Here is a 57,671-nt window from a genome sequence, read left to right on the forward strand (position 1 = left end):
CCATCTGGTCCGGTTTCGGGGCGGACGCGGGCATCCCGGTTGAGCAGTTCCGCGACGCCGTGTTCACCCTCGACCTGGTGTCGGCTAAGGGGCCGGGTCGCGCGGAGCTGTTCGTCTGGACTGAGGGGATTGACGAGTACGGCCTGGTGCGCAGAATGTTCAGCACCAGCGATCCGCACTTCAGCTCATATCTGATGAACCCGGGCAACCACACCCACAACTACACGGTGTTTGAGAAGCCCGGCCGCTATGAGCTGACCTACCGCGCAACCGCGCGCACAAAAGACGGTAAACTGCTCGCCTCTAAAGAGCAGCCACTGCTCTGGCAGGTTGGCGGTAACACCCCGGGTGTTGCGCTGGACAGCCAGACCGATACACGTTTTGAAACCGCCAACATCAACATGCTGCGGATCGGTGAAGCCCCCGCCTCAACTAATAAAACCGTTGCCGGGAAGATGCGGCAGCTGCGAGTTGACGTGCCCGGTGTTACCGACGGCACCGCAAAGTTCACGGTTAACGGCTTCCACCTCGCCGAGGTGAAGGTCACGGACGGTGTTGCGCAGTTCACCGAGATGCTCGGCAGCTACGCCGGTAACTACCAGGTGGTTGTTGCCGACACCGCGGGCGAGGTGCGATGGGTGAGCGAATCAGTGGAGTTTGATCCAGCGGTTGGTGAGGCAGAAACCAGCGAGGCGGGCGAGATTGCTGCCCAGCAGCCAGCACCGAGCTACAATTTCGCGGCAACCGAGGCGAGCTTCAACGAGAATATCCCGGTGACCGTCAGTGTCCGCCCGGGAGCCGTTGAGGACTCACGCGACATCACCGTCCGCTTCGGTAACACCGGCTTCGTTGGCGATGTGTCCTTCTACAGCAAGGAGAGAGCCGACAAGAATGTGAGCAACCAGGAGACATCCTGGAATCCGGGCGGCACCTCCGAGTTCACTATCACCCAGCCTTGGGACAGTGACGATGAGGGCGGCCACCTTGGTTTGCGGATCACGCCACACCCGCTGATACAGAACGTTAAACCGCTGGTTCTCACCGTCACAGACGAGTACCAGCCTGGCCAGGCGTATGAGGTGAGCGGTGCGCTCAAGCTTGACGGCGATGCCGATAGCGGATCCGTGACCCCAGGCGGCTCCGGCCAGCCAGGTGACGGCGGGCAACCGGGCGGCACCGTCCCGGGAACACCGGGCGGTTCTGGTGACGGTGACGACGATGACAGCGGTGACGGCAACGGCACCGGCGGCGACACCGGCGGCGCACCATCCCAGCCGGGTGGCACGGATCCACAGCCCGGCGGTGACACACCCGGCACAGGGCCTGGCACCGGAGGGCAGCCTGGCGGATCCACCCCGGGAACCGGCCAGGGGCCACTGAGCCACTACCTGTGGGGGGATCGGATTCTGATCCAGCAGGGTCACCTGGACATCGCGGCCGAGTACAGTGACGGCCTGCAGCTGAAACTGCACGACGACAGCCGCACAGTCGGTAACGGGTCTGCTGTGCGCTACCTCGACGAGGTTGCGATCGCAGTTAGTGACGACGCGATTATCAACCGGCTGCCGCACAATATTGCGCAGTGGGCGGGCATAATCGACGAGGGTAAGAGCAACTGGATTCTGCCGCAGGCACAAAAGGCGGGTCTGCCGTGGCCTGGCTACAGCACCGAGCTGATCGGGCGCGACCAGATTCCGGGCAACCTCAATCTGGAGATCCTCGAGTTTAGCGGACCGGGTCGGATGGCGCTGTTCAGCGAGGGCGGTCTCGGTGAGGCACCGCAGCTTCTGCTCGGAACTGCCGAGGGCCAGCCGCGCAGCTTCGAGATTGACGGCCGGGTGCACGCACACGCCGGTTGGAGCTTCAACAAACCGGGCGAGTACTGGGTGAGCCTGCGCTACACCGCGGTTAACGCCGCCGGGCAGTTGGAGGCGAGCGTTCCCGCTGAGCTGATTTTCGTGGTTGGATCCGAGAAGCTCACCGCCGCAACCCCGGTTTATGCCGAGGTCCCCGCTGTGCCAGACCCGAAGCCGCAGCCGCAGCCGCAGCCTGAGCCACAGCCGCAGCCTGGTGAGCCGGGTGGATCGCAGCCGGGAACCGGCGCAGCGCCGTCAACGCCTGCGCCATCGACACCGGCTCCGTCAACACCTGCGCCTGCTGATCCGGCTCCGTCAACCCCGGCACCGTCTAACCCATCGCCAACCAACCCATCGCCAACCAACCCAGCGCCGGTTAATCCAGCACCGAGCACCCCGGCTCCGGGTGGAACCGGTAGTAGCGTGCCCGCAGCTGGCTCTGCGGCCCCCGCTGGCACAGCAGGTGCTGCACCGGCGACCCCAGCCGCGACCGCAAACAGCGTGATCCCGGCGCTTCGCGCTGGCAACGCTGCCCAGTCACCTGCTCCAGCGGCCGCGGCAGCCGGTCTTGTGAGTGCGGCGTCACCGCGTGCGGCGGATCAGGCCCCAGCACCGGAGGCAGCTGCTGCTGCGCCGACCGACAGCGCTGCCCCGGTAGCTGCGCAGGCTAACAACGGCGGCACCAAGGCGATCCCGAGCAGCAAGCAGTCGGCGAGCTTCGAAACCGGTCTGCCGCAGAGCGGAGGGGACAACAGCGAGCTGATAATCGTTGCGATTGTGCTGCTCGGTGCACTGGCGGGCGCCGGTTGGGGCGCGCTGATGCTGATGTTCCTGAAACGGCGAGCAGGCTAGTAAAGGAAGTGCGAGCGGCCTAGCCGCTACAGCGAGGCTTGCGTAACCGGCGCTACAGCTGCAAGAGATGGGGTGTCGACCGGGTTTAATCCCGGCGGCACCCCTTCTTAACCCCCTGTATGCGTTGAAAAAACAGCGAAAATAGGGTACACTGAAGTGTCACATCTGTGATAAAAACGTTCTATGTCCATCCGGTTGTGTCCGAAAGTTTCGGCGCGACCCCGATATTAAATCCCTTCTGGAGATTATTTTCATGACAACTAATAAGACCAAGGCAAGCCCACAGGTCGCACTCAACGACATTGGCTCAGCAGATGATTTTGCTGCCGCGGTCGAGCAGACAATCAAAAACTTCAACGACGGCGACCTCATCGAGGGCACTGTTGTAAAAATCGACCACGACGAGGTGCTCCTCGACGTAGGTTTCAAGAGCGAGGGAGTTATCCCGTCACGCGAGCTGTCAATCAAGCACGACATCAACCCAACCGAGGTTGTGCAGGTTGGCGACAGCGTTGAGGCTCTGGTGCTCCAGAAGGAAGACAAAGAGGGTCGCCTCGTTCTTTCTAAGAAGCGCGCACAGTACGAGCGTGCATGGGATCAGGTTGAGCAGATCAAAGACACCGACGGTGTTATTGAGGGAACCGTTATTGAGGTTGTTAAGGGCGGTCTGATCGTCGACATCGGACTGCGCGGCTTCCTGCCAGCATCCCTCATCGAGCTGCGTCGCGTTCGCGACCTCAGCCCATACCTCAACCAGACCGTTGAGGCGAAAATCCTCGAGCTCGACAAGAACCGCAACAACGTTGTGCTCTCACGTCGCGCTCTGCTGGAGGAGACCCAGTCTGCAAGCCGCTCATCATTCCTTGCTGAGCTGAAGCCAGGCCAGGTACGCCGCGGTGTTATCTCATCCATCGTTAACTTCGGTGCATTCGTTGATCTCGGCGGCGTTGACGGTCTCGTCCACGTTTCAGAGCTCAGCTGGAAGCACATCGAGCACGCCTCAGAGGTTGTTGAGGTTGGCCAGGAGGTTACCGTTGAGGTGCTCTCCGTTGAGACCGACCGTGAGCGCGTTTCACTGTCACTCAAGGCAACCCAGGAAGACCCATGGCAGGTATTCGCCCGCACCCACGCAATCGGCCAGATTGCACCGGGCAAGGTTACCAAGCTCGTGCCATTCGGTGCATTCGTTCGCGTCGCTGACGGCATCGAGGGTCTCGTTCACATCTCAGAGCTGTCAGGCCAGCACGTTGAGCTCGCTGAGCAGGTTGTGTCAGTCGGTCAGGACGTATTCGTCAAGATCATCGACATCGACCTCGACCGCCGTCGCATCTCACTCAGCCTCAAGCAGGCAAACGAGGGTGTGGATCCAGAGGGCACCGAGTTTGATCCGGCTCTGTACGGTATGACCACCGAGTACGACGAGAACGGCGAATACAAGTACCCAGAGGGCTTCGACCCAGAGACTCAGGAGTGGAAAGAAGGCTTCGAGTCACAGCGCGAGGCATGGGAGCAGGAGTACGCTGCTGCACAGGCTCGCTGGGAGTCACACAAGGCACAGGTTGCGCAGGCTCTCGCCGCTGCAGCTGCTGCACCAGCAGCAGACGACGCAGCAGAAGAGACCTCATTCACCGCCGAGGTTGACTCATCAGGCACCCTCGCAGACGACGAGGCACTCGCTGCGCTTAAGTCACAGCTTGAGGGCAACTAACAGTCGCAGGGTAAAACCAGAGTGCAATAGCCAGCACTAAAAAAGGGGAAGATCATCCAAGAGGATATCTTCCCCTTTTTTGGTTGCTCGTGAAACCGAATAGGATTTAAGTCATGACACTGATCGCGCTCACCGGAGGAATCGGATCCGGCAAATCAACCGTCCTCGCTATGTTTGCTGAGCTTGGGGCACATGTTTTCGATGCCGACCAGTTCGCTAAACAGGCCGTCGCCCCTGAAAGCCCAGGGCTTGCCCGAGTGATCGAGGCGTTCGGCAGTGAGTACCTGACAGCCGCCGGCGAACTCGACAGGGCGAAACTCGGATCCCTCGTCTTTGGCAGCGAAGACGCCAAAAAACAGCTCGAAAAAATACTCCATCCCGAGGTGCAGCGGCTCAGCCAGGCAGCATTTAAGCGGGTTTTCGCGGCGGATCCACACGCCACCGTTGTCTACGAGATCCCGCTGCTCGTTGAAACCGGCCAGCACGAAGGCAAGTGGGACAGGATTGTTACACTCACCGCACCGCTAGCTACACGGTTAGAGCGGCTCGAAACACAGCGCGGCATCGACAACAAAACAGCCCTCGCCAGGATCGCAAACCAGGCGAGCGACGAAGAGCGCGCCGCCGTCGCCGACCATGTGATTGACACCGCTTGCGACCTCGACACGCTGCGTGAGCGAGTTGCGGAGGTGCTGAAAGACTGCCGAGCAGAGGTTGCCTAGAGACTGCAGAGCAGACGTTCCCTAGAGACTGCCGAGTGGGCGGTGCTTAGAAACTGCCGAGCATAAAGCCGATCCAGTCAACCCCGATCTGTGCGAGCAGCGCAATCAACAGGTAGCAGGCGAGGATCAGCACCCAGCTCCAGCTGTAGAGAGCATTCGCGAGACGCTGGATGCCGGATCCGCCCCCCGCATCGCCCTTTGCGAAACTTCGCAAAAGCGTCACAATAAACAGCGGGATAGTGACCGTCCAAACAACCATGCACCAGGGGCAGAGAGTGCCGAGCACGAAAACGCTCTGGGTTGCAAGCCAGAACACGAAATAGAAGCCGAGCGCGAGACCCGCGATATAAACCAGCCAGAACCACCTGGCGAACTTAGCGCCAGCGAGCAGCGCGAAACCGACGAAGATCGGGGCGAAGAAGGCGAAAAGCCCGATCAGAGTGTTGCTGAAGCCGAGAACGGAGCCCTGTGCGGAATCCATGTTGGGGCCACAGGCGACCAGAATACTGAAGTCACAGTTGGGGACGTAGTCGGGGGATTTCAGTTTCTTCATGTACTCGGTTGCCAGCTCGAACGAGGCGAACCAGCCAACCGCCCCCAGCAGGATGCTGGCGATTGCGAAACCGCGGTTTTTTAAGCTACGAGTGTTTTGCTTCACACTAGGATTCTACGCCGAAAAGATGTGTTTTAACATAAACGCTTCAGCTAAAGAGTGTAATAATAGTTTGAGTGAGTTGATCGAAGATCGATGCAACTCTAAGAAAAGTTTGGGGCATAAACCCGGCAGAAAATACGGGGATTGTCCGGCCGAGTGGTTAAAAACTGCGACAGGCAAAGCAGAACGAGTTTACGGTGAATAGCACCGAATAAAAGAGGAGTGCACCCCAAGTGGTGAAAAAACAGAAAGAAACAGACAGCGCAGCAGATGCTGCCGCAGAGGCTGAAACCGCGCAGGAAAACACAGAACTAAACAGCGCCGGTGAGGAGAACCGCGACGCAACCGGCACCGAATCTAACGGCGCCGACACTAACGGCGCCGAGCCAGAGGGCGCAGCGGATCCCGCTGCGGACGATGCTGCGGAGGCTGCGGCAGAGAAACCAGCCGTGAAGATTCCCGAGACCGACGCCTTTGGGCAGCCGATCCACCTCGAGTACGAATCGATGACACCGGCCGAGCGGTTCGCGGCAACCAAGCGGATCCTGTTCGTTGCGCCCGATGTGCCGCCCGTGCCACCGCGCGCCAGGCGCCAGCGCGATTACCGTGCGCAAGAGGATTTTTTTGAACTGCACGGGCTCGGGCACCTCAGCCCAAAATCGCGTGGACGCGGTCGTGAGCAGAGCCAGTATGATGTGGCAGAGCCACGCCAGCAGCGCTTCAACGGCGAGTCAGACGAGCCAGAGGCGGAGCAGAAACGGTCACGCAAGCGTGAACGCGGCGACTACGGGAAGCGGGAGGAGCGCCAGCAGGTTACTGAACCACAGCGGGTGAAAGGATCCACCCGCCTGGAGGCGAAGCGCCAGCGGCGACGCGACAACCGTGAAACCGGCAGGCGTCGCACCGTTGTCACCGAGTCAGAGTTCTTGGCGCGCCGTGAGGCCGTCGACCGGAAAATGGTTGTCAGCACCAAGCCGGATCTCGTGCAGATCGGTGTGCTGGAGGACAACGTCCTCGTTGAACACTACGTCGCCAAATCCAGTGAGGCATCGCTGATCGGTAACGTTTACCTCGGTAAGGTGCAGAATGTGCTGCCGAGTATGGAGGCGGCGTTCGTTGATATCGGGCGCGGCCGCAACGCGGTGCTCTACAGCGGCGAGGTTGACTGGTCAGAGTACACCGGATCCAACTCACAGCGTAAGATCGAAAACCTGCTGAGCCTTGGCGATTCGGTGCTTGTGCAGGTGACGAAGGATCCGGTCGGCCACAAGGGTGCGAGGTTGACAAGCCAGATCTCGCTGCCGGGCAGGTTCCTCGTTTACGTTCCCGAGGGAGCGATGAACGGTATCTCACGGAAACTGCCAGACACCGAGCGTGCCCGCCTGAAAAAGATTTTGAAGGAGGTTGTGCCAGACAGCGCCGGCGTGATCGTTCGCACCGCCGCCGAGGGCGCAACAGAGGAGCAGCTGACCCGCGATGTGAAACACCTCACGAAACAGTGGGAGAGTATCCAGAAGAAGGCCGCGAAGGGCAGTAACAGCCCGCTGCTTTTGCACTCTGAGCCAGACATGCTGATCAAGATTGTGCGTGACGTCTTCAATGAGGACTTCCAGGAGCTTTTGATCTCCGGTTCTGAAACCTTCGAGCGGATCACGGGCTATCTCGACCAGGTTGCCCCCGATCTGATTGAGCGCCTCTCGCTCTACGAGGGCGAGCGTGAGATCTTCGATAAATACCGGATCACCGAGCAGATTCAGAAGGCGCTGGAGCGCAAAGTGTGGCTGCCGTCGGGCGGATCCCTGGTTATCGACCGCACCGAGGCAATGACGGTAATTGACGTTAACACCGGTAAGTTTGTTGGATCCGGTGGCAACCTTGAAGAGACCGTCACCAAGAATAACCTGGAGGCTGCCGAGGAGATTGTGAGGCAGCTGCGGCTGCGTGACTCCGGCGGTATTATCGTCATCGACTTTATTGACATGGTGCTTGAGTCAAACCGCGACCTTGTACACCGCAGGCTGATTGAGTGCCTGGGCAGGGACCGCACCAAGCACCAGGTTGCCGAGGTCACCTCGCTCGGTCTTGTGCAGATGACCCGTAAGAAGCTCGGCATTGGGCTGCTTGAATCGTTCAGCGACAACTGCGACGCCTGCGCAGGCCGCGGCGTTGTGATTGAGACAGAGCTGCAGAGCGGTCAGGGCAAGAAGCGTAAAAACAACGCCAAAACCACCCAGGCTCACAAACTGGATGACGGTGCGAAAAACATGCTCGCCAAGGTTGCGGCGAAAACCATCACCCTCGACGATGATGTGACGCTCGCAACCTCCGACAGCGGTGAAGCGGCTGCGGCGGATGCTGCAGGATCCACCAAGAAAAACGCCAAGCAGGGCGCAAAGGCTCAGACAGCAAAAGCCGCTAAGCAGGACGCTAAGGACACCAAGGACGCCGGTGACGCAGACGCGAAAACCGCGAAGAGCGCCGCTGGTGGATCCACTCGCGCCGGTTCTCGTCGCGTCACGAAGCGTGTCACCACCGCCGCACCGGCACCTGCCGAGACGGCAGCGGAGACCGCGAGCGAGAGCGCAGCTGAGCCGGCTGCCGCAGCCGCTGATACCGCAGCCGTTGATGCCGCAGCCGTCGAACAGGCTGCTGTGAGCTCTGCTACGCCAGCGGGTGACGCCGATGAGAAACGGCAGAAGTCTGCCGCACTGGCGGCTGATTTAGCGGCAGTGATCGTTAACTCGGAGCTTGACCACCGGCTCTCTGCTGGTGCTGCGGAGTCAGTGAAACGCCAGGTAGACGAGAGTGTGCTGAGCGGTGTGATTGACAGCCTCGACCAGGTTGCTGCGGCGTCCGCCTCAGCACAGCGGGAGGCCGATATTGCGGTGCTCGGTTCTGGCTGGCAGCGCGGCATTGGCCGTGGTGAGCAGCAAAGCTACACCCCACGCAAACCGCGCCGTGTTGTGCGGGAGCAGGAGGACAAGCCGAAGAAGCCGGCGGACGGCGATCTGAAGCAGCTGCTTGAGGGCATTGAGAAGTCTGGTCGCGGTGTTGAGAAGGAGCGGGTTGGCGATATGCTCGGATCGATCCTCAGTGCCCTGCCTGATGCTCCGGCTCCGGGAGAGGGGCGAAAAAAATCACGCAAAGATGGTTCCTTCCTCGGTGATTTAAACGCCGCGCTCGACGAGGCAGCGGAGGAGCGTTAACCGCTTAACCAGCAGCCTGTTGGGTGACACGCTGAGGCGCTTATTTGACCAGTTGCCCTAAAACCGGTTAATATTAGTTCTTGGCTTCATCTTTATAGGTGAATTTTGAGCTGCGCTTTAAGGCTGCGTGGCTTGTAGAAAGAAACCCTGCGGATTATTCCGCGAATCAACACTAAGAAAAGGTCACAAATGGTTTACGCTATTGTGCGCGCGGGCGGCCGTCAGGAGAAGGTAGAGGTTGGCTCTACCATCATTGTTAACCGCATTGCAGGCGATGAAAAAGGCAACGTTGAGCTTCCAGCTGTTCTGCTCGTGGATGGCGATAAGGTAACAACCGACGCTGACGCTCTCGCAAAGGTTACAGTAACCGCTGAGGTTGTTGAGGATCTGCGTGGTCCAAAGATCGTTATCCAGCGCTACAAGAACAAGACTGGCTACAAGGCTCGCCAGGGTCACCGCCAGGATCTGACTCGTCTCAAGATCACCAACATCAAATAAACTTAACTAAACAGTCTCTTCAATAAGGAGTGTAGAAGCATGGCACATAAGAAAGGCGCGGCTTCGACCCGCAACGGTCGTGACTCAAACCCACAGTACCTCGGTGTAAAGCGCTTCGGTGGCCAGCAGGTTAACGCTGGTGAGATCATCGTTCGCCAGCACGGAACCAAGTTCCACCCGGGCGCAAACGTTGGTCGCGGCGGCGACGACACCCTGTTCGCGCTTGCGGCAGGTGCGGTTGAGTTCGGCACCAAGGGTGGTCGCAAAGTAGTTAACGTAGTTGCTGCTTAACCAAACAACTTAAAAAAGGCGAGCTCTCAAAGGCTCGCCTTTTTGTTTATCTCCGCTGTCTTTTCATCTCATTAAAGCAGGCTAGACGCCACAGCAAACACCCTCGGAAACGCAGCACAGACTTCAAAACACACAGCCGCGAAGCTAATCTACGCGGTAAACACAGTCGGGAGCGACAGATGGTAGCATTCGTAGATCAGGTGCAGGTGCACTTCAAAGCCGGTAATGGCGGTAACGGCTGTGTCTCAGTGAAGCGTGAAAAGTTTAAGCCGCTCGCTGGCCCCGACGGCGGTAACGGTGGCAACGGCGGTGATATTATCCTCGTCGCCTCCGAGCAGGTAACAACCCTGCTTGATTTTCACCGCAGGCCACACCGATCCGCCAAGAACGGCGCATACGGTGCCGGTGATCACCGCAACGGGGCCCACGGCGAGTCGCTAACACTGGAGGTGCCGGTTGGCACGGTTGTGAAAGACGAGCACGAGACAGTGCTGGCGGATCTGACAAACCCGGGCGATACCTTTGTTGCTGCCGCCGGTGGTCAGGGTGGCCTCGGTAACGCTGCGCTTGCAAACACGAAACGGAAAGCGCCAGGTTTTGCGCTGCTCGGCCTAGAGGGTGAGGTGCGGGATCTCAGCCTGGAGCTGAAAACCATCGCCGATGTTGCGCTCGTCGGCTACCCGTCAGCGGGTAAGTCAAGCCTGATCGCGGCGGTTAGCGCGGCAAAACCAAAGATTGCGGACTACCCGTTCACAACCCTGAAACCAAACCTGGGCGTTGTTGAGCAGGGGGAGCACCGTTTCACCGTTGCCGATGTTCCCGGCCTGATTGAGGGCGCGAGCGACGGTCGCGGTCTCGGCCTCGATTTTCTCCGCCACGTTGAGCGCTGCAAGGTGCTTTTGCACGTGCTCGACTGCGCAGCACCCGAGGTGACCCGTGATCCACAATCGGATCTCGATGTTATTTTGAAGGAGCTGGCCGCCTACCCGGTTGCCGCCGAGCAGGTTCCGCTTTTGGAGCGGCCGCAGCTGGTTGCGCTCAACAAGGTTGATGTGCCGGAGGCGCGAGAGCTCGCCGAGTTTGTGAAACAGGATCTGACCGCCCGCGGCTACAGGGTTTTCTTGATCTCGACGGTTAGCCGTGAGGGGCTGCGGGAGCTCTGCTACGCGCTCGGCGAGATCGTTGCCGAGTCTCGCGCTGCTGAACTCGCTGCGGCCGCTGAGGCGCCGCGGATTGTGCTGAAACCGAAACCGGTTGGCCGGCAGGCTGGCTTTGAGGTGAAGGTTGAGGGCGGCAGCTACGGCAACGTTTACCGGATTATCGGCGCGAAACCGGAGCGCTGGGTTGCGCAAACCGACTTCACCAACGATGAAGCGGTCGGCTATCTGGCGGATCGCCTCAACAAGCTGGGCGTTGAGGAGGCGCTCGTGAAAGCGGGCGCGGTTGCCGGATCCACCGTGGTAATCGGTGCGGGCGAGGGGATTGTGTTCGATTGGGAACCAACCCTGACAAGCGCAGCCGAGGTGCAGGTTGGTGCGCGCGGCACCGACGCCAGATTTGAGGGTAATGAGCGGCGGACCAACAAACAGCGCCGTGAGGACTACTACGATCTGATGGACGCCAAGGCGGAGGCTCGCGCCGAACTGGAGCGTGAGCGTGAAGCGGGACTGTGGAGTGACGAGGACTAGCCTCGTCCGCAGCGGCTGACCGCACTGGCAGCAGCCTGCTCGCAGCTTGCCGCCCCCGCAGCTTGGCCCCCGCAACCGCTTGCCACGGCGGCTGACCGCCCCCGACACAACAGAAAGCACCCAAATGCCCAAAATCAATCCCCGGTTACGCACCGTTGTTAAGGTTGGTTCCTCATCTATCAGCGGCGAGAACGAGTCGCAGCTGCTGCCGCTTGTCACCGAACTGTCTCGGCTGCACGCAGCCGGCGGCGAGATTGTGCTGGTTTCCAGCGGCGCGATCTCAACCGGTGTGCCGGTTATGCGCCTGACTGAGCGCCCAACCGACCTGGCAACGCAGCAGGCCGCGGCGGCCGTCGGTCAGTACCTGCTGGTCAGCAAATACCAGAACGAGCTGACCAAACACGATATTGTTGGCGCGCAGGTGCTGCTTACCGCCGCAGACTTCGAGTCCGCCGACCACAAAGAGAACGCGAAACGCGCCCTGCACCGGCTGCTGGAGCTGCGGGCGCTGCCGATTGTGAACGAGAACGATACGGTCGCAACCCACGAGATCCGCTTCGGCGATAACGACAGGCTCGCCGCGCTGGTCGCGAGGCTTTTGCGGGCGGACCAGTTGATTCTGTTGAGCGATGTTGACGCGCTCTACACCGCGCCGCCGCAGGAGCCGGGGGCTAAGCGGATCCCGTTTGTGCCGTTCGGTGACGAGCTTAGCGACATTAAAATCGGTGAGGCGCAGAGCGGCTGGGGGACAGGCGGTGCGCTAACGAAGGTTGCTGCCGCGAGGCTTGCCGCTGCAGCGGGTGTGCGGGTTGTTTTGACCAACACACAGCTGTTCGGTTCACTGCTTGACGGTGAGGATGTTGGCACCTGGTTTGCGCCATCAGCTGAACCCGTGTCGATCTGAGCCTGTTTTGCTGGGCGGGCGCTGTGATCCACCCGCAACAACCACTAGAATAGGTTTATGGCAGCATTAACCGTTGAAGAGGAACTTGTTTTAGCGAAACAGGCAGCAAAGCCGCTCGCGATTGCGTCGACGGCGCAAAAGAACCGGGTTTTGGCCGCGCTTGCTGACGAGATCGAGGGCAATATTTCCGCGATCACCAAGGCAAACGGCATCGACGTTGCGCGTGGCCGCGAGAACGGCCTGAGCGACGGCCTGATCGACCGGCTAACCCTCACCGAGGAGCGTCTTTTGGGGCTTGCGGCCGCTGTGCGCGAGGTTATTGCGCTGGCGGATCCGGTGGGTCAGGTGCTTCGCGGCAGCACCCTGCCAAACGGGTTGAAGCTCGCCCAGGTGCGTGTGCCCTTCGGTGTGATCGGTGCAATCTACGAGGCGCGCCCGAACGTCACGGTTGATATTGCGGCCCTCGCGATTAAAAGCGGTAACGCCGTGGTGCTGCGCGGCGGCAGTGCGGCGGAGGCGAGCAACGCGGTGCTGGTTTCGCTTGTGCAGCGTGCGCTTGCGAGCGCTGGCCTGCCGACTGAGGCGGTGCAGACGATTGACATGCACGGGCGTGAGGGTGCGAAACAGTTGATGCGGGCTCGCGGTTTTGTTGACGTGCTGATTCCGCGCGGCAGCTCCGAGCTGATTCAGACGGTTATTGCCGAGTCGCAGGTGCCGGTGATTGAAACCGGTGCGGGTGTTGTGCACCTGTTTATTGACGCGGGGGCGGATCCGCAAATGGCCGTCGAGATCGCCGTCAACTCGAAGGCGCAGCGCCCGAGCGTGTGTAACGCGCTTGACACACTGCTTTTGCACGAAGCTGAGCTTGGCCAGCTTGCCGGGCTGGTTGCGGCGCTGAGGGCTGCGGGTGTGACGGTCTTCGGCTGCGAGCGGGTGGTGGCGGCGGATCCGTCGCTGCAGCAGGCGAGCGCTGAGACCTGGGCGACTGAGCACATGAGCCTTAACCTGGGCCTCAAGATCGTTGACTCGTTTGACGCTGCGCTTGCCCACATTGACGAGTTTTCTACCGGTCACACCGAGGCGATTGTGACTCAGGATGTGGCTCGGGCGGAGCGATTCTTAAACGAGGTGGATGCGGCCTCTGTGATCGTTAACGCAGCAACCCGTTTCACCGACGGCGGCGAGTTTGGTTTTGGCGCCGAGATCGGTATTTCCACCCAGAAACTGCACGCGAGAGGACCGATGGCGCTGCCGGAAATGACAAGCACTAAGTGGCTTGTGCGTGGTGCTGGGCAAACTAGAAGTTAAATCGCGGTAGAATAGGCTATTGACGTCTTAAAACATACAGAAATTAGGTTGTATCTAAAATGAATGCAGTTGGACAGTTTCTTGCCGATGGTGAGCACTCACACGTAGTTAACGAGCTGCCGATTCCCGCTGAGGTTATCGGTCTGATCTTCTTCGTTGGCTTTGTCGCATTTGCGATTGTGACCTTCAGTTTCCGTGATGTTGCTAGCCGACACAGCGAAAAAGCAGAGAAGTACCGTAAGCAGTTTAACGGTCACGCTCCACACCACCGTTAGGGTGTAGTTGACTTTCCGTAAACCTCGTATTGGCGTGATGGGTGGGACGTTCGATCCCATCCATCACGGCCACCTTGTCGCAGCCAGTGAGGTTGCGCAGAGCTTCGAGCTCGACGAGGTTGTTTTTGTGCCGACCGGCAAACCGTGGCACAAGAGTCAGGTCTCTGACAGCGAACATCGCTACCTGATGACGGTTATCGCGACCGCGTCAAATCCGCGCTTCACCGTGAGCCGCGTTGATATTGACCGTTCCGGCCCGACATACACGATTGATACGCTGCGAGATCTCAGCAAGCAGTACCCCGATGCGGAGCTTTTTTTTATTTCGGGGGCGGACGCGATTGCGCAGATATTCAGTTGGAAAGACGTTGACAAGATCTGGGATCTGGCACATTTCATTGCAGTGTCAAGGCCCGGTCATGAGCTTAGTCTCAGCGGTTTGTCAGGAGACAATGTAAGTTTATTAGAAGTTCCTGCGATGGCGATTTCGTCAACAGACTGCAGGGAGCGGGTGAGCCGTGGATATCCGGTTTGGTATCTGGTGCCCGACGGTGTAGTGCAGTATATTGCAAAGCACTCTTTGTATTTGAATGAGAAGGCAGAGGAATGACAGAGCATAACAGCGATCGCCCACTGACGCGGCGAGAGATGCGAGAACTCAGGATGCGCCAGGAGGCAGAGGCGCAGGCCGCTGCAGAGAAGAACGCGGTTGTGGGCGGATCCGAGGAGGTCTACGCTGAGGCTGTTGCCACTGGTGTGCTTAACGCTGCCGAGGTTAAAACAGAGATGCGCCGGGAGCAGGTGCTCGCAGAGCTGTCTGCAAACCTGGTCACCCCGACCACCAGCGAGGACGGCACCCCGTTAACCCGTCGTGAGATTAGGCAGCTGCGAAACGCAGAGCTTGAGCGCCTGCTCGCAGAGTATGAGGCAGAGCACGGCCCGATTGAGGAGCCGGAGCCAGCCCCCGCGCCAGAGCCCGAGCCTGAACCAGAACCTGAGCCTGAACCAAAGCCAGAGCCCGAGCCGGAACCTGAGCCTGAACCAGAGCCAGAGCCCGAGCCGGAACCTGAGCCCGTGCCAGAACCAGAGCCAACTCCAGAGCCAGAGCCTGAGTCAGAGCCTGAGCCGGAGCCGGAACCAGAGGCTCCTGCCGCCGAGGCTGCCCCAGCTCCAAAACCGGCCGCGAGTGCTTTCGCCGGCGCAGCAGCCGCAGCGCCAGCAGCAGAGCCTGTAGCCGAGCCTGTAGCCGAGCCGGTTGTTGAGCCGGTAGCCGTTGAGGCGGTTATTGAGCCTGCCGCTGAGGACGCGGCGGATCCTGCCGAGTATGATCTCGCTGCCGACCTGCCTGCAACCCAGGCGCTGTCGCTGGAGGAGATTGCTGAGGCGGAGGGTAAAGCGGCGGCGGATGTGGATCCGCGCACCTTCTTCACCGAGGCTGATGATGTAGCCGACGATGAGACCGTTGTGCAGAGCGATTTTGATGCTGTGCTCGACGGTGTTGCTGAAGAAGCAGACGAAGTTTCCGGTAAAGCCGGTAAGAAGCGCGGTTGGCTGTCGTGGAAGCAGAGCACTGCCGAGGCCGAGGTGGAGAGCGCTGACGAGCACCTGCCGGAGAACGAGATCGCGGAGCTGTCTGCTGACATTGCGGCGGATGAGGCCGATGTTATCGCCGAGATTTCTGCTGACGATGCGGATGAGGACCCTGACGGCGTTGATGACTCAGCCGCTGAGGAGCCAGCTGTCAGCTACAGCTTCCCGGATATTACTCCGCTGGAGGAGGAGCGTTCCGTCTTTGACGACAACAGCCCGCACAAAACAGGCACCGGTTTTGACAACCTGATTAACAAGGCGGTGTCTGATGAGGGCAGTGCCTCAACCAGCAGCGCGTCGGCGCTGATTTTGCCGGAAAGCCCTGTCACCCAGGACATCACCAGCACCATCAATGCAACCGGGCAGATCTATGTTTCCGGTGGTATTCAGCTGCCTAAGTCATACGCCGAGACTGGCGGACACGACAGCCTGCAGGACTTTATTGGCCTGGAGGACGATGATCACCGCGGTGAGCACACCGCAGACTCGGGCACCAGCCCGGTTTCTGCGCTCTCTGCCGTGTCATCACAGCACGCGCAGGGCGCTGCATCGTTTGAGAAGTCACCGAGGGATAAGAGCAAGAAGCCACTGCTGTTCGCCGTTTCCGGGGGAGTGCTCGTACTGATTTCAGCGGGCGTTGTCTACTGGGGTGCAACACAGGGACTGTTTGGTTAAACAACACATGGAAGCAAATACACAAAAGCAGCTTGAGATCGCCGTGAAGGCGGCCGCGAAGTTAAACGGATCCGATCAGATTGCCATCGCGGTGGGGGAGCTGTTCCCACTCGCTGATGTTTTCCTGCTGGTTAGCGGAGATGTTGAACGTAACGTGCAAGCGATCGCGCGTGAGATTGAGGACGAGCTAAACCAGAACGGCGTGAAAACACTGCGCCGTGAGGGGCGCGAGGGCGGCAGGTGGATCCTGCTCGACTTCGGCGATTTGATCGTCCACGTCTTCCACCGTGAGGAGCGTGACTACTACGAGCTGGAGCGCCTCTGGAGCGACTGCGAGCAGCTGGACCTGAGCGACTATATCGCCGAGGGCTCGCGGGTGGATCCGGTAGCGGGCGCCGCGGGTGAGTCCTCCGATTCTCTCCCCGCTAACTAGCCAGACACGCCTGTGTTTTCGGTGTTTTGATCGCTATTTTGTGAATCGCAAGTTTTGTTGTAAACTTAAAAAGTTGTCGGTGGAGCATTCCTCCGACTTCATGGGTCTGTGGCGCAGCTGGTAGCGCACCTGCATGGCATGCAGGGGGTCACGGGTTCGAGTCCCGTCAGATCCACCAATGTAATGTCCTGACACTTCGTTCACAGTTTTTGTGAGTGCGGTTTCTCGGCAGGTAATACAATGACTGTAGATGCGCGGAGCACCATTTAGCACTAACACAGATTTTCCCACACCGGGTAGCATGTCCACTATCATCGATGGCTATTATCTTGATAGATTTGATGAGTTGGACAGGGACTACGGGCCTCTTGAGGTGAATTAAAACGCTATAAACACCTCACACTCATCCAGTGTCCGAGACAGACTGCTGATGTACTCTTTCTGAGACTAGAAAGGAAATTGCTATGGGCGCATACCCCACCACGGAAGATGAGGTCCGTGATTACGCTGGAAAACTCCTTGGTTTCAGTGACACTGACAATTTTATCGCTAGGGCGGGAGTTGGGCAGGTTACTACGCTAAGACAGCTTGGTTACGTTGGAGATGGGTCATCACTCAAACCCGATGGATGGTATTTGCCCCATGACCGGGGACTTCCCGCAATTGTGTTGGAAACAAAAGCCCGCGACATTATGCCCATTGATTCTCCCGCGTTGAAGGCTCAGGTTGAACGCTACAGCGATGTTCTTCGTACTCAGTACGACCTGGTAATCGGTATCGTTTATGACGGAGAGCAAGTACGAGCATATCACAATGGCCAGTCCCTAGAAGTCCCTAATGAACTCCAGCCTGTTCAGTACTATATCGATCTGCTCATGGATAAGCCCATCGATAAAGAGCGTATCTATGAGCTTACCATGCGAATTAATAACTCCTTGCACGGAAACTTTGGCATCAAGAACCTCTATCACCGCATGATATTTACTGCGTGTGCGCTCGTAGCTCGTCGATACGACGCTATCCTCGTTAGAGGGATGGATTATGCTGGCTTCCAAAACGGAATCTTGAACGCTCTGAATAAGGCCATTCGCTCTGACAAAGCACAAAATGCTAAGCTTGAGCTTCTCGCAGAGGTGTACTCCGAGATCAAGATGAATGTCTCAACCGATGATGAGGATCCTCGCGCAGTACAACGCCTGACGGACCTCATCGGTGACTTCATTGACTGGATCACCGAGATTTCCGGTCTTATCAATTCTTCTGCGTGGGATGGCGAAGATGTTATGGCGATTTTCTTCAACGAGTTTAACCGTTACAAGAAGAAGAGCGAGTCGGGTCAAGTATTCACCCCAGATCATGTCACTGGTTTCATGTACCGCCTTCTTGAAGTGAACAAAGACGATCGTGTGCTTGATGCTTGCGCAGGCTCCGGGTCATTCCTTGTGAAGTCCATGAGCAACATGATCCGGGAGGCAGGTGGTGTCGGCACGCGGAAGGCCAAGCAGATTAAACGTGAGCAGCTCTATGGCATTGAGTTCGACCGAGAGATCTACGCACTTGCCTGTGCAAACATGCTAATCCATAAGGACGGTAAAACTAACCTCGCTCACATGGACGCTCGTATGGAAAGCGCAAGCGAATGGATGCAGGCAACGGACGCTACGAAGGTACTAATGAACCCGCCGTACGAGAACAAGTTCGGTTGCATGAAAATCGTAGAAAACGTTCTCAACAGTGTCGGACGTGATGTCCTGTGTGGTTTCATCTTGCCTGATAAAAAGCTAGAAAAAACATCCAAAAATCAAATGGCACGTATTCTGCGCCATCATCGACTCCTCAAGGTGGTGAAGATGCCAGAAAATCTATTTTTTGGAATCGGAGTGACCACGTCAATATTTATCTTCCAGGCTGGTGTGCCTCAAGATGGCAAGGAGTTCTTTGCTGTCAATATCGCTGAAGATGGTCTAGTCACGGTGAAGAATAAGGGCAGACATGACGTATACACTAGGTGGCCAGAGCTTGAGAACTACTGGGTCGATGCTATCGCAAAGTCTGATGACAGTCGCTTTGGAACAGGTCAGTGGCATAGCGCTGAGGAATGCCTGAGCTGGCAAGCCCCTGTTAAGCCTTTCGTGATAACTGAGGAAGATCTTGCCCGTACAGCTATGGATTACGTGATGTTCAAAAAAGGGCTCGATGCTAAAGAGATCCGGGAAAACCTCGGTATCCGTACGACCTATTCTGCATTAGTCTCAGAGACAGATGATGCATTAGTGTTGGAGCTGCAGAGATGAGATCTATTGACTTAACTAACTGGATCGATTTCAAGCTGCTCGAAATCTTCGTAATGAAGAATACTAAGAGTATTACATCCGCCTCTTTGACACCAGATAGTGGCACAACTCCTTACGTGACTGCCCAAGAAGGGAATAATGGTGTTCAAACATACGTATCCTGCCCTTCGGAATGGCTGGACAAGGGGCCGTGCATCTTAATTGGTGGTAAAACACTCACGTTCACATATCAAGAGCAGGACTTCTGCTCTAACGATAGCCACAACATTGCGCTTTATGCAAGGGACAAGCGGGCCGAAGGTCTACCTACTCAGCTCTTCTTAATCTCAGCCCTTAGGGCATCTATAGGGCAGCTGTTTTCATGGGGAGATTCTATCTCAATGAAACGAGCAAAAGACTTATCAGTTGTGTTGCCCGCAACTCCCGATGGGACGCCGGACTGGGGTTACATGGAAGCGGTGATGGAAGAGCAGATCTCGAAAACAGATAGTCGTCTTACGTCAATCCTAGGGATCACTAAAATTCCGCCCCGCCAGATCGATACCTCATCTTGGGGTGAGTTCAGCCTCAAGGATCTTGGATTCGAAAACTATCATGGCGAAAGGCTCAATAAGGACCGCCGCCGCGAGGGGGAAGTGCCTTTTATTACTGCGGGTAAGACCAATCGCGGCATTGCTCAGTACATAAGTACTGACCGTAAGCTCTACCGTAAGGCCATCACGGTTGATATGTTTGGAAATTGTTTTTCCAGATAGACGATTGCACAGGTGATGATAATGTGTACTTTTTTGTCAATGATCAGCTATCGGATGAGCACAAGCTTTTCATTTCGTGTGTTATCAACGCTGAAACAAGTCTCTTCTATGCCTACAGGGAGCAATTTAGACAGCCTGATGCCGACGCTCTGAAGGTAAAACTACCTGTAGATTCGAGTGGTTGTCCTGACTGGGATTACATGCAGTCTGTGGTGGAGCGTGAACTGGCAACCGCAGATATTAAGTTTGACTCACTCTCTAGAGTAGTGGGGGAGTTATCAACAGCTAATTTAGGCAACTCTCGATAAAGGTTGGCTACGTCAGAGTCTCTACTATCAGGCAAGACGAACCCCTCGACATTAACTCTGAAGAACTAGCGGTCGTGGACTCTGCAAGGAATCTAAACACCTTTCTGCATGTTAGTATATTGCTGGTTTAGCGGCTTGTATGATCGCGCTGCGTTGGTGTCCACCGAGGCGACTCGCGGGGAGCGAAAAATTTCGCAAAAATTTGATCCGAGTGATTGAAACGTTACAACAGATCGCCGGAATCCCGGTATTTTGCTATGTTCGCCCTAGATCGCCTATATGTATTCGTGTGAGTTTTGTCAGTTAGGGTTGTGTCGCAGTATATGACTTAGCCGACAGCTGCTATTGTTGTATGCGAATGATTGCTTTCAGCTTTGCCTGTTCGATGTTGCGCATCGCCGGAAGCGATCTGGCAACAACTTGTGTTGTATTGCTGTTAATACACGATGAAAGGTAAGTACGATACACATGTCGCACAAATTACCCCCGAAAGCAGTAAAGCGCTCTCTCGCGTCGGTGACTGCTACGGTTCTCGCAGCAACCGGTCTTGTTGCTGCGACCACTCCTGCAGCTCAAGCGGTCGAGTCAGTGCGTGCCGAGTCTGGTGCATTCAAAACCACCAACACAACCTTCCCTCACGTTTCTGTGGGCGACTACGTGTGGTGGGACGTTAACCGTAACGGCCTGCAGGACGCCGGAGAGGCTCCTGCTGCCGGTGTTGAGGTGAAGATCACCAACAACAAAAACGGCACCTCAAAAACCACCACAACCAACGCGGCTGGTTTCTACTCATTCACCGACCTTGAGGGTGGCACTTCGCACACAATTCAGTGGAAGCGCCCAGCCGGCACAACCTTCACCCTGCCAACGGTGGGTGGTCTCCACGGCACAACCCACGATATTGATTCGAATGCGGATCCAGTAACCGGCCAGGTAGACTTCACAACCCCGGGCACTGGCAACAACTCAGCAACCGCACCGGACAACCCAACCAAGGACACCGGTCTGCTGAAGCTCAACCTGCGACTCGATAAGCAGCTGACCTCAGCATCAACTGTGAAGCCGGGAGATACCGTCACCTTCGACCTCATCCCGAGCAACGACGGTCCGGTTAACGCGCTCCCAGGTTGGTTCATCACCGATGTGCTGCCTCCTGAGCTGACACTGCAGAGCATCTCCGGTAACAATTACGGCTGCTCCGGCCACACCTGTGTTTCACAGGTTGCGCTGCCAGCGGGCGGCACCGGTGACAAAGTAACCGTTACAGCAACCGTAAACGCTGGCGTGTCTGGCGAGATCAAGAACGTCGCCTACGTTGGTTCAGCCGATGGTGAAACCCCGGAAACCAACCCGCTTGGTACACCTCCGCTGAACACAACCAACACCGACCGCACCCCAACCGACAACGACGACCAGGTTTTCCTCAACGCACAGAAAACCCTCGTTTCTGTTGGTGACTACGTGTGGTGGGATGTTAACCGCAACGGCCTGCAGGACGCCGGTGAGGCTCCTGTAGCTGGCGTTGAGGTAAAGATCTACGACAGCAAAGACAAGCTGCTCAACACAACCCGCACCAACGACAAGGGCTTCTTCTCATTCACAGACCTTGCTGCGGGCGAGCGCCACACAATCGAGTGGGTGAAACCAGCTGGCACAACCTTCACAACCCAGATGGTTGACGGCCTGAACGGCAACACCCACGACCGCGACTCCAACCCGGATCCACAAACCGGCAAGGTAAGCTTCGACACCCCAACCAGCGGCAACAACTCAGCAACCAACCCTGACAACCCAACCAAGGACGCTGGTCTGCTGCAGCTGAACTTGGTGCTCAAGAAGGAACTCACCAGCGATGCTGTTGTGAAACCGGGCGACACCGTCACCTTCAAACTCACACCGAGCAACGACGGACCGGTTAACGCGCTTGCGGGCTGGTCAGTAACCGACGTGCTGCCACAGGGGCTCACCCTCGTCGAGATCAGCGGTGAGGGCTACAACTGCACCGGCGCAACCTGTGTTGCAGATGCACCGCTCGCAGCTGGATCCACCGGTAAACCAATCACCGTGAAAGCAACCGTTGACGCCGCGTTCGAGGGCGTACTGAAGAACGTTGCCTACGTTGAGCCAAAGGCTGGCGAAACCCCAGAAACCAACCCACTGGGTGAGAAGCCAACCACCGCAACCGACACCGACCAGACCAGCACCGACAACGATGCTCAGGCTCAGGTAACCTCACAGAAGCAGCGTGTTTCTGTTGGTGACTACGTGTGGTGGGACGCTAACCGCAACGGTGCACAGGACGCTAAAGAGACTCCTGTAGCTGGTGTTGCTGTGAAGCTCTACGACGCTTCTGGCGCTCTCGTAAAAGAGACAGTAACCAACGACAAGGGCTTCTACTCATTCACCGACCTGGTGTCAGGTGACAAGTACACAATCGAGTTCATTGCCCCAGAGAAGAGCCAGTTCACAACCCAGAACAGCGGATCCGACGACGCAGCTGACTCAGACGCTGACGTTGCAACCGGCAAGGTGACCTTCACCGCACCGGCAAACGGCAAGAACTCTGCAACCACCCCAGACGATCCAACAATCGACGCGGGTCTGCTGAAGTTCAACCTGGTTCTGGTTAAGAAGCTGGAGTCTGCTGAGGTTGCTAAACCGGGTGAGATCGTAACCTTCACCCTCACCCCAAGCAACGAGGGTCCAGTTGACGCACTCGCTGGCTGGAGCGTCACCGACGTACTGCCAGAGGGTCTGGTTATCTCATCAATCAGCGGTGAGGGCTACAGCTGCGACAACAGCACCCTGACATGTGTTGCATCACAGGGTCTCGCAGCCGGAGCAACCGGTAACCCAGTAACCGTGAAAGCAACCGTGCAGCAGAACGCTAGCGGCACAATCCACAACGTGGCGTTTGTTACCCCGGATCCAAAGGACATTCCAGAGACAAACCCACTCGGTGACAAACCAACCAGTGCAACCAACACCGACACAACCGAAACCGATAATGACTCACAGGCCGATGTGCGCCTCGACAAGCCAATTATCCCGGTTATCCCACAGGTGCCAGGTCTTGCACAGACAGGTGCTGAGCTGCCAATGCTCCTGCTCGCAGGTGCTGCGCTGCTGATCATCACCGGTGGTGTGCTCTTCGTGCGCCGCAAGGCCTAACAGCGGCAAAACAGCCCTAGCTGCTAGCGCTGTAGCCACCAGAACTGCCCGGAACAGTTACTGTTCCGGGCAGTTTTAGTTACCGGCGCGAAGCTTTTGCCTTGCCGTGCCCGCCTATCTAGAATTGACTGTGTGTTAAGCGGCAAGAAAACAGTAACTGGCTCGGGGCGAGTGGTCGGCAGATACGCGCCCAGCCCGTCCGGTGAGCTGCACCTCGGTAACCTCCGCACCGCGGTTGTTGCCTTCCTCGCCGCCAAACAGGCTGACGGCAGTTTCATTCTCCGCGTTGATGACCTGGATCGAGACCGAGACAAAGGGTTCGCCCGCGCGCAACAGCGTGACCTGGAGCTGTTGGGGATCCACTGGGATAAACCACCGGTGAAACAGCAGAGCCGCGACAGCAGCTACAGCGAGGCGCTAGAACAGCTGACGGCTGCGGGGCTTGTGTACCCTTGCTGGTGCAGTCGCAAAGACATTCTTGCCGCACCAACCGCACCACACAGTCCGCCCGGAGCATACCCCGGAACCTGCCGAGAGCTCAGTAACGCGGAACGCGCCGAGAAGAACGCCACACTCGCGAAACAGCCGGCGCTCCGGGTGAATGCGGCGGCGGCTGAGATTAGCGTGTGTGACGCGATCCACGGAGAATACACCGGCTGCGTCGATGATTTTGTGCTGCGACGCGGCGACGGCGTATTCGCCTACAACCTCGCGACCGTTGTTGACGACGCAGACAGCGGCGTAACCCAGGTTGTGCGCGGCGCCGACCTGCTGGAGAGCACACCGCGCCAAATCTGGCTGCAACAGCGCCTCGGCTATCAAACCCCCGAGTATGCGCACGTGCCGCTCGTCGTTAACGCGTGTGGGCAGCGGCTCGCCAAACGCGACGGGGCTGTAACCCTGCAACAGTTTTTGTCTGGCGGTGGATCCGTGCCACAGCTGATGAGCTGGTTTGCGAAGAGCCTCAACATTCCTGCCCAAAACCCGAAAACCGTGACAGATTTGCTGGCGGGGTTTGCGCTGGAGCGGATCGGGACGGAGCCGCTCGTCTGGCAGCCGGGTGAGCCGCTCTAGCTCGCGGCGGGGTTTACGGCGGTGTTTTGGCGGATCCGCGAAACCAACAAAACCGCGCTCATACCAACCAGGGTGGTTGCCACCCCAAACACGGCGGGGGACAGGAAACCGAGGCCGCCCGCAACAACAATCCCGCCACCGGCCGCGCCGATAGCGTTACCGAGGTTGAACGCCGAGTGGGTGAGAGCGCCGGCGATTGCTGGGGCATCGTTTGCGAGATCCATTAGCCAAACCTGGCAGGGAGGCACGAAGGTTGCGTTTGCGATGCCGCAGACCAGCACACAGCCGATCAGCGCGATCGGGTTGCTCGCGAGCGTGATCAGCAGTGTCAGCGACACAGCAAACACGGTTAGCGAGACGAGCATGCTTTTTACGGGGTTAATGGTGTCGGCGATGCGGCCGCCGATCAGGTTACCGAGCGTCATGCCACAGCCGATTGTGACCAACAGCAGCGGCACCGTCTCGGCGTTAAGCTGCGCAACCTCGGTGACGACCGGTGCGATGAAACTGTACATGGCGAAGAAGCCAGAAATACCGATCGCAGCAACAAACACACCAGCCCAAACAAGCGGGCGGGTGAAGATCATCAGGTCGGCGCGAACGGATCCGCTGCTGCTTGGCGCCTGCCACGGCACCGTGACCCGGACAGCGACCGCCGCGCAGCCGAAGATAACCGCGACAGCGAGCATTGCCGCACGCCAACCAAACAGCTGCCCAAATGCGGTGATTAGCGGCACCCCGACCACGTTGGCGACGGTTAAACCGAGCAGCACATAGGCGATACCCTTGCCTCGGTTACCGGGACCCATCAGGTTCGCGGCAACAATCCCGGCAAGCCCGAAATAGGCGCCGTGCGGCAGCGCCCCAAGAAACCTGCTGAGAACCGCGATCTCGAAGGTTGGCGCGAGGGCGGTTGCGATGTTGAAAGTGAGAAAAATCAGCAGCATCAAGAGCAGCACCGTTCGCGCGGCAAAACGGTTAAGCAGCACCGCGATCAACGGCGCGCCAACAACAACCCCGCAGGCGTACGCCATAATGAAAATGCTGGCCCGGCCAAGCGCGGCCTCCTGGTTGGCCCGGTCGAGCCCCGCGAACGTGTCGGCAGCGAACTCGGGCAGCAACCCCATCGGGGTAAACTCGTTCGCGCCAATCCCGAAACCGCCCAGTGAGAGCGCGATCAGCGCGAAAATCGTCTGCTTTTTTGTAACTGCCACCAGAACATCTTAGCGGCAACCAAGCAGGTTGGTGGGCGGGCGGATCGCCGCTAGCTGCTGTGTTTCTCGCTCGCGGGCGTTAACGGCTCCGCGGTCGGCCGCTTAGGATCAATATTGTCACCGGATGAAACACCCTTAATCCGTCGAATAACCCACGGCATCAGGTGCTCCTTCGCCCACACCGCGTCCTCCTTGCGAGCCTCACGCCAGGTCTGTTTAATGCGCGGCTCAGGATCCTCCGGCTCCAGCCCGTGCGGCACGTTGAGGGCGTTAAGCACCGCCGCTGCAACCGAGTGGTGGCCGAGCGCGTTCAGGTGCAGACGATCGTGATCCCAGTACGCCCAATCCTGCAGCTCCGACAGCGCCCACAGGTCAACAACAATAGCATCATAGCGTTCCGCAGTAACCCGAACATTGTTACTCCAGATCGCGCTCTTCCCACGAACCGCGCGCAAAACCGGCGCGTGTTTCGTATCAATCCCGGTGAACAGCACAACGGTTGCGCCAGTGTCATGCAGTTCAGAAACCAGCTGATCCAGTTTCAACGCGATCTCATCCGGGTCGCTGCCGGGACGCAGCACATCATTACCGCCCGCAGAAACCGCAACCAAATCCGGTTTCAGTTCAACACATGCAGGCACCTGCTCACGATAAATCTGGTTAATCACCTTACCCCTGACCGCGAGGTTAGCGTAGGCAAGCTCCGGGTTAATCACCGCCAACTGCTCAGCAACCCGGTCAGCCCAGCCCCGCAAGCCACCGGGTGCGTCGGGGTGCGGATCCCCAACCCCCTCAGCAAAGGAGTCACCGACAACAACAAACCGGTTCCAGGGCAGTGATACACCCTCGTTGATTGCGCTGGACGCTCTAGCGCGGGCCGCACGCAACAGCCGCTCGGCAATGAGCTTACTCCGCTCACGCAAACGCGTGTGCTGCCGCTGGGGCGCTGCACTTGCGTGCTGCTCGATATCAATGCCGGACTGGTTACTGCTGTTCTCAATCATGGTGGGGTACCGTTTCTGCCGCAACGGATTCCGCTGCCGCGCTGCCAACTCGGATGTGAAGTTTTGAGGTAATACATCTATTCTATTAGGGTATGGAAAAAGCTGACGAGACATCGTATCTTCCCGGCACAAGCGCCGCGGAACACATGTCTCCGGCATACCCGGAACGCGCCGCCTGGGGCACCGCACAAACCCTGAGAGCATGGCAACAAGAGGCGATCAACAAGTATTTCGAACTAAACCCCAAAGACTTCCTCGCCTCCGCGACACCCGGCGCGGGCAAAACCACCTTCGCGCTCAGACTCGCCGCAATGCTGCGCGGCCAAAAAACCGTTGAACAGGTTATCGTTGTCGCCCCAACCGAACACCTGAAAGTGCAGTGGGCGGATGCCGCAGCCCGCGCGGGCATCAAACTAAACCCCAACTACTCAAACGCCGACCGGCTCAGCTACGGCGCAGGCTTCCACGGCGTCGTCGTCACCTACGCACAGGTGGCGCTAAAACCCGTCCAACACCAGCTGCTCACCCAAATGAAACCAACCCTCGTCATCATGGACGAGGTACACCACGGGGGAGACGCCCTCAGCTGGGGTGACGGGATCCGCGAAGCATACAGCAGCGCAACCCGCCGATTGTCACTAACCGGCACACCGTTTCGCTCAGACGACGCACCAATCCCGTTCGTCCAATACATGCCACAACCAGACGGCACCCGCGTCAGCGTCACCGACTACGACTACGGCTACGGCAGAGCGCTCGCCGACCATGTGGTTAGACCGGTTGTTTTTATGGTTTATGCGGGGAAGATGCGGTGGCTGACCTCCGCCGGTGAGGAGATGGAGGCCCGGCTCGGCGAGGGCAACACGAAGGATATTACGGCGCAGGCGTGGCGGACGGCGCTGGATCCGGCGGGTGAATGGTTGCCGGCGGTGTTGCGCGCTGCAGACACCAGGCTCAGCAAGGTGCGGGAGGCGGTTCCCGACGCGGGCGGGCTGGTTATTGCAACCGATCACGATGCCGCAAAAGCGTACGCGACAATGCTGGAGACGATAACCGGTGAGTATCCGGCGCTGATCCTCTCTGACGATCCGGGTGCGTCGGCGAGAATCGACGAGTTCTCGGGCAACACAGACCGCTGGATGGTTGCCGTCAGGATGGTGTCAGAGGGTGTGGATGTGCCCCGGCTCGCCGTCGGCGTTTACGCAACCAGCTCCTCAACACCGCTGTTCTTTGCGCAGGCGATCGGACGTTTTGTGCGTAGCAGGCACAGGGGAGAGCTCGCGACCGTGTTCATCCCCAATGTGCCCCAGCTGATGCAGTTGGCTGAACAGCTGGAAAAGGAACGCAACCACGTGCTCGACCTCGCAAAGGGTGCAGAGCAGCTGCTGGACGCGGAACAAGCGCTAATCGACGCCGCAAACCGGGAAGAGTCGGCGTCCGACGCGCTCACCACCGAGTACCGCTATGAGGCGCTGCACAGCGACGCCCACTTTGACCGCGCGGTTTTTGACGGCGCCGAGTTTGGTGGATACGCCGCCGTAGAAACCCCGGAGGAACTCGATTTCTTGGGGATCCCGGGGCTTTTAGATGCCGGAGAGGTGCGGAATCTGCTGCTGCACCGCCAAGCACGGCAGGCAAGACGCAGCGCCGAACGGCAGGGGATTACCGAGTTCCAGCCCGAGCGTGCAGAGTCACCCGAGGCGCTGCACCGTAACCTGAAAGAGCAGCGTAAACTGCTGCACTCGCTGGTTGGCATGTGGGCGCGCGTGTCGGGGGATCCGCACGGTGCGATCCACGCGGAGCTGCGGCGTGTCTGCGGCGGTCCGCAGGTTTCGCAGGCGAGTGTTTCACAGCTGCAAAAACGTATCGACCTGCTGCGGAAACGGTTAAACGGCTAACTGTCATCAGCAGCTAGTAGGCTTGTTGGTATGAACCCACTAGACGCCGCGGATCCGATTGTTGACACACCACAGGATCCGCAATTTCAGGCTGCAAAAACGCGCGCCAGCGAGCTCACCGAGCTACTCAACAGCTACCGTCAGGCATACTATGCCGCGGGCGACAGCCCCGTCTCTGACGCCGAGTATGACCAGCTGCTTGCTGAACTGCGGGAGCTAGAGCAGCGCTACCCGGTGCTGAAAGGACAGGATAGCCCAACCGAGGCGGTTGGGGCGGCGGTGCAGGGGGGAGGATTTGCCCCGCACCAACACATTGAGCGGATGATGAGCCTCGACAACGTGTTCAGCCTCGACGAGTTTAGCGAGTGGGCACACAAAACCGCGCAGGCTGCGGGGGAGCAGGTGAACTGGCTAACCGAGCTGAAAATCGACGGTTTGGCGGTCAGCCTCACCTACGAGAACGGCAAACTGGTGACGGCAGCAACCCGCGGAGACGGTTTAGTTGGCGAGAACATAACCGACAACGTCCGCCACATACCCTCTGTGCCGGACGAGCTAACCGGTGAAGGCTATCCTGCGCTGTTTGAGGTGCGCGGCGAGATCTTCCTCGCGACTAAGGATTTTCTTGCGCTCAACGAGCAGCAGCGGCAGCTGCAGGCAGAGTTTACCGAGCAGGAGCTCGCGAAGGGGAAGAACGCCGAACAGATTCCGGTCAGATACCCCGAGTTTGCCAACGCCCGCAACACCGCAGCCGGTGCGCTACGGCAGCTCGCCAGCAAACGCAGCGGCAGGGACCTGGAACTGATGCAAAAACGGCTCGGGATGCTCTCCCTTTATGTGCACGGCATCGGCGCCTGGGAGGGTGAGCAGACGTCACAAGCACAGGCGTATGAGTTGCTCGCCTCGTGGGGCCTGCCCGTCTCACCGCACACCCGGGTGTTTCAGAGCGTTGCCGAGGTGAAGGATTATATTACCGGCTACGGCGAAAAACGACACAGCGTTGAACACGAGATCGACGGCGTTGTAATCAAAATCGACCAGCTTGCGCTGCACAAAAAACTCGGCGCCACCTCGCGTGCTCCCCGCTGGGCGATCGCCTACAAGTACCCGCCGGAGGAAGTACACACGAAACTGCTCGACATTAAGGTCGGTGTCGGCAGAACCGGCAGAGCAACCCCCTACGCGGTGATGCAACCGATCACCGTTGCCGGATCCACCGTCAGCCAGGCAACCCTGCACAACCAGGACGTTGTGAAAGCGAAGGGTGTGCTACTCGGCGACACCGTTGTGCTGCGGAAAGCGGGCGACGTGATCCCCGAGATTCTCGGCGCCGTCACCCAGCTGCGCACCGGCGACGAGCGGGTGTGGCGGATGCCAGAGAACTGCCCCGAGTGCGGCACCGCGCTGCGCCCCATTAAACATGGCGATGTGGATTTGCGCTGCCCCAACACCAAAAACTGCCCGGCGCAGGTTAGAGGCAGGGTTGAACACATCGGTTCACGCGGAGTCCTCGACATTGACGCGCTCGGCGAGGTAACCGCGGCAGCCCTCACACAGCCGCTTGAACCGGCAACGCCCGTGCTAAAAACCGAGGCAAAACTGTTTGAGCTAACAATTAACGACCTCGTGCCGATTATCGTCACCGTCACTGACCCCGAAACCGGCGCACCAAAAATCGACCCCGAAACCGGTGAGGTGATTAGGCGAGCACCGTTCCAGCGCGTCTCCTACGACTACCCGCCAGAGGCCGCGGGACTGAGCGCAAAGGAGCGCAGCGCCGCCGGATACAAAAAGAACCACCGGATTGTTAGCCCCTCAAAAACCGCCGAAACTTTTATCGGCGAACTAGAAAAGGCAAAAACCAAACCGCTCTGGCGTCTGCTTACAGCCCTCAATATCAGACACGTTGGGCCGGTGGCGGCCAGGGCGCTTGCCGACCATTTCGGGTCGCTTGCAAGGATCCAGCAGGCAACCCCCGATCAGCTCGCCGAGGTTGAGGGCGTTGCCGGGACCATCGCCGAGTCGATTCGTGACTGGTTTGCGGTCGACTGGCACCGCGAGATTGTTGAGCGGTGGACAGCGAGCGGCGTTGTCTGGGAAACCCCGGGGCACAAAGGCCCAGGCCAACAGGTCGAACAGGCCGGTGTGTTAAGCGGTTTAACCGTGGTTGCCACCGGCACACTCGACGGCTACACAAGAGACTCCGCGAAAGAGGCGATTATCGCGGCCGGTGGTAAAGCTGCGAGCAGTGTCTCTAAGCAGACAGACTATGTTGCTGCCGGGCCGGGAGCGGGCTCCAAGCTCGCGAAGGCGGAGGCGCTCGGGATCCCGGTGCTGGACGCGGAACAGTTTCGGGTGCTGGTTACCCAGGGGCCGGGGGCGCTATAGCGATACTGCGGCCGCAGATTGGCAGCTGGTGCAATCGGCGCTTTAAGCCCAAGACAGCAGAGATATTTAGCCGCTGAAACAGCTAAAATGGTTTAGTTACCGTGAACAGTCCAATAGATAAGCGAGAGACTATGTCTAACGACAAAATAATTACCGCAGAGACAGTGACTCACTTGGCCGGTTTAAGCCGCATCACACTGACCGATGCTGAGACCGAGCAGTTCGCCAGCGACCTCGACAAAATTCTTGGTGCGATCGCGAAGGTTAGCGAGGTTGCCGGTGAAACCGTTGTGGCAACAAGCCACCCGGTTGCGCTGAGTAACGTCACCCGTCCGGACGAGGTGCGTGACGTGCTCACCCAGGAGCAGGCTCTGAAAAACGCGCCAGAGCAGCACGACGGTAAGTTCCAGGTGACAGCGATTTTAGGAGAAGAGCAGTAAATGAGTGAGATTATTAAGCAGAGCGCCGCCGAGCTCGCCGAGCATCTGCAGCGCGGCGAGTTGAGCGCCGTCGAAGTGACTGAGGCGCATCTTGAGCGGATCTCGAATGTTGACGGTGAAATTAACGCCTTCCTCGCTATCAACGATGACGCGGTTAAGACCGCAGCAGAGATTGACGCGAAGCGTGCCGCAGGTGAGCAGCTGCCGGAGCTGGCCGGTGTGCCGCTGGCGATTAAAGATGTTTTGGTGACGCGCGATATGCCGTCAACCTCCGGGTCGAAAATCCTGGAGGGCTACATGTCGCCGTTTGACGCAACCGTTGTTGCTAAGTCACGCGAGGCTGGTCTGGTGCCGCTCGGCAAAACCAACATGGACGAGTTCGCGATGGGTTCATCCGGTGAGAACAGCGCCTACGGGGCAACCAAAAACCCGTGGGACCTCAGCCGGATTCCCGGGGGCTCTGGCAGCGGATCCGCCGCCGCCATTGCTGCGTTCGAGGCGCCCCTCGCGCTCGGCAGTGACACCGGTGGATCCATTAGGCAGCCTGCTGCACTGACGGGCACCGTCGGCGTGAAACCAACCTACGGCGGTGTTAGCCGCTACGGTGCGATCGCGATGGCATCGTCGCTTGATCAGATCGGGCCGTGCACCAGAACGGTCCTCGATGCGGCGCTTTTGCACGATGTGATCGGTGGTTATGACTGGCATGACTCAACCTCGCTGCAGCATGACTGGCCTTCGATGGCGGCTGCGGCCAGGCAGGGTGCGGATCCGAGCTCGCTGCAGGGAGTGAAGATCGGCGTTGTGAAGGAGTTGCTCGCCGACGCGAGCCAGCGCGGAGTTGCTGAGGCCTTTGAGCGCGCACTCGAGCTCGCGGCCGAGCAGGGCGCTGAGATCGTTGAGGTTAGCGCGCCACACTTCGAGTACGCGGTTGCCGCCTACTACCTGATTATGCCCGCTGAGGTGTCAAGCAACCTCGCACGCTACGACTCGGTCCGCTTCGGCCTGCGGGTCACCCCTGAGGGCGGCGGAACCGTTGACGCGGTGATGGGCGCAACCCGTGCAGCAGGTTTCGGGGCTGAGGCGAAACGCCGTATTATTCTCGGCACCTACGCGCTCAGCGCCGGCTACTATGACGCCTACTACGGCAGCGCACAGAAGGTGAGAACGCTTGTGCAGCAGGACTTTAACAGCGCCTTTGCTGAGGTGGATGTGCTCGCTTCACCGACCGCGCCAACAACCGCGTGGAAGATCGGTGAGCGGGTTGATGATCCGATGGTTAACTACATCAATGACGCGACCACAATCCCAACCAACCTCGCCGGCATTCCGGGCATGAGCCTGCCGGTTGGACTCGCCGCAGAGGACGGGCTGCCGGTTGGTTTGCAGCTGATGGCGCCGCAGTACGCGGACGATCGACTGTATCGGATCGGCGCATCATTTGAGACACTTATTGCACAGCTCGAAGGTAAGCAGTTCTGGGAGCTAGCTCCAGCACTCGGAGAGGTTAAATAAACAATGGCTAAAGACAAAATCATGAATTTTGAAAAAGCCCTTGAGCTTTTTGAGCCGGTTATTGGTCTTGAGGTGCACGTTGAGCTGAACACCAAAACCAAGATGTTCTCCGCCGCACCAAACACCTTCGGCGGTGAAGCAAACACCAACGTCACACCGGTCTGTTTGGGGCTTCCCGGCACACTGCCGGTTGTTAACGAGCAGGCTGTGCGCTACGCAATCAGCCTCGGTTTAGCGCTCGGCTGCAACATCGCCGAGGTTTCCGGCTTTGCCCGAAAAAACTACTTCTACCCGGACATGGCGAAGGACTACCAGATCTCACAGTACGATGACCCGATCGCCTTTGACGGCTCGGTTGAGATTGAGCTGGCAAACGGCCGGGTTGTGCACGTGCCGATTGAGCGCGCCCACATGGAGGAGGACGCCGGAAAACTAACCCACGTTGGTGGTTCGACGGGGCGGATCCAGGGCGCAAGCCACTCGCTGGTTGACTACAACCGAGGCGGTGTGCCGCTCGTTGAGATCGTCACCAGGCCAATCTTTGGCGGGGAAGCAGACACGCCAGAGATCGCAGCGCAGTATGTCAGCACGATCCGCGACATCGTGAAAGCGCTCGGCATTTCAGACGCCCGCATGGAGCGCGGCAATATTCGCTGTGACGCGAACGTTTCACTCCGCCCGCGCGGCAGTGAGCAGCTTGGCACCCGCACCGAAACCAAGAACGTCAACTCGCTGCGCTCAATCGAGCGGGCTGTGCGGTATGAGATTCAGCGGCAGGCGCAGATCCTCGCGGACGGCGGTGAGATTCTGCAGGAGACCCGGCACTGGCACGAGGACACCAGCACAACCTCACCCGGCCGCCCAAAGAGCGACGCAGACGACTACCGCTACTTCCCGGAGCCAGATTTGGCGCCGCTCCGTCCAGCACCCGAGCTTGTTGCCGAGCTGCGTGACGCGCTGCCGGAGCACCCGACCGTTAGGCGGCGCAGGCTGCGCGACAGCTGGCAGTTCACCCAGCTCGAGTTCCAGGACGTTATCAACGGCGGTCTGCTCGACAGTGTTGAGGCAACTGTTGCGGCGGGCGTGAAACCGCAGGACGCACGCAAGTGGTGGACGGGTGAGATTTCCCGCATCGCAAACGAGCGCGGCGCAAACGCAGCGGATCTGATCACCCCGCAGCAGCTCGCCGAGGTGGTTAGCCTGGTCAGCGAGGGAACCCTCAACGACAAGCTCGCCCGCGAGGTTATCCAGGGGATTATCGCTGGGGAGGGCAGCGCGGCCGAGATTGTTGCGACTCGCGGCCTTGAGATTGTGTCAGATGATGGCGCACTGATCGCCGCAATTGATGAGGCGCTGGCTGCGCAGCCGGACGTGCTCGACAAGATCCGCGCGGGCAAAGTGCAGGCCGCCGGCGCGATTATCGGCGCGGTTATGAAGGCGATGCGCGGTCAGGCAGACGCCGCACGTGTGCGCGAGCTGATTCTGGAGCGCGCAAACCAGTAGCGTTTAGCGCTGAAACAGTCAGGCAAAAACATGCAGACGCGACAGCAGGGAACCCACAGCGGGCGCCCTGCTGCCGCTATTTTGCACGTTGATATGGACGCCTTCTTTGCTGCCGTGGAACTGCTGGAGCGACCCGAGCTGGTTAACCAGCCGGTTGCGATCGGACACAACAGCCCCCGCTCGGTTATTTCGACGGCGAACTATCCGGCACGCCGCTTCGGGGTCCACAGCGCCCTGCCAGTTGCGATAGCGCTGCAGCGCTGCCCGCGACTGCACCTGATCCCGCCGCACATGGAAAAATACGCGGCGGTGAGCAAACAGGTTTTTGCGCTGTTTGAGGAGTTCACCCCGATCGTTGAACCGCTCAGCGTTGACGAGGCGTTCCTTGACGTTACCGGATCCCAGCGGCTGTTTGGCGACCCGGTTACGATTGCCAGGCAGCTGCGGCAGCGGATCCGCGAAGAAACCGGCCTGGCTGCATCGGTTGGGATCGCATCCAACAAGTTCCTCGCGAAGATCGCCTCCGGGTTTGCGAAACCTGACGGGGTGTATATTATCCCGCTGGGCAGTGAACGCGAGTTTTTAGCGGATCTGCCGGTTAAGAAACTGTGGGGTGTCGGGCCGAAAACGCTGAAGCTGCTGGAGAGCCGCGCGATTAAAACGGCTGGGGATCTCGCCCTCACCCCGCTCGACACGCTGACGCGCCTGCTGGGTGAGAAGCACGCGAAACACCTGCACCAGCTGTCGCTGGGGATTGACGAGCGCGCCGTTGAGACGGAGCGGGAACGCAAATCGGTTGGGCACGAGCGCACCTTCGAGGTTGATATTGTTGACCGGCAGCAGGTGACGAAAACGCTGCTACGACTGTCCGCAAAAACCGGTGAGCGGTTGCGCGCGAAGGGACTGCGCGGCAAAACCGTTGCGATTAAGGTGCGCTGGGCGGGGTTTGAGACGGTTTCGCGCAGCCACAGTCTTGCCAGGGCAACCGACAGTACACAACAGATCTACGCGGTTGCAAGCGAGCTGTTTCGCGCCTGTGACAGGGGAGAGCCGATCCGCCTGCTCGGGGTGCGGGTTGAGCAGCTGACGGACGGCAGTGGTGAGGAGACGCAGCCGCAGCTGTGGTCCGATGTGTTTGCCGGGGTTGACGGCGGCTCTGGCATCGGCGCGGGTGGCGCGGGCGCGGCTGGCGCGGCGGGCACTGGATCCACCACCGACGCAGAGCAGTGGGAGCGGTTGGAAAAAACGCTGGACGAGGTTAACGCGCGGTTTGGCGGATCCGGCATCACCAACGCCGGGGCGCTCTAGCCGCTATGGCTACTGCTGTGCGCGGGCACGCCGCGCCCGAATCTTGCGGAACAGCCAGAAGCCAAGCAGCAGCACAACAATCCCGATCACCAGGTATTTGAAGGTGTCGATAAAGTGTGAAACAGCCTCCCAGTTCTCGCCGAGGAAATACCCGGCGAGGATCCACAGGGTGTTCCAGAGCAGCGAGCCGGAGGTGGTCAGCAGCACAAACTTTAGCAGTGGCATCCGCTCAATACCCGCGGGAATGGAGATGAGACTGCGAAACAGTGGCAGCATCCGACCAAAGAAAACCGCTTTGGCACCGTTCTTTTGAAACCAGGCAATGGTTTTTGTAACGTCAGAGCCGTCAACCAGCGGCAGTTTCTCAAACAGTTTAACGGTGCGATCGTGATCGATTGTGTAGCCGATCCAGTAGAGGAAAAGCGCGCCAACCAGCGAGCCGATTGTCGCCCAGATAATCGCGCTGACCGGTCCAAAACCACCACCCGGCTGGGCTGCGGTAAAACCGGCGAGGGGGAGCAGCACCTCGGATGGGATCGGCGGGAAAATGCTCTCAATAGCGATACCGATGCCAACGCCCGGCGCGCCGATCGCGTTCATCAACCCAACAATCCAGTCGGTGAAAACATCAAGCCAGTTTGAGGAGCTGCTGATTACTGTGGCTGGGTTGAGATACATGCTTACTAGATTACCGAGTAAACGCAATGAATCTGCTGAAAACAGTCCGGTCGGGCGGTTTTAGCCGCGACGGCTGGCGGGCAGGGTTGCGAGGGTGCTAACCAGCGGATCCGGAATCAACTCGGTATCGTAGTCACCCGCGGCGACGAGCTCGGCGATCCGCTGCCCAATCTCTGCGGTGTTAAGGCCCATCTCCGGCCCAGCCATCGCCTTCAGCTCACCAATTACGCGCACGGTTGCCGCCTCAATCGCAGCTGCGGCCTTGCCCTCACCAAGGTGGCCGAGCAGCAGTGACAGTGAAAGCACCGATCCGGCAGGGTTCGCCCAGCCTTTGCCGGCGATGTCCGGGGCGGATCCGTGAATCGCCTCAAACATGCTCGGGTGGGTGCCCTCAAGATTAACGTTTGCGCTGGTGGAAACACCCAGTCCGCCCTGGATTACAGCACCGAGGTCGGTGATGATGTCACCGAACAGGTTGTCTGTGACAACCACGTCGAAGCGTGCCGGATCGAGCGGCATGTGGAAGCACATTGCGTCAACGTGACAGTAGTCGACGCTCACCTCCGGGTAGAGTTTGGCGAGCTCGTTGACGGTTGTCTGCCAGAGTTTACCCGCTGCAACGAGCACATTGGTTTTGTGGCAGAGGGTTAGTTTTTTGCGCCGCCCAAGCGCCAGCCGGAACGCGTAATCAACCACCCGTTCAATGCCCTGACGGGTGTTTAGTGACTCCTGCATGGCAACCGCGTTGGGGGTTCCCTCGTGCACGGTTGAGCCCTGACCAACGTATGAGCCCTCGGTGTTTTCGCGGACAATCACAAAGTCGCAGTTTTCGGGGGTGACGTTCTTAATCGGTGTTTCAACACCGGGGTAGAGACGCACAGGCCGGACATTCGCGCTCTGCTGGAAATCCTGCCGCATCGCGAGAATATAACCGCGCTCGAGAATACCGGGGGTGACTCGTGGGTCACCCATTGAACCGAACAGAATCGCCTCACACTCGGAGAGCTCATCGGCGTAGTCGGCAAACAGTTTCCCGGTTTTAAGGTAGTCGTTTGCGCCGCCAGCAATGTGCCGCTTTTCGGTTGTGAAACCGAAGCGCTCCTCAGCCGCCTTGAGCACCGCTAATGCGCCCGCAACAACCTCGGGGCCGATGCCGTCACCGGGCATCACAGCAATTTTGTACGTGCGCATAACTCTCCTCGAATCAGCTTGTTTTGGGCGATAACCTAATCCATTTTAGCGGTGTTTTGCGGCCAACTCACCCCGGAGATTAAGCGAGGCAGCGAGCAGTTTTTGGGTGTAGCTGTGCTGGGGGTGAGAGAACAGCTTATCGGTGCTTGCGTGCTCAACAATTTCACCGTTGTAGACAACCGCGACCGTGTCGCAGAGGTTTTTGATCGTTGCAAGATCGTGTGAAACAATCACGAGCGTTGCCCCGGTTTCGGCGGTGAGCCTATCAAGCAGTCTGAGAATCTGCTCCCTAACCGAGACGTCGAGCGCGCTCACCGGTTCATCAGCGAGCAGCAGACTCGGTTTCGTGATCAGGGCGCGGGCGATCGCGATCCGCTGCCGCTGCCCGCCAGAAAACTCGTGCGGGTAGCGAGAAAGCAGCTCGTCTGCCGAGGCGTCGCCGGTGAGACCGACCTCGTGCAGCATGTCCGCTGCCAGCTGTCGCCTCTCTGCGCTAGAAACCCGATTCGGTTTCGCGGTCAGCGGCTCGGTAATAATGTCGAGAATCCGCATTCGCGGGTTGAGTGAGCTGTGTGGATCCTGGAACACCAGCTGTGTCTGTATCGCCGCCGCACCGTCCGGGGTGCGCAAACCGCGTTTAGTACGCTTTCCGCCGGAAAGCGGCTGCCCGTTAATCTCGATAGCGCCGCTGGTCGGGGAGTCAAGGCCCGCGAGCAGCCTCAGCAGCGTGGTTTTTCCGCTGCCGGACTCACCAACAATGCCGAGACGTGAACCCCGGGGGATTTCCAGGTTGATCCCGTTCAGCGCCACCTTCTCGGCGGCACGCTTGCGAAACATCACACCCGAGGGTTTAAACACCCGGCTAACGTCTCTAATACTAACCGCAGTCTCTGGCACGCTCGACAGCTTAACCGCTGGCCGCTCGTGAACGGTGCTCGCCGCGATCAGCCTGCGCGTGTACTCGTGGGCAGGATCGGTCAGCACCTGACTAACCGGGCCGCTCTCGACGATCCGCCCCTCCTTCAAAACCGTGACACTGTCGCACATCCGCGCGATAACCGCCAGATCGTGCGTCACAAACAGCAGCCCGGTGTGGTGGTCGGTGACAAGCGAACTAATCACATCCAGCACCTGCTTTTGCACGGTCACATCGAGCGCGGTTGTCGGCTCGTCACACAGCAGCAGCCTGGGGTTATTGAGCAGCGCAATTGCGATAATCACGCGCTGCCGCTGCCCACCCGACAGCTCGTGCGGGTAGCTCTTTAACGCCCGGTGTGGATCCGGGATATTAACCGCCGCAAGCATATCCGCTGCGAGCCGCAACGCCTCCGCGCGGGTTTTTGCGGTGTTGTGGATCAGCGCTGCCTCCGCGATCTGTTTACCCACCGTGTGAAGCGGGTTAAGCGCCTTCAGCGGCTCCTGGAAAACCATCGAAATGGCGTTGCCGCGGAGATGGGCAAGCTGTTTTTCGGAGGCAGTAAGCAGGTTGGTTTCGTGATCCGCAAAATAAATCTCGCCCGCGGTCGCAAGGTTGTTAGGCAGCAGACCAAGAATCGCCTTCAGCGTTAGGGTTTTACCGGATCCGGACTCGCCAATCAGGCCAACCCGCTCGCCGCTGCCAACCGAGATACTAAACCGGTCAAGCAGGGTTTTTTCGCCAGCCGTGATGGTTAGATCGTGAATCCTCAGCAGTTTGTTCACGGTCGCACCACCCGCCTAGCTGCGCTGCCCGCGCGTCTGCCGCCCGTGTTAGCGGCGGCGAGTCTGCTGTCGAGACGGTCGCGCAGGCCGTCACCGAGCAGGTTGCAGCCGAGCACGGTTAGTGCGATTGCGAGGCCCGGGAACACCGCGAGCAGCGGGTGCGTGCCGAGGAACTGCTGGGACTCCTGCAGCATCCTGCCCCACGACGGGGTTGGGGGAGGTGTTCCCAGCCCGAGGAAGCTGAGCGCCGCCTCCGCCAAAACCGCGATGCCGAAGGAGATGGAGCTCTGCACAAGCAGCATCCCGCTGATATTTGGCAGCACGTGGCGCAGCGCGATCCGCAGCGACGACTGGCCGCCGAGCCTCGCCGCCTGAATAAACTCAAAGTGCATAACCTGGCGGGTGCCCGAGTAGGCGATGCGGGTGTAGACGGGAACCGCGGCAATGCCGATCGCAACCATCGCGGTCAGTGTTGAAGCGCCGTAGACAGCGGTCAGCATAATCGCCAAAAGTAGCGCCGGAAACGCCAGCGCAACATCGCTTGCTCGGAGCAAAACCTCCGAGAACTTACCCGGGAACATACCCGCGATAATGCCGAGCGGTGTGCCGATAACGGCGGCGATTGAAACCGCAATAAAGCCAACCATCAGGGTTATGCGAGCACCGACGAGCACCGCCGAGAAGGTGTCCCTGCCGTATTTATCGGTGCCAAACCAGTGCGTCCCGCTCGGATTCTGCAGGCGATCGGCGGGGTTTGTGGCTGTCGGGTCAAAGGGCAGCCAAACAAAGGAGATCAGCGCGGCAAGCACAACCAGGCCGACCAGTGCGAGGCCAACAATCGCGGTGGTGTTTAGTCGTTTAATCATCGAACACCTCGCCTGCGCAGCCTGGGATCCACGAGCGTGTAGATCAGTTCAATCACGAGGTTGATGGCGAGCGTGAACCCGACCAGCACCATCACAATCGCCTGTACCGTTAGCAGGTCACGGTTCGCGGTCGACTCAACGAGCAGCGACCCCAGCCCGGGGATCACAAACACCCGCTCAATCACAACCGCGCCAACCAGCATCGCAGAAACCTGTACACCGGTCACCGTGATAATCGGGATTGCGGCACCGCGCAAAACGTGGCGACTAAGCGCCTGCATACTCGTTAGCCCCTTGGCACGGGCGGTTGTGAGATACTCCTCACCCAGCACCTCCAGCACCGCGGTTCTGATGTAGCGCGTCATAATCGCTCCCTGGATTGCGGCGAGTGACACGGTCGGCAGAATCAGTTTGCGCAGGAACTCAACCGGATCCGCCGCGGGAATCGTCCAGCCGTTCGCGGGCAGGATCTTAAGCTGCACCGCGAAAACCAAAACCAACAGGATTGCGGCGAGGAAACCGGGAACGGCGATGCCGAGCTGTGAAACCACGCTAATAACGGTGCCAATCGGGCGATTGTTTTTCAGGGCGGCGAGGATCCCGGCGGGCACCGCGATGAGAAGCGACAGCACCATCGCGGCGGCGACCAAAATCAGGCTCACCTGGGTGCGGTCGGCAATAACCGGGCTGATGTCCTGTCGCGTGATATAGGAGTTGCCGAAATCACCCCGCAGAATGCCTCCGATCCACTCAAAATACTGGATCAGCAGCGGTCTGTCGGTGCCGAACTCGGCGCGGGTTTTTGCGAGCAGCTCCGGGGTTGCGTTGATGCCGAGCGCGATCTGCGCCGGATCGCCCGGCAGCAGTCGCATAATCAGAAACACCGCCAGGCTCGCTGCAATAAACGAGACAGCGAACCTGGCGATGAGTTTGATAATGCTCAGCAGCATTTAATAAATGTTACTGCTTCCAGCGGAGTTTGCTGAGGTCGAGACCGGTTCTCACCTCGTCAACCGGGAAGCCCTCCAGATCAGCTTTCACAACCGCGAGGTTTGGCCAGAGGAAGAGCACACCGGATGCGGCATCGGTGAGAATTTGGCGGGACACCGCGCGCATGTTCTGCTTGTACTCCTCCGGATCAGCGGTTTTTGCCGCGGCAACCAGCGGCGCAATCGCTGAGTTGTCGTAACCGATGTAGTAGTCAGGGTTGTTGAACATGTTCAGCAGGTCACGCGGCTCAGCGTGGTTGATGGTTGTCATCTGGTAGTTCTTCTGGGTGAACACCTCATCAATCCAAACAGCCGGGAACTCAACGGTTTTAATCTCCGCGTTAATCCCCACCGCGGCAAGCTGCGAGGCAACAATCTCAGCAGAGGAGGTTGCGTAAGACAGGTTTGGCACGGTGTAGGTGATGTTCAGGCTCTCGTGACCGGCCTCAGCGAGCAGCTGTTTAGCGCGCTCGGGATCATACGGGTAGAGGTCGTTGAGATCCTCGTAGTACGGATCCGCTGGGGCAGCGAAGCTTTCAACGTGTGAGCCGTACCCAGCCCAGGCGGTGTCGATCACGGCCTGCTCGTCGATTGCGTAGAGAACAGCCTGACGGACGCGGATGTCATCAAACGGCGCCGCCTTGTTGTTCAACGACAGGGTCACCTGACCGCTTGACTCGCCGTTGATAACGGTGAAGTTCTCGTCAGCGTCGAACTTGCTGAGCAGCTCGGGTGCGAGCAGGTTAGCAACACCGTCAACATCGCCAGCGCTGAGCGCGTTGGTTGCCGCGATTGGATCCGCAAAATAGCGGAATGTCACGGAGGACACCTTAATCTCATCACCGTGGTAGTCGTCTCGCGCGCTAAACACGAGCCGCTCACCGTTAACCCACTCGGAGATAGTGAACGGGCCGGTGCCAACTGGTTTGTTGGCGAGATCATCAACACCGGTTTCAGTGAAGATAGCGCCAACCGAGGTGGTTAGATCAAACAGGAAGTCTTGTGAGGGAGTGGCGAGTTTCACCTTCACGGTGTTGTCATCGGCAGCGGTGACGCTCTCAACAACATCAAACTTCGCCTTCAGGCCGTTAACCCAGTCGTTTTTTACGCGGTTGAAACTGAACACAACATCGTTCGCGTCAAAGGTGTCACCGTTTGAGAAGGTGACCGCGTCCTTCAGCTCGAAGGTGTACTCGGTTCCGGCCTCGTCAGCCTCCCACTCAGTTGCGAGGCCCGGCTTCAACTCACCAGAGTCATTAACGGTGATGAGCGTCTCGTAGACGTTGGTCATCAGCGCCTGCGTAATCGGTGCACCGCTTGTGGATGTGAAGTCAAGATTGGTTGGCGCAGCAGACAGCGCCAGGGTGACAGAGTCGTCAGCCTTTTTGGTGTCTGTGCCGCCGCTTCCCGCGGAGCAAGCAGACAGGGTTAGAGCCGCGGTCGCAACCGCCGCAACGGTGAGGCTGAGCCTTGTTTTTTTCATATCACTTCCCTCAAATGGTCTTTAGCGGGCAACCTTAGAAGAAGTCGCCTGATCTATAAGGATAGTAAGTCTAACCATAAAAATCAGTTATAACAAAGCAGGTGTTAGAAAGTTACAGGTCAGAGCGGCAGGGGAGATTCCCGGCGGCGTGTCACTCGGCGTGTCGCTGAGAGCGTTGTCCTGGGCGTTGTTCAACGGGTTGCACAGCGCGAGTGCTAGTTGGTTTCTCGGCTGCTGTATTTTTGCGCCGCTGCGCCCGCGGCAACAACCATGGAGATCCCAATAATCTGCACAATCGACGGGGTTTGCGCTAGCACAATCAGGCCGACAATCACGCCAAACGCCGGCTCAATCGACAGCAGCGTGCCAAACGAGGTGTGCGACATTCTGCGCAGCGCCAGCATCTCCAGGCCGTAACCAACGACGGGGGCGAGGATCGCGATTCCGGCGGCGGCCGCCACCATCCACCACTCAAAATCACCCGCTGTCGCCTGGGCGATACCAAACGGCATGGTGATTAGCGCGGCAACCGGGAGGGTTAGGGCAAGACCGGTTATGCCGGAGAATTTATCGCCAACGTGCTGCGTCAAAATATTGTAGAGACCCCAGCAGACACCGGCGCCGAGCGCGAAGCCGACACCGACTGTGTCAACGGATCCGGTCCACGGCTCGGTTAGCAGCACAACGCCAACAAAGGCGAGCACCGGCCAGATCAGTGCCCGGCGATGTTTACTCATCAGGCCAGCGACGGTGAGCGGCCCCAAGAACTCGATGGCAACGGCGGTGCCCAGCGGGATCCGCTCAGCTGCCGCCAAGAACAGGGTTGTCATACAGCCGGTGACAACACCGAAAGCGAGCAGCGCGGGAATGTCTTTTTTGGTGATGTTGCGGATCACCGGCCGCACAAACAGCCAGAGCAGCAGGGCGCCGAAGCTGAAACGCAGCCAGGTGGTTCCGGCGGAACCGATCCGCTCAACCAGCGGGGCAGAAAAAGCGTTAGAGAGCTGCACCGCGAGCATCGCGGTAATCGCTAACAACCACGGTGGCACGTTGACGCCAGCACGCACAACCATTCCTTCCTGACAGTTTGGGCAGCTGGTGCCGACACGGGGTGGGCTTAGGCTGCTTTGCAAAACGGCAAACTAAAACAGCCTCCAATTTGATAACTCAGATTGGAGGCCGTCTGTTTGTGCGCGAGGGGGGACTTGAACCCCCACGCCCGATATGTGGGCACTAGCACCTCAAGCTAGCGCGTCTACCTATTCCGCCACCCGCGCGTGTGTTTGACATCTGCATCAAGACAACAGAGATAAATCTAGCACGGTTTTATTATGCGGTGCAAACCCGATATTTTTGCTCAGCGTGTTCGGGGTATTTCTGAGACGGTGCCTAGGCGGTGGCGGCGAGCGCGGGCAGCACGTGCTGCTGGCTGAGCGGGGCGAGATTTTTGCGGTGCTGGGTTTGTGGATCCGCAAGCGACACAAACTCGAGCTCTGCGATCTCAGCCTGCGGCGCCGCATCGCCGGTAACCGGATCCGCGTAGACAAAGACGTGGGCGATAAGTGCTGTGTTTGCCTCGTTTGCGGCGATTGTTTTGACGGTGCCGAAGCTTTTCAGGCGCGCCGGATCCAGCTCCAGACCGAGCTCCTCTCGCACCTCGCGGATCGCGCAGTCAAACGGTGACTCTGCGGGTTCTGGTTTGCCGCCCGGCAGCATAAACATGGTTGTGTGCTGTTTTCTGACGTGCAAAACAGAGCCGTTGCGGCCGCGAAGCACAACGGCGCTGACGGTGATCTCGGGGGCTGTGCTGGCGGCAGTCTCGGGGGCTGGGTTGGCGGCGGTCTCGGCGGTTGTGTCGGCGGCGGTTTCGTCAATTGTGCCGGAGGCGGGCTCGGAGGCGGGCTCGGATGCGGGTTTAAGCATTCCACAATTTTACCCGCTACACAGAAAATCCCCGCCGAAAATCCCCGCCAAGCAGAAAGCTTGCAGCCTGCGCAGCTAGGCTTAAACTATGTCGCTTGTTAACCCACAACAAAAACCTGACAGCAGCCCGGGGGAGCCCGTGCCTTTGGCGTGTGTTTCTGAAACCGCGAGAATCGCCGCTGACCTGATCCGTATCGACACCAGCAACCGTGGGCAGGGGGACGCGAACCCGGAGCTGCCCGCCGCCGAGTATGTTGCCGAGTACCTGACCGGGCTTGGCTTAAAACCGCAGTTTTTTGAGTCCGCTCCCGGCAGGGTGAGCGTTGTCACCAGGGTCCCGGGTGCGGATCCGACACTGCCTGCGCTGGTGCTGCACGGCCACCTCGATGTTGTCCCGGCGGATCCGGCAAACTGGTCCGTTGACCCGTTCGCGGGTGTGATTAAGGACGGGATGCTGTGGGGGCGTGGCGCCGTTGACATGAAGATCATGGACGCGATGATGCTCACCGCCGTTGCTGAGCTGCTGCGTGCGGGTGAGTTGCCGCGGCGCGAATTGATATTGGCGTTCTTTGCGGACGAGGAGAACGGCGGTGTGTTTGGTAGCCAGTGGCTGGTAAAAAACCACCCGGAGGTGTTTGCAGGGGCGGCGACCGCGGTTAGCGAGGTCGGAGGATACTCTGTGCACTTTGGTGACAAGCGTGCGTATCTCTTACAGACCGGTGAAAAATGTCTTGACTGGGTGCGGCTGACCGCGAAGGGGACAGCCCAGCACGGCAGCAGTATTCCGCTAGATAACCCGCTGACGAAGCTCGCGAGGGCGGTTGCGAGGGTTGGCGACCACGAGTGGCCGGTTGAGCTGACACCAACAACCGCCGAGCTTTTGCAGCAGATTGAGCAGCTGACGGGGCCGGGCTCACCAACCGAGCTGGTTGCCCGGGCCGGTGCCGGATCCGGTTTCCTAAAATCGAGCCTCAGGGTGACAACCAACCCGACCGTGCTCGACGCCGGATACATGCACAATGTTATCCCCGACACGGCCGGCGCGATAGTGGATATGCGCTCCCTGCCGGGCAGTCGTGAGGCGGCGATGCAGAAACTGGTTGAGCTGGTTGGAGACGACGCCGACATAACCCCGATCTTTAGTGGGAAGGGGATGGAAACCGACTTCAGCGGTGAGCTGGTTGAGGCGGTGCGGGAGAGCCTTTTGCGTCACGACCCGGAGGCGGTTGTGTTGCCCTACCTGCTCTCCGGCGGCACAGATAACAAACACCTCTCAGATATTGGTATTGTTGGATACGGCTTTGCGCCTCTCAAACTCCCCAGGGACATGGATTTTCCCGCCATGTTCCACGGCGTTGACGAGCGTGTGCCGCTGACCGCAATAGATTTCGGGCACCGTGTGCTGCTTGATTTCTTGCGCACCTACTAACTTTTGACGAGGACAATTTGAACCTATTTGAGGCAATCGTGCTGGGAATTGTGCAGGGGCTCACCGAGTTTCTGCCAATTTCGTCTTCGGCGCACCTGCGACTAACCAGTCAGCTGCTCGGCATCGGCGACGCCGGCAGCTCCTTCACCGCGATCACGCAGCTCGGCACCGAGGCTGCCGTGGTTGTGTTCTTCTGGCGAGATATTCTGCGCATTGTGAAGGCGTGGTTCGGTTCCCTGTTTGGGCGGGTGGATCGCGGCAACTCCGACGCTAAAATGGGCTGGTGGATCATCCTGGGTTCTGTCCCTATCGTCGTCTGCGGTGTGCTGTTTGAGCACCTGATTGATTCATCGCTGCGCTCGCTCTGGTTTGTTGGGGCGATGCTGATTATCTTCGGTATCCTGTTGGGCATCGCTGACCGGCTGGGGCGCAGCGACCGACAGTTAAGCTCACTAACCGCAAAACACGGCATTATTTACGGCCTCGCGCAGGCTTTGGCGCTGATCCCCGGTGTTTCCCGCTCCGGCGGCACAATCACCGCGGGCCGTCTGCTCGGCTACTCGCGGGAGGCTGCCGCGCGCTACAGTTTCCTGCTGGCAATCCCCGCGGTGGTTGGATCCGGCGGCTACAAACTCTATAAGTCGTTGAAGGAGCCCAGCACGGTGCCGGGAATGCAAACCCTGGTTGCCACGATTGTTGCCTTCGCGGTTGCGATTGCGATTATTAAGTGGTTTATGAGCTACATCTCAACCCGTAGTTTTATGCCATTCGTGATTTACCGGATCGTGCTTGGTGCGGTTATTCTGGTGCTTGTCGCAACCGGTGTGCTGCAGGCGGACGGCGGTATCACAGTTGCTGAACAGTCGCAGCTGACGACTGTAACCCACCCGATCGGAGCGAAATAAATGCGTACCTGGACGGCGCCTGAACTGCCCGAGCTGAGCGAGATTCTAAAACCGGCTGAGGCTCCTAAGCTGTTTAACACGGCAACGGGCAGGATCGAAAACCTGTGTGTGAAAGACAATCTCGCAACCCTCTATGTTTGTGGGATCACACCCTACGACGCAACCCACATCGGTCACGCCTTCACCTATCTGACCTACGACATGCTGCAGCGTGCCTGGTTGGACGCGGGAGTTGAGGTGGCGTACGCACAAAACATCACCGATGTTGATGATCCGCTGCTGGAGCGCGCAAACAGCACAGGCGTTAACTGGCAGGAGCTGGCCGCAGAGCAGATTGCGCTGTTCCGGTCCGATATGCACAGGCTGAACATGCTGCCGCCAACCCACTTCACCGCGGTTACCGAGGTTATCGAGGATATTGCCGAGACGGTTTTGCGGCTAGAGAAACAGGGTATTGGCTACCGTGTGCCAACACCAGACGCTGACACGGACGATATCTACTTTGACATCAGCAGGGCAGAGGAGCTGAGCCCGTGGCGGCTCGGCGATGTTGCGCACTATGAGCAGTCAGAGCTGCTGATTTTGAGTGCGGCGCGGGGCGGCGACCCGGACCGTCCGGGGAAGCGTAACCAGCTGGATCCGCTGCTGTGGCGTGCAGCACGCGAGGGGGAGCCGAGCTGGGACACCGTCGTCGGTAAGGGACGCCCGGGCTGGCATATTGAGTGCGCGGTGATTGCGCAGCAGGCTTTGGGAACACCGTTTACTGTGCAGGGCGGCGGGCACGATCTGATCTTCCCGCACCATGAACTGTCCGCTGCGAGCGCCGCGGCCGTCACCAATACACCGCTTGCGCACCTCTACTCACACACCGCGCTGGTTTCCTACCAGGGCTACAAGATGAGCAAGTCGCGCGGCAACCTGGTGTTTGTTTCGAAGCTGCTAAACAGTGGCGCTGAAGGATCCGCGATCCGCCTCGCCCTGCTCGGTCACCACTATCGCACCGAGTGGGAGTGGTTTGACCGAGACCTGGAGACGGCGAAACAGCGGTTGAATAACTGGCGGGAGCTTTTGCACTGGAAACCGGCGGAGCCGGTTGAGAGCACAACCGTTGTTGCGCAGCTGCGGGCGGCGCTTGCGAACGATCTTGATACGCCGCTAATGCTCGCGATTGTCGACGGCGCGGTTACTGTCGGGGTTGATAATCCGGAGCTGCTTGCGAAGGCGATTGAGCGGCTGCTCGGGGTTAGCCTGTGACCGGGGTTTTTGCTGATTCTTTACGTCAGGCTCCGGCTGCTGTGCTGTGGGATCTAGACGGCACAATCATCGACTCGGAGCCGCTGTGGCTTAACACCGAACAGCAGATGCTGGCGCGTTACGGCCTAAAACTGACCGATGAGGTTGTTGAAAAAATGGTCGGCATAGATCTGCGTGACGGCGCGCAGCTGTTTCAACGCCTGGGCGTGCCGTTGACCGTTTCAGAGATTATCGGCGAGTGGGTTTCGGGTGTCACCGAACAGATGTTGCGTGGGGAGGCCGCCTGGCGCCCCGGTGCTAGGGAGCTGCTGGCCGAGGTACGAGCGGCCGGTGTCAGAAATGCGCTGGTGACCATGTCGACGTTCGCGATCGCCAAGCGGGTCACCGATTTGCTGCCCGCGGGCACCTTCGACACGGTTGTTGCGAGGGATCATGTGACCCGCGGAAAACCGCACCCCGATGCCTACCTGATGGCTGCCGAACAGCTCGGGGTGAGCGCCGCAGACTGTTTAGCGTTTGAGGACTCCCGCACGGGGCTGACCGCCGCTAGCGCCGCCGGTGCCGTATCTGTCGGTGTTAAACACCTGCAGGAGCTTCACGATGTTCCCGCTCACGCCGTAATTCCATCGCTTTTAGGCTTCGGGTTTGCGGATCCGCAAGGGGGCTCGGTATTAAGTGTTTTTGCTGCTAACTACAAAAGAGAGCCGCACCCTGGCGGCTACTGTGAGGTATAGAAATGACTACTGCGCGCGGACCGTTTGTGTACGGTGACCGGATCCAGCTGAGCGGGCCAAAGAATAAACGCTACAGTATTACGCTGCACCCGGAGGGGGAGTTTCACACCCACTGGGGTGCGATCCCGCACAGTGACATTGTTGGTCGCCCCGACGCTTCGATCCTGACGATGCCGGGCGGGGAGGAGTTTCTCGCGATGCGCCCGCTTTTGCGTGACTGGGTTATGGCGATGCCGCGCGGCGCCGCAATTGTCTATCCGAAGGATGCCGCCCAGATTGTTTCCCTCGCCGATATTGCGCCTGGCCTGCGGGTGATTGAGGCGGGTGTTGGATCCGGTGCCCTGTCTCTGCATCTGCTGCGGGCGCTCGGTTCATCCGGGGAGCTGCACTCGATTGAGATCCGCGACGAGTTTGCGGACATTGCCGCCGCAAACATTGCCGCATACTACGGGGGAGAAGCACCGGAGAACTGGCGGTTGAGCGTTGGTGCGCTGCAGGAGCGGCTGCCCGAGCTTGAGGAGCCAGGCAGTGTTGACCGGGTTGTGCTCGACATGCTCGCCCCGTGGGAGTGTGTTGACGCGGCGGCGGATGCGCTGGTTGCGGGCGGTGTTTTGCTCGCCTATGTTGCAACCGTCACCCAGCTGTCCAGGTTTGTTGAGGCGGTGCGGGCAACCGGCCGGTTCACCCACCCGGAGTCACAGGAGAGTATGGTGCGCGGCTGGCACGTTGAGGGTCTCGCTGTTCGGCCGGATCACCGAATGGTTGGGCACACCGGGTTCCTCGCGATCGCCCGCAAACTCGCCGATGGCACGGTGCTGCCGGAGCTGAAGCGTCGCGCCTCAAAATCGAACTACTCGGAGGAGGACGTTGCCGCCTGGACACCCGATATGGTCGGTGAGATGGTTAAGAGCAACAAGGTTTTGCGCAAGAAGGTGAGGGACGCGCAGCGTTTCGCAGCCCAGCGCGGCAACCCCGGTGACGGCACCAGCGAGCAGGTAGCGCAGCAACCGGAGGGGACCGCGCCACAGCCCGAGCAGGGTGCTGCCCAGTGGGCTGCTGAGACGCCTGCTGACGGCACCGAATAGCTTGCCACCCGGCCGCGTTTCTCAAGTACAATATCTCTAGCAGTTATTGAAAGGTCACTATGCGTCGCAGACTTACCACCGCTCTCACCCTGGGTGCGCTAGCGCTGACTGTTTCAGCGTGTTACAACAAGCCGATTAACGGGGTTAAAGACCCAAACGCGTGCGATCCGGTGTTTACCGCTGGCGCAGTGAGCAACGAGATCGCAACCGCCGCGGGCAGCAAACTGCCTGAGGAGTTGCGGGTGGATCCGGAAAGCGCCGTCACCCAGGTGCAGGCAACCGCGAAATCTGTGCAGCAGAGCGACAAGGCTAAAGCCGCGGTCAGCTCCGGTCAGCAGGTGAAGAAGGTGAAAACAGACGAGCTGGTTTCTGTTGCCTTCACAATCTACGACGGCGGTTCCGGTCAAGCGCTAAACCCGCAGTCAAGCAGCGTTTTTGTGGATATGCAGCTGGATGTTAAGGGTGTCCCAAAAACCCTGCTCGACATGCTCACCTGCCAGGAGACCGGCTCCCGCGTCACCGCGGTGCTGCCTCCTTCTCAGTCAGCGGAACTGTTTGCCGGCTTTAACAGCGCAGCGCTGCAGGCGGATCCAACCCAGCCACAGCACGCGGTGATTGTCGCCGATATCTACAACACCGGCTCGAAGCTGCCAGCGGGCGCAAACAAGTCACTGCCAGCCGGTTACCCGGCCGTGACCGCAGCCCCTAACGGACGCCCCGGCGTTGTTATCCCACCAACCCCGCAGCCGACAGAATCAACCGCTGCCGCTCTCATCGAGGGCACCGGCTCGGAGCTGAAAGCTGACCAGGGTGCGGTTGTTAACATCCTGCACCTCAGCTGGCAGGGGATTGTGCTGGAAAACACCTGGGACACAGCACCCGAGCCGATCGCAGCGGAAAACACCCTCGACACCCACGTTATTCGCCCGCTTTTGACCGGGTTCCCGGTTGGTTCGCGGGTGGTTGTGATGGTGCCGGAACCCGCGGCTGACACAACCCACGTCTACGTTGTAGACATTCTGCTCGCAAGCAACTAACCCTCCACAGATGGCAAGAAAGCCCCGGTCAGCAGTCACAGCAACGCAGCGCGTCTACCGCCTGAAACTGTTTTTGCTGGAGCACGGTGGGCTGTTTACGCACCGCGATATCCGTGGCGCCGTAGCTGACTATCAGGGTGAGGGCGGATCCGCCACCCGCAGCAAAAAACTGGAACGCGACCTCGAACTGATCGCGAAAACCGGCTGGGAGCTGCAGCCTGAGGGGTTCCGCGAGGTGTTTCGGGGCAGGGAGCAGCTGTATCGCCTGCGGGTTTCTGACTCGCTGCTGCCGCTGCAGCACGCAGACGGGCGGCCTGCGTTTACCCCGAAACAGTTGGCGCTGCTGCGAGCAGCCGCCGAGAGCCTGCACAGCACCGTCTACCACGATGACGCGCTAGAGATTCTAATGCGGATCACGGCAGCCGAGGAACGATTCTCGGTGCAGCTGCAGCATCTCCCGGTGGCGCTGGAAAAGCAGCACGTCAACGCAACCGCGCGCGCGGCTTACCGGGCGATGCGGCAGCAGAAACAGCTGCGCTTTCACTACTATGCGCCAAAGTATCGGAAGCTGCCCGGCCATGCCATGGCGGTGAAACAGATTTCGGTGTGGCGGGTTGAGAGCCTTGAGGGCAAACTGTTTATTATCGGTTTTGATCACCGGGTTGGTGAGCCGCGCACCTACCTGCTTGACCGGATTGGGGAGTATCGGCAGCTCAACCTGAAGGCTAAACCGGTCTCTGACGAACTGCTGCAGCGCGCCAAAGACGCTTTCTTACAGCACCGCGAAGAGCAGACGGCGACGCTCGTGATTGACCCGGATCAGCCCGGCGCTAAATCGCTTATGGCGCTGCCTGACGCGGTTCACACACCGCTCAGGGAGGATGATGGCGGATCCGCCAAAAACCCTCGCGCCCTGTTGCTAACGCTAAAAACCCACGATCTGCGCCTGCTCGCCGCGAGCGTTGTGCAGCACAGCGAGGCGGTGCTTGAGGTTCGCACTCCCGAGCTGCGAGAGGCGGTTGGGGAGCTGCTTAACACCGTGATCGACCAGCACAGCGGTGCCGCGGCCGATGAGGAGGTTTTGGCGCAGCTGACGCGGGAACGGAAAACCGATCTGCGCTCTGCCGCCGGCGCGTTAACCCAGCAGCAGAAATCGCAGCTTGCCGAGTCGCTTTTGTTTATGCGGCCGGAAGTGTATCCGCTCGCGGAGCTGGCGAACGCCCTCGGCCTGCACGACAGCAACAGCAACATCTCCGACCTGAAGGCGGTGTGCGAGGTTCTAGAGACGAGCTACGATGTGCGGGTGCTGATTGCGGGCGATGCCGAGGAGCTAACAATTGAGGTGCTGGAAAGCGCCGGGGTTGACCGCTTCTACGGTTTTAACCGCCGTCACACAACGGTTCTGTCGTATCCGCTGCAGCGCCTCGCCGAACTGCTCAGCGGCGACTGGCTGGCCGAGCACCGCGAGCTGTTGAAAACACTCGGGCTGAGCGAGGCGGATCCCGCGGCGGCTGAGGTGGCATCTGAGGGGGCTGCGGCCTCTGAGCTCGGGGAGGATGAGGCAGCGGATCCGGCGGTGGATCCCGCGATCCTGCACAGCAACCTACAAACCCTGTTTAGCGCGGCGCTAAACCGCGAAACCGTCCGCTTCAACTACCTCAACCTGGCGGCGGAGGTGAGTTCGCACAGCGGGATTCCGAAAGCGATCTTTGAGGACAACGGCGACTGGCTGCTGCGCATGTGGTCGCCCGCCAAACAGCAGCACGCAAACTACCGCTGCCGGGCAATTATTGGCGCGGCCGCGAAGGTCGCTACGGCGGCGGGGGCGGATCCACAAACCACCGCCGCTGAGACCTCGATGCCGGAGAGCGAACCGGGGCAGCACCAACCAGCAGACAACCAGCAGGGGCAAGGCGGGCAAGATCGGGGCGGATCCGGGCAGCACCGGCCGGGGCAGGTTGTCACGGTTGTTATCTCACCGCCCGCGGAGTGGACACTAATGAGCCGCGACCCACGCTATTTGGTTGCGCGAGAGTCCGGTAACAGTGTTGCGCTGGTGACGCTGTTTGACTACGCGAGCGCGGCGGTGACGCTGGTGAAGCGCGCGCCGGGGCAGGTTTGGTTGCCGATTTTGCCGCCCGCCGATTACGCTCACCGGCTCGATCCAGCCGTCCAGGATTATTGGTGTGAAAGCGTGCTTAACTGGGCAGGTGAGTTACAGCGGCGACTGGTGCGGTAGGCTAAACTACTTAGTGATGAGCAGCTCAAAACGTAAACGCAACCCCGAGGGTAGGATGGGTCTTGGCGCGCACCTGCTTGAGCTGCGCAAACGCATTGTGATTTCCGCGCTGGCGATTGTTGTTGCGATGGTCGGCGGCTGGTTTCTCTCCGACATGGTCTGGGATTTTTTGCGCCTACCGGTGATTGAGATTGCCGCCGAATACAACCGGCAAGCACAAATCACCTTCTCCGATGTCACCTCGTCGTTCGACCTGAAGCTGAGGATCTCGTTCTTTATCGCGGTTTTGATCGCGGCTCCAATCTGGCTGCTGCAGGTGTGGCTGTTTTTCGCGCCGGGGTTAAAACGCAAAGAGAAACTGTTCGCGGTTGGGTTTATGGTGAGCGCGATTCCGCTGTTTGGGGCGGGCTGCTATGTTGCCTGGATGGTGCTGCCGAATATTGTGCGGATCCTTAGCGTCTTCAGCTCCAGCCAGGACGCGCTGCTGCTTGACGCCCGCAACTATCTCGATTTTGCGACAAAACTGATCTTCGCGATCGGCGTCGGTTTTGTGCTGCCGGTGTTTATTGTGCTGCTGAACATGATGGGGATTCTCAGCGCGAAAAGCATCTGGCGCGGTTGGCGTGTTGCCGTCCTCCTGGTTGTGCTGTTCACCGCCGCTGTCACCCCGGCAGCTGACGTGATCAGCATGTTCCTGCTCGCGATCCCGATGATTCTGCTCTACTTTATTGCCGGTCTGATCGCGCTGCGCCACGATAAGCGCCTCGAAAAGAAACAGGCCGCAGAGTTTGCGCCCTACGCTGACGCCGACAGCAGAGACAGCGCGGCATGAGCGACAACACCGAAAACAGTGTCGACCCGCAGGGGTGTGATGGGGCTGAGGCTTTAGAGCTGACCGAAGCGAGCGAAGCAGTTGAACTGAGCGAGACAGCCGAGGCAGCTGAGGCGCGCGAGGCGGTCGACTTCTTTGAGTCGCAGCTGAGCTACCGGCTCGATGGTTTCCAACGCCTCAGCTGTGAAAAACTTGCCGCCGGCTCAAGCGTCCTGGTTGCGGCACCAACCGGATCCGGTAAAACAACCGTCGCGGAGTTCGCAGTCTGGCTCGCCCGCCGCGAAAGCGACACCCGCGTCTTCTACACGGCCCCGATTAAAGCCCTGTCAAACCAGAAATACAGCGAACTTGCGGCGGTTTACGGCGACGACCAGGTGGGTCTTTTAACCGGTGACGTTAACATCAACCAGTCCGCACCGATTCTGGTTATGACAACCGAGGTGCTGCGCAATATGATCTATGCGGATCCGGAGCGGCTCGCCGATCTCAGCTGCGTTGTGCTTGACGAGGTGCATTTCCTGGGGGATCCACACCGCGGCGCTGTCTGGGAGGAGATTATTCTGCACCTTCCCGGCCACGTCAGACTGGTTGGGCTGAGCGCAACCGTCTCCAACGCGGAGGAGCTTGGCGACTGGCTGCACTCGGTGCGGGGTGACACCGAGGTGATTATTAGCGAGAGCAGGCCGGTGCCGCTCTACCAGCACGTACTAACCGCCAGGTCGCTCTTGCCGCTGAAGCGCAAGGGCAAACTGAACAGCGAGATTTTGCGGCTGAAGAGCAGCGGGCGTGATCTGGGCGTCGGGCAGGATCGCGGCCGGGGCGGCCGGGGCAGCTGGGACGACAACGAAGGTCGGGGACACCGGGGTGGCCGTCGAGATCGGGGTGGCAGACGTGACAGAGGCCTCGGCGCAGGGGGCGGTCGGGGTCGAGATCGCAGCAATGAGCGTGGGCGTGAGAGCGGATCCCGCCAGGCAGCTGGCGGCGGCAGGCTGAAGATCTCCCGGCCAGAGATGATCCACGCACTGCGGGGTGCTGACCTGCTGCCCGCGATCGTCTTTATTTTCAGTCGGAACGGCTGCGATCAGGCGGTTAGGCAGTGTCTCTGGGAAGGGATTTCGCTGACCACCGAGGAGGAGCGTCAGCAGATTAAACGGCTTGTGACGGCGGCAACCGCTGAGCTTAGCCGTGAAGAAAAACGGGCACTGCGGCTGCACGAGTGGCAGCGAGCGCTTGAGCGTGGGATAGCGTCACACCACGCAGGCCTTTTACCACTGTGTAAATCACTGGTTGAGCAGCTTTTCCAGCAGAAACTGGTGAAGGTTGTGTTTGCGACTGAAACACTCGCTCTCGGCATCAACATGCCGGCGCGCAGCGTTGTGATTGAGAAGCTTGAAAAGTTTAACGGCGAGACCAGGGTGCCGCTGACCAGCGGCGAATACACGCAGCTGACCGGGCGTGCGGGCAGGCGAGGCATCGATGATGAGGGGCACGCGATTGTGCTTTGGGACGCGAGCATTGACATTAACAACCTCGCCGAGCTCGCCGGTGACCGCTCATACCCGGTGCAGTCGAGTTTTAAACCGACCTACAATATGGCGGTTAACCTGCTGTCCAGGCGCAGTGTCAGCCAGGTTGTGACGGTGCTGGAGCGCTCCTTCGCGCAGTTCCAGACCGACCGGTCGGTTGTGCAGGCGGCCGAGTTTGTACAAAGCGCCGAAAAATCCCTGCAGGGCTACGAGCAGGCGATTGCCCGCGCAACCACCCAGGCGGATAAGAAACGCTGGATTGATCGGGCAAAGAAACTGCAGCGCAAAACCGCGAGGCTGCGCAGGCGAGTACACCACGAGGTTGGGTCAATCGCCAGACAGTTCAACCGTGTCTGCGAGATGCTGGTTGAGCTCGGTTACCTGCGGGAGATAACCGTCGATGACAGTGGCGATCTTGTGCCAACCGTGTGGGGCGCGGTTTTGCAGCGGGTTTACGGGGAGCGGGCGTTGCTCGCAACCGAGTGTCTCAGGCGCGGTGTCTGGCAGCGATTGAACGCCGAGGAGCTCGCGGTGATGTGCGGGGTTTTAAGCTATGAGCCGCGACGGGTCGTTTCCGGCTACTCGCAGGAGCCGCCAACCGAGGACTGGATCGACGCCTACGATAACACGCTGCGCATCTGGGCTGAGCTCGACTACGCTGAGGAGCGGTTGCGATTGCAGCGCACCGAGATGCCCGAGTCGATTCTCGGGTGGGTTGTGCGCGACTGGACCAGGTTCCGCCCGCTCGATGAGCTGCTGCGTGACAGCGGGCTCAGCGCCGGTGACTATATCCGCTGGATGAAACAGACCGTTGACCTGCTCGACCAGCTGATTAACGCGGCGATCACAGCGGCAAAACACCCCGATCTGAGCGAGGGCGAGGCAGCGAGTTTCCAGAGTTTTGAGCAGATTGCTAGAGAGGCGAAGCGCAGGATCCGCTACGGCATAATCGAGAACAGCGGTGTCTAGCGTGGCGACAGAGCGGGGTAGAAGCGGGATTTTAACGCGGCTTGGGATGCTCGCGGCGGCAGCGCTGTGCGGGTGGTGTCTTGACCTGGCGAGCCCCGACACAGCGATCTGGCCGCTCGGCATATTCGCGGCTATGGTCTTTAGTGCGCTGCTGCTCGCCGCCCGGCCGCTGTTTGGTGCGCTGATCGGGTTTGTTTTCGCTCTCGCGTTTTGGCTGCCGCACATCAGCTGGCTGACACTCTACCTCGGGCCGGTGCCCTGGCTCGCGTTGGCGTCGGTGATGGTGCTCTGGGCGACACTGTTCGGCGCGCTTGTGCCGTTTCTGACGCGCGTCACACTGCGCTGCTACCGTTCACGCGGTGCTCGCACCGTTGTTATCACGCTGCTGCTCGCAGGCAGTTGGGTTCTGCGAGAACTGTTGCAGGCTGCTGTGCCATACGGCGGTTTCAGCTGGGGCAGGTTCGCGGCGACACAGGTTAACTCGCCGTTTATTGAGGCGGTTTCGTGGTTCGGAATCGCCGGTTTCACCGGTGTTTTCCTCTTCCTGGTGCTGCTCCCGGTGAGCTGGGTCTACCTGGTTTTCGTGGTGGATCCGCCCCTCACCCGCAGCTTCTTCGCCCCGGCGTGCTCGCTGCTCGGGGTGCTCGCACTCGCGCTGGTGCCGCTCTACACAACCCCGAAAACCGGTGAAATCACGATCGCTGGCGTGCAGGGAAACAGCAAGTCCGGGATTTTTGATGACCGGGAGAACGGATCCGTTTTCGCCGATCACCTGGCGGCGAGCAAAACCTTGCTCGAGGGGGAAGAAACAAAGCTTGACCTGATCGTCTGGCCGGAGAACGCCGCCGAGTTCAACATTGACGAGAGCCCGCTGCATCGACAGCGACTGGTAAAACTCGCCGAGCAGGCTGACGCGCCGATACTGGTTGGCAGCGTGCTCGCCGACCCGGTTAACGGCAGTGACAAACCCCGATACACTAACTCGGCGCTGCTGTTTAACACCGACGGTAAAACCCTTGTGCGCTACGACAAAATCAACCCCGTGCCGTTTGCGGAATATATGCCACACCGGGAGTTTTACCGCGCACTCGCGCCCGAGCTGGTTGATCTGGTGGCGCTCGACTACAGCCACGGCCAAACCCCCGCCGTTGCCGAGCACCGTGGCACACGGCTCGGAATTGGAATCTGCTTCGACATAACCTTCGACCGGCACGCTGAGCTTTTGGGAAGCGACAACGCGGAGTTGATTCTGGCGCTGACCAACAACGCCGATTTTGGGAAAACCGACGAGAGTGCC

44 protein-coding genes and 2 tRNA genes (2 of these 46 only partly in view) are annotated in these 57,671 nt (G+C 59.3%); 34 read left to right on the top strand and 12 right to left on the bottom strand.

What is annotated here, in order from left to right; translation table 11 throughout:
* The 3 genes from EII30_RS00755 to coaE form a co-directional block, all read left to right on the top strand.
* Positions 1–2,708: the 3' portion of a choice-of-anchor M domain-containing protein gene (locus EII30_RS00755; RefSeq protein WP_124885418.1), read on the top strand. 388 nt of this gene lie to the left of the window's left edge; the window shows 2,708 of its 3,096 coding nt (coding positions 389–3,096); its start codon lies beyond the left edge, outside the window; it ends in the stop codon at positions 2,706–2,708.
* A gap of 253 nt (positions 2,709–2,961) precedes the next feature.
* Entirely contained in the window at positions 2,962–4,416 is a 1,455-nt protein-coding gene (gene rpsA / locus EII30_RS00760) for a 30S ribosomal protein S1 (RefSeq protein WP_124885419.1), read from the top strand.
* 113 nt (positions 4,417–4,529) lie between these two features.
* Positions 4,530–5,138 (top strand): dephospho-CoA kinase, encoded by a 609-nt coding sequence (gene coaE, locus EII30_RS00765; protein WP_124885420.1) that lies wholly within the window; start codon positions 4,530–4,532, stop codon positions 5,136–5,138.
* Positions 5,139–5,184: 46 nt separating this feature from the next.
* On the opposite strand, the gene EII30_RS00770 is transcribed toward coaE, so the two are convergent.
* Positions 5,185–5,796 (bottom strand): vitamin K epoxide reductase family protein, encoded by a 612-nt coding sequence (locus EII30_RS00770; protein WP_124885421.1) that lies wholly within the window; start codon positions 5,794–5,796, stop codon positions 5,185–5,187.
* 230 nt (positions 5,797–6,026) lie between these two features.
* Here EII30_RS00770 and EII30_RS00775 point away from each other — a divergent pair, with 230 nt between their 5' ends.
* From EII30_RS00775 to gluQRS, 15 genes are all read left to right on the top strand, one after another.
* Positions 6,027–8,999, top strand: coding sequence for an Rne/Rng family ribonuclease (locus tag EII30_RS00775; RefSeq protein WP_233569218.1), 2,973 nt, complete (start codon positions 6,027–6,029; stop codon positions 8,997–8,999).
* 189 nt (positions 9,000–9,188) lie between these two features.
* On the top strand, positions 9,189–9,497 hold the full coding sequence (gene rplU, locus EII30_RS00780) for a 50S ribosomal protein L21 (protein ID WP_124885422.1): 309 nt from the start codon (positions 9,189–9,191) through the stop codon (positions 9,495–9,497).
* A gap of 39 nt (positions 9,498–9,536) precedes the next feature.
* A complete protein-coding gene (rpmA, locus tag EII30_RS00785) occupies positions 9,537–9,788 on the top strand; it encodes a 50S ribosomal protein L27 (RefSeq protein ID WP_124885423.1) in 252 nt (83 codons plus the stop codon).
* 179 nt (positions 9,789–9,967) lie between these two features.
* Positions 9,968–11,476, top strand: coding sequence for a GTPase ObgE (gene obgE / locus EII30_RS00790; protein WP_124885424.1), 1,509 nt, complete (start codon positions 9,968–9,970; stop codon positions 11,474–11,476).
* 124 nt (positions 11,477–11,600) lie between these two features.
* Positions 11,601–12,380, top strand: a complete 780-nt coding sequence (proB, locus tag EII30_RS00795) for a glutamate 5-kinase (protein WP_124885425.1) — start codon at positions 11,601–11,603, stop codon at positions 12,378–12,380.
* A 57-nt stretch (positions 12,381–12,437) separates the two neighbouring features.
* The gene (locus tag EII30_RS00800) at positions 12,438–13,688 is read left to right on the top strand and encodes a glutamate-5-semialdehyde dehydrogenase (protein ID WP_124885426.1); all 1,251 of its coding nucleotides are present in this window, start codon (positions 12,438–12,440) and stop codon (positions 13,686–13,688) included.
* Between the two features lie 59 nt (positions 13,689–13,747).
* Complete coding sequence (locus EII30_RS00805; protein WP_124885427.1) at positions 13,748–13,963, top strand: hypothetical protein; 216 nt, start codon at positions 13,748–13,750, stop codon at positions 13,961–13,963.
* Positions 13,964–13,970: 7 nt separating this feature from the next.
* Complete coding sequence (gene nadD / locus EII30_RS00810) at positions 13,971–14,573, top strand: nicotinate-nucleotide adenylyltransferase (RefSeq protein WP_255409806.1); 603 nt, start codon at positions 13,971–13,973, stop codon at positions 14,571–14,573.
* Positions 14,570–16,228 (top strand): hypothetical protein, encoded by a 1,659-nt coding sequence (locus EII30_RS08950; protein ID WP_199731529.1) that lies wholly within the window; start codon positions 14,570–14,572, stop codon positions 16,226–16,228. Before nadD ends, EII30_RS08950 begins: the two co-directional genes overlap by 4 nt.
* A gap of 7 nt (positions 16,229–16,235) precedes the next feature.
* Positions 16,236–16,661: a ribosome silencing factor gene (gene rsfS / locus EII30_RS00820; protein WP_124885428.1), complete on the top strand. Its 426-nt coding sequence runs from the start codon at positions 16,236–16,238 to the stop codon at positions 16,659–16,661.
* A 102-nt stretch (positions 16,662–16,763) separates the two neighbouring features.
* A tRNA-Ala gene (locus EII30_RS00825) sits at positions 16,764–16,839 on the top strand.
* A gap of 286 nt (positions 16,840–17,125) precedes the next feature.
* Complete coding sequence (locus EII30_RS00830) at positions 17,126–18,955, top strand: class I SAM-dependent DNA methyltransferase (protein ID WP_124885429.1); 1,830 nt, start codon at positions 17,126–17,128, stop codon at positions 18,953–18,955.
* Positions 18,952–19,710: a restriction endonuclease subunit S gene (locus EII30_RS00835; RefSeq protein ID WP_124885430.1), complete on the top strand. Its 759-nt coding sequence runs from the start codon at positions 18,952–18,954 to the stop codon at positions 19,708–19,710. Before EII30_RS00830 ends, EII30_RS00835 begins: the two co-directional genes overlap by 4 nt.
* An 824-nt stretch (positions 19,711–20,534) precedes the next feature.
* Positions 20,535–23,189, top strand: coding sequence for an SdrD B-like domain-containing protein (locus EII30_RS00840; RefSeq protein ID WP_158608622.1), 2,655 nt, complete (start codon positions 20,535–20,537; stop codon positions 23,187–23,189).
* A gap of 132 nt (positions 23,190–23,321) precedes the next feature.
* Positions 23,322–24,263 (top strand): tRNA glutamyl-Q(34) synthetase GluQRS, encoded by a 942-nt coding sequence (gene gluQRS, locus EII30_RS00845; protein WP_233569219.1) that lies wholly within the window; start codon positions 23,322–23,324, stop codon positions 24,261–24,263.
* Here gluQRS and EII30_RS00850 read toward each other — a convergent pair.
* Together EII30_RS00850 and EII30_RS00855 are read right to left on the bottom strand one after the other, a co-directional pair.
* Positions 24,260–25,477 carry an MFS transporter gene (locus tag EII30_RS00850; protein WP_124885432.1) on the bottom strand — a complete coding sequence of 406 codons (1,218 nt, stop codon included), beginning with the start codon at positions 25,475–25,477 and terminating at the stop codon, positions 24,260–24,262. The genes gluQRS and EII30_RS00850 overlap by 4 nt on opposite strands.
* 50 nt (positions 25,478–25,527) lie before the next feature.
* Positions 25,528–26,481 carry an SGNH/GDSL hydrolase family protein gene (locus EII30_RS00855; RefSeq protein ID WP_124885433.1) on the bottom strand — a complete coding sequence of 318 codons (954 nt, stop codon included), beginning with the start codon at positions 26,479–26,481 and terminating at the stop codon, positions 25,528–25,530.
* Positions 26,482–26,573: 92 nt separating this feature from the next.
* On the opposite strand from EII30_RS00855, the gene EII30_RS00860 reads away from it, so the two are divergent.
* The 6 genes from EII30_RS00860 to dinB all read left to right on the top strand — a co-directional run bounded on the left by EII30_RS00860 (position 26,574) and on the right by dinB (position 35,533).
* Entirely contained in the window at positions 26,574–28,379 is a 1,806-nt protein-coding gene (locus EII30_RS00860) for a DEAD/DEAH box helicase (protein ID WP_124885434.1), read from the top strand.
* A gap of 30 nt (positions 28,380–28,409) precedes the next feature.
* Complete coding sequence (ligA, locus tag EII30_RS00865) at positions 28,410–30,767, top strand: NAD-dependent DNA ligase LigA (RefSeq protein WP_124885435.1); 2,358 nt, start codon at positions 28,410–28,412, stop codon at positions 30,765–30,767.
* Between the two features lie 131 nt (positions 30,768–30,898).
* Positions 30,899–31,207, top strand: a complete 309-nt coding sequence (gatC, locus tag EII30_RS00870; protein ID WP_124885436.1) for an Asp-tRNA(Asn)/Glu-tRNA(Gln) amidotransferase subunit GatC — start codon at positions 30,899–30,901, stop codon at positions 31,205–31,207.
* Positions 31,208–32,722 carry an Asp-tRNA(Asn)/Glu-tRNA(Gln) amidotransferase subunit GatA gene (gatA, locus tag EII30_RS00875; RefSeq protein WP_124885437.1) on the top strand — a complete coding sequence of 505 codons (1,515 nt, stop codon included), beginning with the start codon at positions 31,208–31,210 and terminating at the stop codon, positions 32,720–32,722.
* Between the two features lie 3 nt (positions 32,723–32,725).
* Positions 32,726–34,225, top strand: a complete 1,500-nt coding sequence (gatB, locus tag EII30_RS00880) for an Asp-tRNA(Asn)/Glu-tRNA(Gln) amidotransferase subunit GatB (RefSeq protein ID WP_124885438.1) — start codon at positions 32,726–32,728, stop codon at positions 34,223–34,225.
* A gap of 30 nt (positions 34,226–34,255) precedes the next feature.
* Positions 34,256–35,533, top strand: coding sequence for a DNA polymerase IV (gene dinB / locus EII30_RS00885; protein WP_124885439.1), 1,278 nt, complete (start codon positions 34,256–34,258; stop codon positions 35,531–35,533).
* A gap of 9 nt (positions 35,534–35,542) precedes the next feature.
* Here the strand turns inward: dinB and EII30_RS00890 are convergent, their stop codons facing one another.
* From EII30_RS00890 to EII30_RS00930, 9 genes are all read right to left on the bottom strand, one after another.
* Positions 35,543–36,211, bottom strand: coding sequence for a DedA family protein (locus EII30_RS00890; protein WP_124885440.1), 669 nt, complete (start codon positions 36,209–36,211; stop codon positions 35,543–35,545).
* A 60-nt stretch (positions 36,212–36,271) separates the two neighbouring features.
* Positions 36,272–37,402 carry a 3-isopropylmalate dehydrogenase gene (locus EII30_RS00895; protein ID WP_124885441.1) on the bottom strand — a complete coding sequence of 377 codons (1,131 nt, stop codon included), beginning with the start codon at positions 37,400–37,402 and terminating at the stop codon, positions 36,272–36,274.
* A 45-nt stretch (positions 37,403–37,447) separates the two neighbouring features.
* Positions 37,448–39,103 carry an ABC transporter ATP-binding protein gene (locus EII30_RS00900; protein WP_124885442.1) on the bottom strand — a complete coding sequence of 552 codons (1,656 nt, stop codon included), beginning with the start codon at positions 39,101–39,103 and terminating at the stop codon, positions 37,448–37,450.
* A complete protein-coding gene (locus tag EII30_RS00905; protein WP_124885443.1) occupies positions 39,100–39,969 on the bottom strand; it encodes an ABC transporter permease in 870 nt (289 codons plus the stop codon). The genes EII30_RS00900 and EII30_RS00905 overlap by 4 nt, the downstream gene beginning before the upstream one ends.
* Positions 39,966–40,919 (bottom strand): ABC transporter permease, encoded by a 954-nt coding sequence (locus EII30_RS00910; RefSeq protein WP_124885444.1) that lies wholly within the window; start codon positions 40,917–40,919, stop codon positions 39,966–39,968. Before EII30_RS00910 ends, EII30_RS00905 begins: the two co-directional genes overlap by 4 nt.
* Positions 40,920–40,929: 10 nt before the next feature.
* Complete coding sequence (locus tag EII30_RS00915; protein ID WP_124885445.1) at positions 40,930–42,441, bottom strand: ABC transporter substrate-binding protein; 1,512 nt, start codon at positions 42,439–42,441, stop codon at positions 40,930–40,932.
* A 215-nt stretch (positions 42,442–42,656) separates the two neighbouring features.
* On the bottom strand, positions 42,657–43,508 hold the full coding sequence (locus EII30_RS00920) for a DMT family transporter (RefSeq protein WP_233569220.1): 852 nt from the start codon (positions 43,506–43,508) through the stop codon (positions 42,657–42,659).
* Positions 43,509–43,631: 123 nt separating this feature from the next.
* Positions 43,632–43,718: transfer RNA gene (locus EII30_RS00925), tRNA-Leu, on the bottom strand.
* 112 nt (positions 43,719–43,830) lie between these two features.
* Positions 43,831–44,364 carry an NUDIX domain-containing protein gene (locus tag EII30_RS00930; protein WP_124885446.1) on the bottom strand — a complete coding sequence of 178 codons (534 nt, stop codon included), beginning with the start codon at positions 44,362–44,364 and terminating at the stop codon, positions 43,831–43,833.
* Positions 44,365–44,452: 88 nt separating this feature from the next.
* On the opposite strand from EII30_RS00930, the gene EII30_RS00935 reads away from it, so the two are divergent.
* The 10 genes in view from EII30_RS00935 to lnt are tightly spaced (at most 59 nt apart) and all read left to right on the top strand, a layout consistent with a single transcriptional unit that may run on beyond the window.
* Positions 44,453–45,793 (top strand): M20/M25/M40 family metallo-hydrolase, encoded by a 1,341-nt coding sequence (locus tag EII30_RS00935; protein WP_124885447.1) that lies wholly within the window; start codon positions 44,453–44,455, stop codon positions 45,791–45,793.
* A 17-nt stretch (positions 45,794–45,810) separates the two neighbouring features.
* Positions 45,811–46,698 carry an undecaprenyl-diphosphate phosphatase gene (locus EII30_RS00940; protein ID WP_124885448.1) on the top strand — a complete coding sequence of 296 codons (888 nt, stop codon included), beginning with the start codon at positions 45,811–45,813 and terminating at the stop codon, positions 46,696–46,698.
* Complete coding sequence (gene mshC, locus EII30_RS00945) at positions 46,699–47,952, top strand: cysteine--1-D-myo-inosityl 2-amino-2-deoxy-alpha-D-glucopyranoside ligase (RefSeq protein WP_124885449.1); 1,254 nt, start codon at positions 46,699–46,701, stop codon at positions 47,950–47,952.
* Positions 47,949–48,686 (top strand): HAD family phosphatase, encoded by a 738-nt coding sequence (locus tag EII30_RS00950; protein ID WP_124885450.1) that lies wholly within the window; start codon positions 47,949–47,951, stop codon positions 48,684–48,686. The genes mshC and EII30_RS00950 overlap by 4 nt, the downstream gene beginning before the upstream one ends.
* A 2-nt stretch (positions 48,687–48,688) precedes the next feature.
* Positions 48,689–49,771: a tRNA (adenine-N1)-methyltransferase gene (locus EII30_RS00955; RefSeq protein ID WP_124885451.1), complete on the top strand. Its 1,083-nt coding sequence runs from the start codon at positions 48,689–48,691 to the stop codon at positions 49,769–49,771.
* Positions 49,772–49,830: 59 nt separating this feature from the next.
* A complete protein-coding gene (locus EII30_RS00960) occupies positions 49,831–50,808 on the top strand; it encodes a hypothetical protein (RefSeq protein ID WP_124885452.1) in 978 nt (325 codons plus the stop codon).
* A 10-nt stretch (positions 50,809–50,818) separates the two neighbouring features.
* A complete protein-coding gene (locus tag EII30_RS00965; protein ID WP_124885453.1) occupies positions 50,819–53,047 on the top strand; it encodes a YafY family protein in 2,229 nt (742 codons plus the stop codon).
* A 16-nt stretch (positions 53,048–53,063) separates the two neighbouring features.
* Entirely contained in the window at positions 53,064–53,879 is an 816-nt protein-coding gene (gene tatC / locus EII30_RS00970) for a twin-arginine translocase subunit TatC (protein ID WP_233569221.1), read from the top strand.
* Positions 53,876–56,374, top strand: a complete 2,499-nt coding sequence (locus tag EII30_RS00975) for an RNA helicase (RefSeq protein ID WP_199731530.1) — start codon at positions 53,876–53,878, stop codon at positions 56,372–56,374. The genes tatC and EII30_RS00975 overlap by 4 nt, the downstream gene beginning before the upstream one ends.
* Before the next feature lies 1 nt (position 56,375).
* A protein-coding gene (lnt, locus tag EII30_RS00980; protein WP_124885454.1) for an apolipoprotein N-acyltransferase crosses the window boundary here: on the top strand, positions 56,376–57,671 show its 5' portion. Its footprint extends 297 nt past the window's final position; the window shows 1,296 of its 1,593 coding nt (coding positions 1–1,296); its start codon is at positions 56,376–56,378; its stop codon lies beyond the right edge, outside the window.

The organism is Leucobacter sp. OH1287 (assembly GCF_003859945.1).
In the GTDB taxonomy this organism is placed as follows: Bacteria; Actinomycetota; Actinomycetes; order Actinomycetales; family Microbacteriaceae; genus Canibacter.

Coding starts and splice junctions, on each gene's coding strand:
- EII30_RS00890 (WP_124885440.1), bottom strand. CDS start 36,211: ATGTATCTCAACCCAGCCACAGTAATCAGCAGCTCCTCAAACTGGCTT.
- gatB (WP_124885438.1), top strand. CDS start 32,726: ATGGCTAAAGACAAAATCATGAATTTTGAAAAAGCCCTTGAGCTTTTT.
- ligA (WP_124885435.1), top strand. CDS start 28,410: ATGAACCCACTAGACGCCGCGGATCCGATTGTTGACACACCACAGGAT.
- gatC (WP_124885436.1), top strand. CDS start 30,899: ATGTCTAACGACAAAATAATTACCGCAGAGACAGTGACTCACTTGGCC.
- EII30_RS00955 (WP_124885451.1), top strand. CDS start 48,689: ATGACTACTGCGCGCGGACCGTTTGTGTACGGTGACCGGATCCAGCTG.
- coaE (WP_124885420.1), top strand. CDS start 4,530: ATGACACTGATCGCGCTCACCGGAGGAATCGGATCCGGCAAATCAACC.
- EII30_RS00930 (WP_124885446.1), bottom strand. CDS start 44,364: ATGCTTAAACCCGCATCCGAGCCCGCCTCCGAGCCCGCCTCCGGCACA.
- EII30_RS00805 (WP_124885427.1), top strand. CDS start 13,748: ATGAATGCAGTTGGACAGTTTCTTGCCGATGGTGAGCACTCACACGTA.
- EII30_RS00935 (WP_124885447.1), top strand. CDS start 44,453: ATGTCGCTTGTTAACCCACAACAAAAACCTGACAGCAGCCCGGGGGAG.
- mshC (WP_124885449.1), top strand. CDS start 46,699: ATGCGTACCTGGACGGCGCCTGAACTGCCCGAGCTGAGCGAGATTCTA.
- rpmA (WP_124885423.1), top strand. CDS start 9,537: ATGGCACATAAGAAAGGCGCGGCTTCGACCCGCAACGGTCGTGACTCA.
- tatC (WP_233569221.1), top strand. CDS start 53,064: ATGAGCAGCTCAAAACGTAAACGCAACCCCGAGGGTAGGATGGGTCTT.
- EII30_RS00975 (WP_199731530.1), top strand. CDS start 53,876: ATGAGCGACAACACCGAAAACAGTGTCGACCCGCAGGGGTGTGATGGG.
- obgE (WP_124885424.1), top strand. CDS start 9,968: ATGGTAGCATTCGTAGATCAGGTGCAGGTGCACTTCAAAGCCGGTAAT.
- EII30_RS00830 (WP_124885429.1), top strand. CDS start 17,126: ATGGGCGCATACCCCACCACGGAAGATGAGGTCCGTGATTACGCTGGA.
- rsfS (WP_124885428.1), top strand. CDS start 16,236: ATGGAAGCAAATACACAAAAGCAGCTTGAGATCGCCGTGAAGGCGGCC.
- dinB (WP_124885439.1), top strand. CDS start 34,256: ATGCAGACGCGACAGCAGGGAACCCACAGCGGGCGCCCTGCTGCCGCT.
- EII30_RS00835 (WP_124885430.1), top strand. CDS start 18,952: ATGAGATCTATTGACTTAACTAACTGGATCGATTTCAAGCTGCTCGAA.
- gatA (WP_124885437.1), top strand. CDS start 31,208: ATGAGTGAGATTATTAAGCAGAGCGCCGCCGAGCTCGCCGAGCATCTG.
- EII30_RS00855 (WP_124885433.1), bottom strand. CDS start 26,481: ATGATTGAGAACAGCAGTAACCAGTCCGGCATTGATATCGAGCAGCAC.
- EII30_RS00965 (WP_124885453.1), top strand. CDS start 50,819: ATGGCAAGAAAGCCCCGGTCAGCAGTCACAGCAACGCAGCGCGTCTAC.
- EII30_RS08950 (WP_199731529.1), top strand. CDS start 14,570: ATGACAGAGCATAACAGCGATCGCCCACTGACGCGGCGAGAGATGCGA.
- rpsA (WP_124885419.1), top strand. CDS start 2,962: ATGACAACTAATAAGACCAAGGCAAGCCCACAGGTCGCACTCAACGAC.
- EII30_RS00910 (WP_124885444.1), bottom strand. CDS start 40,919: ATGCTGCTGAGCATTATCAAACTCATCGCCAGGTTCGCTGTCTCGTTT.
- EII30_RS00915 (WP_124885445.1), bottom strand. CDS start 42,441: ATGAAAAAAACAAGGCTCAGCCTCACCGTTGCGGCGGTTGCGACCGCG.
- EII30_RS00860 (WP_124885434.1), top strand. CDS start 26,574: ATGGAAAAAGCTGACGAGACATCGTATCTTCCCGGCACAAGCGCCGCG.
- EII30_RS00895 (WP_124885441.1), bottom strand. CDS start 37,402: ATGCGCACGTACAAAATTGCTGTGATGCCCGGTGACGGCATCGGCCCC.
- rplU (WP_124885422.1), top strand. CDS start 9,189: ATGGTTTACGCTATTGTGCGCGCGGGCGGCCGTCAGGAGAAGGTAGAG.
- EII30_RS00905 (WP_124885443.1), bottom strand. CDS start 39,969: ATGATTAAACGACTAAACACCACCGCGATTGTTGGCCTCGCACTGGTC.
- proB (WP_124885425.1), top strand. CDS start 11,601: ATGCCCAAAATCAATCCCCGGTTACGCACCGTTGTTAAGGTTGGTTCC.
- EII30_RS00800 (WP_124885426.1), top strand. CDS start 12,438: ATGGCAGCATTAACCGTTGAAGAGGAACTTGTTTTAGCGAAACAGGCA.
- EII30_RS00960 (WP_124885452.1), top strand. CDS start 49,831: ATGCGTCGCAGACTTACCACCGCTCTCACCCTGGGTGCGCTAGCGCTG.